At 37.2% G+C, this 57,671-nt stretch carries 45 protein-coding genes (1 of these 45 only partly in view); 29 read left to right on the top strand and 16 right to left on the bottom strand.

Translation table 11 applies throughout. The annotated features are described in order from the left end of the window. Window positions 1–50: 50 nt before the first annotated feature. Window positions 51–7,256 (bottom strand): T9SS type A sorting domain-containing protein, encoded by a 7,206-nt coding sequence (locus K350_RS31025; protein WP_081670956.1) that lies wholly within the window; start codon window positions 7,254–7,256, stop codon window positions 51–53. Window positions 7,257–7,824: 568 nt separating this feature from the next. Between K350_RS31025 and K350_RS0110500 the strand changes: the two genes are divergently transcribed. Next, window positions 7,825–9,528: a hypothetical protein gene (locus K350_RS0110500; protein WP_028979876.1), complete on the top strand. Its 1,704-nt coding sequence runs from the start codon at window positions 7,825–7,827 to the stop codon at window positions 9,526–9,528. A gap of 76 nt (window positions 9,529–9,604) precedes the next feature. Here the strand turns inward: K350_RS0110500 and K350_RS0110505 are convergent, their stop codons facing one another. Together K350_RS0110505 and K350_RS28270 are read right to left on the bottom strand one after the other, a co-directional pair. Continuing rightward, window positions 9,605–11,227, bottom strand: coding sequence for a DUF4139 domain-containing protein (locus tag K350_RS0110505; protein WP_037575031.1), 1,623 nt, complete (start codon window positions 11,225–11,227; stop codon window positions 9,605–9,607). A gap of 292 nt (window positions 11,228–11,519) precedes the next feature. Next, window positions 11,520–13,169 carry a DUF4139 domain-containing protein gene (locus K350_RS28270; RefSeq protein WP_051313035.1) on the bottom strand — a complete coding sequence of 550 codons (1,650 nt, stop codon included), beginning with the start codon at window positions 13,167–13,169 and terminating at the stop codon, window positions 11,520–11,522. Window positions 13,170–13,378: 209 nt separating this feature from the next. Between K350_RS28270 and K350_RS0110515 the strand changes: the two genes are divergently transcribed. Next, window positions 13,379–14,443 carry an Ldh family oxidoreductase gene (locus K350_RS0110515; RefSeq protein WP_037575034.1) on the top strand — a complete coding sequence of 355 codons (1,065 nt, stop codon included), beginning with the start codon at window positions 13,379–13,381 and terminating at the stop codon, window positions 14,441–14,443. Between the two features lie 90 nt (window positions 14,444–14,533). Here K350_RS0110515 and K350_RS0110520 read toward each other — a convergent pair whose 3' ends face one another. The 3 genes from K350_RS0110520 to hemA all read right to left on the bottom strand — a co-directional run bounded on the left by K350_RS0110520 (window position 14,534) and on the right by hemA (window position 20,038). After that, the gene (locus tag K350_RS0110520) at window positions 14,534–16,528 is read right to left on the bottom strand and encodes a WG repeat-containing protein (protein WP_028979879.1); all 1,995 of its coding nucleotides are present in this window, start codon (window positions 16,526–16,528) and stop codon (window positions 14,534–14,536) included. Window positions 16,529–16,546: 18 nt separating this feature from the next. Further along, window positions 16,547–18,679, bottom strand: coding sequence for a WG repeat-containing protein (locus K350_RS0110525; RefSeq protein ID WP_081670957.1), 2,133 nt, complete (start codon window positions 18,677–18,679; stop codon window positions 16,547–16,549). Between the two features lie 72 nt (window positions 18,680–18,751). Next, window positions 18,752–20,038 carry a glutamyl-tRNA reductase gene (gene hemA, locus K350_RS0110530; RefSeq protein ID WP_028979881.1) on the bottom strand — a complete coding sequence of 429 codons (1,287 nt, stop codon included), beginning with the start codon at window positions 20,036–20,038 and terminating at the stop codon, window positions 18,752–18,754. Between the two features lie 144 nt (window positions 20,039–20,182). Between hemA and K350_RS0110535 the strand changes: the two genes are divergently transcribed. From K350_RS0110535 to K350_RS0110555, 5 genes are all read left to right on the top strand, one after another. Further along, window positions 20,183–21,379: a sensor histidine kinase gene (locus K350_RS0110535; RefSeq protein ID WP_028979882.1), complete on the top strand. Its 1,197-nt coding sequence runs from the start codon at window positions 20,183–20,185 to the stop codon at window positions 21,377–21,379. A 214-nt stretch (window positions 21,380–21,593) separates the two neighbouring features. Beyond that, window positions 21,594–23,099 (top strand): F0F1 ATP synthase subunit beta, encoded by a 1,506-nt coding sequence (atpD, locus tag K350_RS0110540; protein ID WP_028979883.1) that lies wholly within the window; start codon window positions 21,594–21,596, stop codon window positions 23,097–23,099. A 90-nt stretch (window positions 23,100–23,189) separates the two neighbouring features. Further along, window positions 23,190–23,438, top strand: a complete 249-nt coding sequence (gene atpC / locus K350_RS0110545) for an ATP synthase F1 subunit epsilon (RefSeq protein ID WP_028979884.1) — start codon at window positions 23,190–23,192, stop codon at window positions 23,436–23,438. Between the two features lie 239 nt (window positions 23,439–23,677). Further along, window positions 23,678–24,319, top strand: coding sequence for a hypothetical protein (locus K350_RS0110550; RefSeq protein WP_028979885.1), 642 nt, complete (start codon window positions 23,678–23,680; stop codon window positions 24,317–24,319). 13 nt (window positions 24,320–24,332) lie between these two features. Next, the gene (locus K350_RS0110555) at window positions 24,333–24,728 is read left to right on the top strand and encodes a hypothetical protein (RefSeq protein WP_028979886.1); all 396 of its coding nucleotides are present in this window, start codon (window positions 24,333–24,335) and stop codon (window positions 24,726–24,728) included. 100 nt (window positions 24,729–24,828) lie between these two features. On the opposite strand, the gene K350_RS0110560 is transcribed toward K350_RS0110555, so the two are convergent. Next, on the bottom strand, window positions 24,829–25,482 hold the full coding sequence (locus K350_RS0110560) for a DUF3575 domain-containing protein (RefSeq protein ID WP_028979887.1): 654 nt from the start codon (window positions 25,480–25,482) through the stop codon (window positions 24,829–24,831). A 121-nt stretch (window positions 25,483–25,603) separates the two neighbouring features. Between K350_RS0110560 and K350_RS0110565 the strand changes: the two genes are divergently transcribed. The 15 genes from K350_RS0110565 to rodA all read left to right on the top strand — a co-directional run bounded on the left by K350_RS0110565 (window position 25,604) and on the right by rodA (window position 40,202). Continuing rightward, entirely contained in the window at window positions 25,604–26,269 is a 666-nt protein-coding gene (locus tag K350_RS0110565) for a heme exporter protein CcmB (RefSeq protein ID WP_028979888.1), read from the top strand. 28 nt (window positions 26,270–26,297) lie between these two features. After that, window positions 26,298–26,984 carry a cytochrome c biogenesis protein CcsA gene (gene ccsA / locus K350_RS0110570; protein ID WP_028979889.1) on the top strand — a complete coding sequence of 229 codons (687 nt, stop codon included), beginning with the start codon at window positions 26,298–26,300 and terminating at the stop codon, window positions 26,982–26,984. A gap of 3 nt (window positions 26,985–26,987) precedes the next feature. Next, a complete protein-coding gene (locus K350_RS0110575; protein ID WP_028979890.1) occupies window positions 26,988–27,227 on the top strand; it encodes a CcmD family protein in 240 nt (79 codons plus the stop codon). Window positions 27,228–27,229: 2 nt separating this feature from the next. Continuing rightward, on the top strand, window positions 27,230–27,643 hold the full coding sequence (locus K350_RS0110580) for a cytochrome c maturation protein CcmE domain-containing protein (protein WP_028979891.1): 414 nt from the start codon (window positions 27,230–27,232) through the stop codon (window positions 27,641–27,643). A gap of 16 nt (window positions 27,644–27,659) precedes the next feature. Next, a complete protein-coding gene (ccsA, locus tag K350_RS0110585; protein WP_028979892.1) occupies window positions 27,660–30,215 on the top strand; it encodes a cytochrome c biogenesis protein CcsA in 2,556 nt (851 codons plus the stop codon). A gap of 17 nt (window positions 30,216–30,232) precedes the next feature. Continuing rightward, the gene (locus tag K350_RS0110590; RefSeq protein ID WP_028979893.1) at window positions 30,233–31,012 is read left to right on the top strand and encodes a Rossmann-like and DUF2520 domain-containing protein; all 780 of its coding nucleotides are present in this window, start codon (window positions 30,233–30,235) and stop codon (window positions 31,010–31,012) included. A 4-nt stretch (window positions 31,013–31,016) separates the two neighbouring features. Then, complete coding sequence (locus K350_RS0110595; protein WP_028979894.1) at window positions 31,017–31,529, top strand: KdsC family phosphatase; 513 nt, start codon at window positions 31,017–31,019, stop codon at window positions 31,527–31,529. An 11-nt stretch (window positions 31,530–31,540) separates the two neighbouring features. Next, complete coding sequence (locus K350_RS0110600; protein ID WP_037575038.1) at window positions 31,541–32,419, top strand: geranylgeranylglycerol-phosphate geranylgeranyltransferase; 879 nt, start codon at window positions 31,541–31,543, stop codon at window positions 32,417–32,419. A 40-nt stretch (window positions 32,420–32,459) separates the two neighbouring features. Beyond that, the gene (gene purN / locus K350_RS0110605; protein WP_028979896.1) at window positions 32,460–33,050 is read left to right on the top strand and encodes a phosphoribosylglycinamide formyltransferase; all 591 of its coding nucleotides are present in this window, start codon (window positions 32,460–32,462) and stop codon (window positions 33,048–33,050) included. Between the two features lie 18 nt (window positions 33,051–33,068). Next, entirely contained in the window at window positions 33,069–34,595 is a 1,527-nt protein-coding gene (gene purH, locus K350_RS0110610) for a bifunctional phosphoribosylaminoimidazolecarboxamide formyltransferase/IMP cyclohydrolase (protein WP_028979897.1), read from the top strand. Window positions 34,596–34,684: 89 nt separating this feature from the next. Next, window positions 34,685–35,710 (top strand): rod shape-determining protein, encoded by a 1,026-nt coding sequence (locus K350_RS0110615; protein ID WP_028979898.1) that lies wholly within the window; start codon window positions 34,685–34,687, stop codon window positions 35,708–35,710. A 7-nt stretch (window positions 35,711–35,717) separates the two neighbouring features. Beyond that, window positions 35,718–36,557, top strand: a complete 840-nt coding sequence (gene mreC, locus K350_RS0110620) for a rod shape-determining protein MreC (RefSeq protein WP_028979899.1) — start codon at window positions 35,718–35,720, stop codon at window positions 36,555–36,557. Further along, on the top strand, window positions 36,554–37,069 hold the full coding sequence (locus K350_RS0110625) for a hypothetical protein (RefSeq protein ID WP_028979900.1): 516 nt from the start codon (window positions 36,554–36,556) through the stop codon (window positions 37,067–37,069). The genes mreC and K350_RS0110625 overlap by 4 nt, the downstream gene beginning before the upstream one ends. Next, window positions 37,070–38,902 carry a penicillin-binding protein 2 gene (gene mrdA, locus K350_RS0110630; RefSeq protein WP_028979901.1) on the top strand — a complete coding sequence of 611 codons (1,833 nt, stop codon included), beginning with the start codon at window positions 37,070–37,072 and terminating at the stop codon, window positions 38,900–38,902. 1 nt (window position 38,903) lies between these two features. Beyond that, entirely contained in the window at window positions 38,904–40,202 is a 1,299-nt protein-coding gene (gene rodA / locus K350_RS0110635; RefSeq protein ID WP_028979902.1) for a rod shape-determining protein RodA, read from the top strand. Here rodA and K350_RS0110640 read toward each other — a convergent pair. Further along, a complete protein-coding gene (locus tag K350_RS0110640) occupies window positions 40,199–41,254 on the bottom strand; it encodes a hypothetical protein (RefSeq protein WP_028979903.1) in 1,056 nt (351 codons plus the stop codon). The genes rodA and K350_RS0110640 overlap by 4 nt on opposite strands. Window positions 41,255–41,410: 156 nt before the next feature. Here K350_RS0110640 and porZ point away from each other — a divergent pair, with 156 nt between their 5' ends. Further along, window positions 41,411–43,693: a type IX secretion system anionic LPS delivery protein PorZ gene (porZ, locus tag K350_RS0110645; protein ID WP_028979904.1), complete on the top strand. Its 2,283-nt coding sequence runs from the start codon at window positions 41,411–41,413 to the stop codon at window positions 43,691–43,693. Continuing rightward, window positions 43,693–44,364, top strand: a complete 672-nt coding sequence (recO, locus tag K350_RS0110650) for a DNA repair protein RecO (protein WP_028979905.1) — start codon at window positions 43,693–43,695, stop codon at window positions 44,362–44,364. Before porZ ends, recO begins: the two co-directional genes overlap by 1 nt. Window positions 44,365–44,407: 43 nt before the next feature. Here recO and K350_RS0110655 read toward each other — a convergent pair whose 3' ends face one another. Further along, window positions 44,408–45,268 carry a hypothetical protein gene (locus K350_RS0110655; RefSeq protein ID WP_028979906.1) on the bottom strand — a complete coding sequence of 287 codons (861 nt, stop codon included), beginning with the start codon at window positions 45,266–45,268 and terminating at the stop codon, window positions 44,408–44,410. An 89-nt stretch (window positions 45,269–45,357) separates the two neighbouring features. On the opposite strand from K350_RS0110655, the gene chrA reads away from it, so the two are divergent. Continuing rightward, the gene (chrA, locus tag K350_RS0110660; protein ID WP_342665045.1) at window positions 45,358–46,584 is read left to right on the top strand and encodes a chromate efflux transporter; all 1,227 of its coding nucleotides are present in this window, start codon (window positions 45,358–45,360) and stop codon (window positions 46,582–46,584) included. Here chrA and rfbA read toward each other — a convergent pair. The 6 genes from rfbA to K350_RS28275 form a co-directional block, all read right to left on the bottom strand. Then, window positions 46,567–47,436, bottom strand: a complete 870-nt coding sequence (gene rfbA / locus K350_RS0110665; RefSeq protein ID WP_028979908.1) for a glucose-1-phosphate thymidylyltransferase RfbA — start codon at window positions 47,434–47,436, stop codon at window positions 46,567–46,569. The genes chrA and rfbA overlap by 18 nt on opposite strands. 4 nt (window positions 47,437–47,440) lie before the next feature. After that, complete coding sequence (locus K350_RS0110670; RefSeq protein ID WP_028979909.1) at window positions 47,441–48,445, bottom strand: SDR family oxidoreductase; 1,005 nt, start codon at window positions 48,443–48,445, stop codon at window positions 47,441–47,443. Window positions 48,446–48,447: 2 nt separating this feature from the next. Continuing rightward, the gene (gene rfbB / locus K350_RS0110675) at window positions 48,448–49,515 is read right to left on the bottom strand and encodes a dTDP-glucose 4,6-dehydratase (protein WP_028979910.1); all 1,068 of its coding nucleotides are present in this window, start codon (window positions 49,513–49,515) and stop codon (window positions 48,448–48,450) included. A gap of 9 nt (window positions 49,516–49,524) precedes the next feature. Then, the gene (locus K350_RS0110680) at window positions 49,525–50,826 is read right to left on the bottom strand and encodes a nucleotide sugar dehydrogenase (RefSeq protein WP_211236735.1); all 1,302 of its coding nucleotides are present in this window, start codon (window positions 50,824–50,826) and stop codon (window positions 49,525–49,527) included. 69 nt (window positions 50,827–50,895) lie between these two features. Next, a complete protein-coding gene (locus tag K350_RS0110685) occupies window positions 50,896–51,897 on the bottom strand; it encodes a UDP-glucuronic acid decarboxylase family protein (RefSeq protein WP_028979912.1) in 1,002 nt (333 codons plus the stop codon). 14 nt (window positions 51,898–51,911) lie between these two features. After that, on the bottom strand, window positions 51,912–53,279 hold the full coding sequence (locus tag K350_RS28275; RefSeq protein WP_051313036.1) for a UDP-glucose dehydrogenase family protein: 1,368 nt from the start codon (window positions 53,277–53,279) through the stop codon (window positions 51,912–51,914). Window positions 53,280–53,469: 190 nt separating this feature from the next. Between K350_RS28275 and K350_RS0110700 the strand changes: the two genes are divergently transcribed. The 4 genes from K350_RS0110700 to hpf all read left to right on the top strand — a co-directional run bounded on the left by K350_RS0110700 (window position 53,470) and on the right by hpf (window position 56,145). Then, window positions 53,470–54,609 (top strand): acyl-CoA dehydrogenase family protein, encoded by a 1,140-nt coding sequence (locus K350_RS0110700; protein WP_028979913.1) that lies wholly within the window; start codon window positions 53,470–53,472, stop codon window positions 54,607–54,609. A 70-nt stretch (window positions 54,610–54,679) separates the two neighbouring features. Beyond that, window positions 54,680–54,874 carry a 30S ribosomal protein S21 gene (gene rpsU, locus K350_RS0110705; RefSeq protein ID WP_028979914.1) on the top strand — a complete coding sequence of 65 codons (195 nt, stop codon included), beginning with the start codon at window positions 54,680–54,682 and terminating at the stop codon, window positions 54,872–54,874. Between the two features lie 68 nt (window positions 54,875–54,942). After that, complete coding sequence (locus K350_RS0110710; RefSeq protein WP_028979915.1) at window positions 54,943–55,821, top strand: tyrosine-type recombinase/integrase; 879 nt, start codon at window positions 54,943–54,945, stop codon at window positions 55,819–55,821. A 24-nt stretch (window positions 55,822–55,845) separates the two neighbouring features. Continuing rightward, complete coding sequence (gene hpf, locus K350_RS0110715) at window positions 55,846–56,145, top strand: ribosome hibernation-promoting factor, HPF/YfiA family (protein WP_028979916.1); 300 nt, start codon at window positions 55,846–55,848, stop codon at window positions 56,143–56,145. A 79-nt stretch (window positions 56,146–56,224) separates the two neighbouring features. Here hpf and infB read toward each other — a convergent pair whose 3' ends face one another. After that, window positions 56,225–57,671, bottom strand: the end of a protein-coding gene (infB, locus tag K350_RS0110720; RefSeq protein ID WP_028979917.1) for a translation initiation factor IF-2. 1,598 nt of this gene lie beyond the right edge of the window; the window shows 1,447 of its 3,045 coding nt (coding positions 1,599–3,045); its start codon lies off the right edge, out of view; its stop codon occupies window positions 56,225–56,227.

The raw sequence follows: 57,671 nt of genomic DNA on the forward strand, positions 1-57,671 counted from the left end.
TCGAAGGTGGTTATACCTTTCGTTTTTAAGCTTTATGCCGTGCCTCAAAATCATCTCACCAAAGTTATCTGGTCCGCATAGCTAACATTTTCAATATTCACCTTAACCATATATACTCCATTTGTTACTGACAAAGGAAGGAAGTTATTCCCATTTGCAAGGATCACATTCTGAAATGCACTTATCATCTTTCCTTTTAAATCGAACACTTCTACAAGAGCCGTTTTATCAGAATTTGCATTTGAGAATATGTTGAAGCCACCTGTTGTAGAACTGATATTCAAATCTGTTATTGCTTTAATCTGATCCACTCCCGTTACCACATTTGACCCCAATTGCAATTCAAAACGATCAGAAGCATCCGTTTTAAGCGCTGAAAAATTATAATCCTGACCTTCGATAGGGAATTGTACTCCAAGCTTTTTATCTACCAGAACATAATTTAAAGAAGGATCACTATTAATCATACTGATAGTGTAAGTTCCATCTGCAGGGATTCCAACTGACACGGGTATTGCTGGATAAATATATGGGGTTTCCAAACCATTAATAGAATATTTAACACCATCCACCACACTATAAATATTGGGAGTAGTTCCGCTATTCATCATCTTATAAGCATCAAATGATTTATCAAAAGTAGGAGTTGCCATATCATTCCATCTTATTATTGTTTCATCTGACAAATTATCACTCTTTATTTTAAGTCTTATAGATTGCTCAGCACCAACTCTCCAAAAAGAAGCTTTCTTTTCCACCCTTGCATTATTATTGATACCAAGAGAAGCTGTACCACCTGTACCTGTAGTAGAGACGAAAAATGAGTTCATCGCAGGTATGTATTGAGTTGCACTATTGGTTCCAAAGCCTGAGACATAGGAAGCATAACCAGATACAACCGGATTCCAGTAATATACAGCATCATTAATATTATTTTTCGTCCAACCCGATTGGTTATCCCAATCCAAAGCTGTAGGATAAGGATTTCCTATAAATAAGTATTTCTTCCCTGTATTGGGATACAGAGGTGTTGAATAAGTGGCATTATGAGAATATGATCCTGTAAAATCTACCACGGTTTGCGCAGGGAAAAACATGCTATAAGCTGAGTTCGGAGATAAAATCGTATTCATATCCACAATTCCATCCCAGTTTTGGGTATCAAAGTTACTTTTGAACAACCTGGTTTTTCCATTACTTAAAACTACTGCATCATCAGCCAAATCGCTAGCTGCAACATTATCCAGAGGGCATGAGAAATAATGGGTTTTAATTGACTTAACAGCTCTGTAAACTGTCAGATTACCACTCACACTTCCATTATCTTCTGGATTGTAGCCGATATTACCTCCATTATCTATATCTATCTGAACATTACCATTCGAATTAAGAGTACCTTTTACAAGCAACAATCGTCCGGTAATTGTCAACGAACTCTGGATTTGTACTCCTGATGTATTATCTATAGTAAGGCCACTAACTGTAGACAATCCCTTGAACTTCTGCTCAACTGAACCTTTCATGGCAATAACAGAACCGAAAACAGATTTAATATTCCCATTATTAAAAAGGTCACCATTTACATTGAGGGTATTGACTCCTATCGAAATAGTATCGTTGTTGATTAATGATTTACAGTAAGAAGCCTTTGTCAATACTGGACTATGAAAATTGTTGGCAGGTATGGTGACATCATTTTCTTTTGTTGGCACAAATCCCTGATTCCAATTGGCTGCTGCAGACCAGTCATTATTCAAAGAACCTGTCCAGGTTAAATGGCATCCCTGATCTATAGAAATAGAGAGGCTATTAGATGTAGTCGCACATGAATTGGATGCAATTACAGATATAGCCCCCGTTAATTCTTTAACATTTTCATAAGAAACCAGAATACTTTCTGTACCGGTCCCTGACGTTATTTCTGCACCTGCAGGAACTGACCATAGATAAGATGAAGCATTAGATACTACACCTATACTGTAAGATACGTTAACCTGACCTTTGCAAACTACAGAAGCACCTGATATTGCTCCAATAGCGCCGGGCCCCGGACTTATTCCAATTGCAAGACTTGAAGAGCCTCCATTACCACAAACATTTACAGGAGTTACGCTTATATTGCCAGGAGTATTACCAAAAGTAACTGATATTGAATTAGAGCCTTGACCTGAATTTACAGCAGCACCAGAAGGAACTGTCCATGCGTAACTTGTAGCTCCCGACACTGGAGTTAAGCTATAAGATACGCCTACTACATTTGCACAAACAGTTGCAGGACCGCTAATAATTGCTGCTGCAGAAGGAGCTGCGTTCGTAACACCAATAGTTTTTGATGATGTTGCTCCATTAAAACATGCGTTCACGGGGGTTACAGATATGTTTCCACCTAAAGTACCCGCATTGACTGTTATGTTTGACGTTCCTGCCCCGGATGAAACAGTTGCTCCCGAAGGCACCGACCATATATAACTTGTTGCACCAGAAACAGGAGAAATGCTATATAACAGACCAGTTGAATTTTTACAAACTTCATCTGCCCCGGAAATAGTTCCAGCTGACAAAGGCTGAGTTATTACATTGACTGGTATACTGTTCCCTGTTCCGTTTCCGCATGCGTTAGTTGGAGTTACTGTTATATTGCCACTCGTTGATCCCATAGTTACTGTTATATTTCTTGTATTCGCGCCTGCTGTAATGGCAGCACCTGAAGGTAAAGTCCAGGTATAACCTGTTGAATTCGCTGATGCAGGAATACTGTAAGTCAGGCCACTTGCTCCGGCGCATACAGAAACAGATCCAGTGATTGCTCCGGCAGTAGCAGGAAAGGGATTGACCGACACCGGAAATGCAGCACTTACGGTTCCGCTACCACACGCGTTTGTCGGGGTGACCGTAACATTACCAGATACTGATCCAAGATTGATAGTGATTGAATTGGTGTTTAATCCTGAAGTAATCGTAGAACCAGAAGGAACAACCCAGTTATAACCTGTTGCATTTGATACAGCAGCGATGGAATACACAAGTCCGGTTGTACCTGCACAAGCAGAAGCTGGGCCGGAGATCGCACCTGCCGCAGAAGGCGTAGATGTTGAAACTGTTACAGTAACAGACGACGATGCCCCGTTTCCACAAGTATTAACAGGAGTCACCTTAATAATTCCACTTATACTAGTACCTGTATAAGTCACAATAATAGATCTTGTTCCTGCACCAGAGGTAACAGTCACACCTGAAGGAATGCTCCATGAATAACTTGTTGCACCTGTTACTGCGGGGATGCTGTACGCGACGTTTGTTTGTCCTCTGCAAACCCCTGATAGTCCGGAGATGGCTCCAGCTGCTGAAGGTACATTATTTACAGTTACTGCAAGACTTCTGGCTGTCCCATTTCCGCAAGAGTTTACAGGTGTCACAGTAACATTACCTGATGTTGACCCAAAAGTTAGTGTGATGGAATTTGTATTTGAGGTGGGTGAGGTAATTGAAGCACCTGCAGGAACTGTCCAGTTATAACTCGAAGCTCCAGAAACTGCCGCTATAGTATATATAACGCCTGCCTGACCATTACACACAGTGGAAGTAGAAGTAGTAAATGTTCCTGCTGCTGAAGGCAGAGATGTTATTGCAACTGCCTTTGATACAAGAGTCCCATTTCCGCATATATTCACAGGTGTCACAGATATATTACCTGAGTTTGTTCCAAAGTTTACAATAACTGATGACGTACCTGCACCTGATACAATACTTGCCCCCCAAGGCAAGGACCAGTTATAGCTTGTCGCATAGGAAACATCAGCAATACTATAAGCAACCCCTGTCTGGCTCGGGCAGAATGTAGCAGGCCCTGAGATGGTTCCTGTTCCGGCAGGGACAGGGTTCACATTCAATACAATAATATTAGACACATCACTGCCACCGCAACCATCTGTTGCTTGTCTTCTGAAATATTTTGTCTGAGTTAAAGAAGGTGAAGTATAAGTCGCATTTACAGCTCCGGAGATGTCAGACCATGGGCCAGCAGCAGCATTAGCACTCTGCCACTGGTAGGAAATGTAGCAACCTGAGGTTGCAGGAGTGACTACAGTAAATGTTGCTGGTACAGTTCCCTGACAAACAGTCTGATCCGCCGCAATAACTCCCGGAGTCAAAGACGCCGTACTGGTTAATGCAGTAAATGTTACAATGGCTTGTCCAAGTCCCAAGTAATTTTTGTATCTGAGTTCAACCGTTGAAGATGCACTCAGATTTCCTGTCCATGCGTTAGTATTTGTCCCGCTTCCAGTTCTGGAAGAAACAAGATTACCATTAACATATAAGAAGCCCGGATCATCGGAAGTAAAATCTATCTGATATGTTCCTGTTGTAAATCCTTGCCTTTTAAATATTACTCCGTTTGAAGTAGCTCCAACCTGGCATCCTTGATAACCTAAAGCATAAGAAGGAGGATTAGACGAGCTATAAGCAGTGTTTGAATTGAACCCTGGATTCGCTGCGGAAATACCTGCGATCTGGAATGTACCTGAGTTATTAATCCAACTTGTATTAGAGCTTGCAAATGCGCCGTTTCCAGTAGGATTTCCACTTCCGAAATCATAGACATATGCATTCCAGATATTGTTTCCAAACACAGGGGTAGCACTAGATAAAGTTCCTACAGTTATTGAAATAATATTAGAATATGCAGATCCACTGCCACATGCATTAATTGCTTTTCTTCTGTAAGATGTATTTGAAGTTATATTAGTCGGAGCATATGCAGGTGCAGTTGCCCCGGAAATTTCATTCCAACCTGATCCTGTATTAGCTTCCCATTGATAATTAATATAACAATCACCACTTGCATTTGCCACAGAGGTAAATGGAGGCAAAGAATTTCCGGAACAAACAGTTGAAGAGTTGTTATTGGCAATTGTTCCTGGATCCATTAAGAGAGAAGGAGAAACAAGAGTTAAAGTTAATGTTCCATAACCAGAACCTCCAGCATTTTTGTACCTGAAATCTATTTTTGAATTTTCATCCAGAGTTCCTGTCCATACATTTGACACTGGTGTACAGCAGGAGGTTCTGCTATAAACAAGTGCGCCATTGATATACAAATATCCTGCATCATCTGAATTTAAATCAATCTGATATATCCCGGAAGGAAAACCTTGTCTTTTAAACTGAACACCATTTAATGTATTACCAGTCTGACAGCCTTCATAACCTGGGGCATAAGCAGGAGACGTAGTACTGCTGTAAAGAGAAGTCGATGTCAAAGAAAGATTATTAACCGAGAAATACCCCTTATAATCAGTCCAGTTGTTATCCTGAGTGGTGTATCCGGTTGTGGCAAAATCAAATACATAACCATTCCATTTATTGTCACCAAAAGTAGTATTGTTCAGTAATGAAGGAGTACCGACAGTTAGGGTCAGAACATTAGATGAAGCCACTGTTCCGCAAAGATCCGTTATATTTCTTCTATAAGAAGTTGTAACAGTAACATTAGCCGGAGCATAAACTAATCCTGTAGCACCCAATATGTCACTCCATCCAGATCCGGTATTGATTTGCCATTGATAACCTGCAAAAGTACATCCTCCAGATGCAGAAGATGATGAAGTAAATGCAGGAGGCGTATCACCCGAACATATTACAGAAGAGGCACTGCTTGTAATAGTTCCCCCAACTAAAGTGGCAGGAGCCACTATGGTAAACTTCAGACTACCCAATGCATTCCCTTGATTATTTTTATATCGATATTCAACAGTTGAATTCTCATCCAAAGACCCTGTCCATACATTGGTTATTACATTGCAGCAACCTACTCTACTATACACAAGACTTCCATTGACAAATAAAAAACCAGCATCATCAGAATTAAAATCGAGCTGATAAATTCCTGCAGGAAACCCTTTTCTTTTAAACTGTACACCACTCAAAGCACTACTTGTCTGGCAACCTGCATATGAAGGGCCTGATGAAGGAACATAAGCTACAGTATAAAAATTAGTTGTATTAAAGCTCGGATCCAAAGCAGAAACGCCGGGATATACAAAATAACCTTTATAGTCTGTCCAGTTGTCATCAGCAGATGTATAACCTGTTAAGCTAAAATCATAAACATATCCATTCCATGTATTTAATGGAAACACCGATGGATTACCTTGTTGCTGGGGAGAAATAGTAACAATGACGGTATTCGAATATTCTCTTCTGTTACAATTATAGTCTATGGCAACTCTTCTGTAGCAAGACGTTTGAGTTATACCAGCCTGAACATCATATGTAGCGCCAGTAGCTCCGGATATATCAGACCAGTTTCCGCTACAGTTTATATCCTCCTGCCACTGATAAGTCACAGAGCCGCATGCTCCAGAACCAGCTGTTATACTTGTAAATAACAGTGGATCACTTCCAGGACAAAGAGTTTGATTTCCTGAAATAGACCCTGCTGAAAATGCCGGAGGCGTCGCTGGTACAAAACTAATTGCTCCGTTGGAACCACCGCCATTTTCAGTCCAACGGAATTCGAGCTGTGAGCTTGCATCCAGATTTCCGGTCCATACATTATTTACAAATGATGAACTATAAACTACTTTAGAATAAATTAATTGACCGTTCAGATATAAATAACATGCGTCATCATTTAAAATATTCAATGAATATGTACCCGGAGTGAAGCCCTGCCTTTTATATATTACCGAATGATTATCATTAGGAACAGAACAGCCTTGATAGCCAGAAGCAGAAGAAGGTGAAAGAGCAGTGTTCCAGGAATTTCTTGAATCAAAATCCATTCCCGAGGCAGTATAAAATCCTGAATAGTTTGTCCAGTTGGTACTGGCATAGCAATATGCATTCCAGGAACCTACAGGAAACAATGCAGGGTTTCCTGCAGCCAGTATTGCGAATGACTGAACACTGCATCCTGTGGCAGATCCACTTCCATTATAGGGAACGACTTTCCAATAGTATGAGCTGCCACAGTTAAGTGAGCCATTATAAGTATAGCTTGTATTGGTAACAGTTGCTCCATTGATCAGTTCATTTGCAGCAGTGGTCGTTCCTATGTAAATTCTATACCCACTTACTGTTCCGCTAGGAGCATTCCATGTAAGAGGAGTAAATGGATTTGCAAGTGTCCCTCCATTAGAGGGAAGCATTGCGGTTGTGCAATTGGGCACCTGTGCGAAAATTTGATGAGAGAGCAATACCAAAAAGAAGAGTGCTGAGACTCCTATTCTTGTTGAGGGGCAGTGGATCTTCATTTAATGAGTTGACTATGGATTCGTTTTACGCACCCACACAACTGCTCGTTTTTGCAGAGTTTTTCTACTAATCTTTCATATGTAATATATAATTGACAAATGCACTTTTGAAACATTACACCTATCGACAATAAAAGGTTAACCTCATATTAATCATTAATAGATACAGACTAAACTCATTTTAACTATGTAATTAATCATAACTATTAAATTTATTCTAATCCCCACTTAATGTTTTTATAAAAATTTAACCTATTTCTATTTCGAAAATTAGGACAAAATCTTAAGCCTGTAAAACCTTCATTCATCCAGAAAAACCCTTAGACCATCTACGAAAAATACCTTAGAAGCTATTCCAGCACCTCAAGAAGTACTTCCATCAATAATGTCTACCCAGGAATCATTTTATGCCTAATCGGAGGAATTAAACGACTACAGAGAATAGCAAAGATCGATTAGAAAAAAATATATATTCCTTTTAAGATTTTTCTTATCTAATTTTAGATTCACAATAAGTTTTAATTTTTTTAACGTATAAAAACCTGACAATTAAACATTTTTAAGACCAATGAAAAAAATAATTTTACTTTACTTCCTTTTTATTTCAGTCATTTCAACAGCTCAGAAAATAGACCTAGACAAAGAATACATCAACATTAAATACATGGATTTACCGAAGTTCGGCGTGCTTAACGCGCTAAAAACTTATTCAGTAAATCTTTACTCTGATCCGGAATATCTTGGGAAACTTCAATTAAAAGATGCAGACATTGAAAATGCTGTATACCTCCAGGGATTTGAGTATGTAAAAGACCCACGCTCGGCAGACATAATACTTGATGTAATCATCGACAAGTATGAGACAATTTCGGAATCCATCGAAAATACAACTTATGAATCAAAGGATGCACAAGGTAAATTAATTCAGCTGCAAGGGTATTATGTCTTATCAAATATGATAGCTCCCACATTCATAAAGTTAACAGATAATACCAATGGCAAGCAGTTAGAAAATATTGGAATAGCAACAATAAACCAACCCTTAGTCCTTAAATCTCAAACTTTTACTACCAAGGAGGATGCCATCAACTATATCCAGAAAACGCTTCCGTCAAAACGGTATGATTATTTCATATCCACGTATAAAGCTCTTTTTAATAGTACATTCGCCAATATCCGCACCAACTATTGCTTTCAGCCAATAAATGTGAATGATATCCTTTGGAGAGTAGACCTTAAAAAATCTCCTGAATATGCACCATTCAATGAAGAGCTAAATAAAACAACGGCAGCATTAAAAGCTATCACACATACACAATCGCTTGAAGCTACCAGAACAGCACTTGCTCCTTCTTTAAAATACTGGCAGAATAATGCTTCCAAAATAGATGCTACTGACAAGAAAATGAGAAAGATCAAATATGCCTACCTTATTAACCTTGCGATCTCTCAATTCTGGCTTGAGCAGCTTGATGACTGCGAGAAAACATGTAATGAGATCATTGCAAATGACTATGATGCTGGTGATGGGAAAAGAATCCTTTCTAATGTAACTTATTTGAAAAAATGTTTCGCAGCAAACAATACAGTTACGAGACACCTTGAAAGACCCGGAATGAATTCAACATTAAAGTTTCACCCAGCAGGGAACATTCTGGCAATCACCCGTCCGAAACCAATGATACCAAGAGAGAAGCCTCCGATGGGTTATGTCGCGTTACCTGGTTACCTGATCGACTTTGACAACAACAGAATTGATGGAGAGCTTTGGATATATAATTTGGAAAGTGAAGAGAGCTTTATTTCTGAACACCATAAAGCCTTATTTGTAATGGACACCCCAGACGGGCAAAGGAAAATGAACATCACTGCTGACAATACAAGTAAACTAGTTCTTAACAAAACAACTTTTGAATCTATAAAATATAGAAATCCATCATTAGGTTCTGAGCGTTATCAGCTATTCAGAGTAATGCATGAAAATGATAAAGTGAAAGTCTATAAACATTATGCCACTCCAATTCTTGATAACAACAATTATATGCCTTTTAAAATGAAAGAAGGGGCCAGTATTTGCCTCATGAAAAAGAGCGATCAGAAATTAGAGGTAATGGGACACTTACTCCCAAATAAAGTTGCAGACAATACTATTAAATTCTACAATGACTGTCCTGCACTGAAAGGAAAAATTGAAGCGGGTGAATTCAAAAACATGCAGTCGATGACTACACAGATCAATGCTGCTAAGTTTTATGGGGAAAATTGTAAGTAATATTCACTAACAATAATAAAAAAGAGGTCAGAAACTTTTCTGACCTCTTTTTTATGTTAATTCTTATCAAAACAGGCTATAGCCCACCTACTGTCTTATTCTTAGGATACTTCACTGAATACTTGAATAACACTTTCTTTGTTTCTCCTGCTCCCAAGCTCAGTTTCCATTGAAGTTTACCATTGTCTTTGTTATAAATTGCTCCACCAGTATCTATCGCCTCCACCTCGATCTGACTGTTCTGAGAAACAGGAATCTGATCTTCTACAAGTATATCTATGCTCTCCTTCTTTGTATTTCTCACTTCAATTTCAAAAGCATATTCTTCTTTTTTATTAGCTCCTATAAAGTTCTTCTTTGTGAAGTCTTTTATCTTATTTCTCTTTACAACTACCTTCTTATCTCTTCCCAATGAAAGAGCAAGAGTATCATTGGTGTTGTTAACATCAATGAAAGACTCACCGACAAAGGTTCCTTCAAAGAATATATTTGCATTGCCTGATAACAAATTCAGTTCATCCCAATCGGTCACATGACCTACCAGAAATGCATCCTGATCTATCTTTGGAACAGCAGTATATTGATAACTTGCTTTTACTTCATGACTTTGGATGTCTACAAGTTGAGGAGTATTTCCCGTAGGGATAGTATAAGGCAATGCTATATCAAATTCTACTGATGTGGCATTTTCAACAACAGTTGTGTAATTACTTACAGACATTGCAGGGGCGGGCGCTCCTGCAGCTTCCTCGCTTTCCCATGACATTGTTTTAGCTTCTTTTTTCTTATCATAGCTTTCTCCTTCACTTCGATATCTTGGAGATCTGACTACAGGTTTGGGCTCATAGAAATCAAGATACCAAGGATACAACTCCGGCTTTGCTCCGCCAAGAGTAGGATTGGAAGAAGACAGTTTAACCTTGACCTTATTCCAGTCTAAACCTGTGTTCTGATACACCTGAGCTTTATAGTTCAGCTGCACTGAGCCTTTAGTATCTTTTACCCCTATATCATACAAAGGATACCAACCTGCATCTGCTACGACATATTGTAACTCAAGCTGAGCAATGCCTCCGGATTTAGAAGAAACCGAAATTGTAACTTTGCTTGTATTCTTATTCCTTTCATTAAAAAGATCATTGAATTGTCTTTGAAACCTGTCCGCTTTCTCCTGAATCACTTTTAGTTTTTCATCAATATCAATAACCTCATTTTTAATTTCTTCAAGTCTCTCTCTGTAGAAATCTGCAACATCCTCCAATTGATCCGCAGTAATAGTATGCTGCTCTCCTTTCAGGCTTTGGTTTGCAAGAATCATTTGTTCTTCCTTTGCATACACATCATTCAAACTTCTCAGCTTTCTCGCTTCTTTCTGATAAAAACGAATCGAATCTTCCAGAGCGATCATTTCTTTGCTCTTCTTCTGAGGATCTACAAAATTCAGTTCATGCTTTACTGCCATGATCACAAAATCACCTTTCCCCGAAACCTGAATACTTTGTTTGTCAATGCCCGCAGGAAGCCCGTCAATTAAGAGCTCATTAGAACCAGGGTCCAGCTGAGTATTTATAGAGCTCGTCACCTGAGCTTTATTAAGGAACACTGTAACCTGTTTTATTTCCGCTTTCAGGTTTTTCTTATCCTCAGCAAAAGCCTGTAACTGTATAAGAATGCAGGCCACAATAAGAAGTCTTTTCATACTAATTTGCTATTAATAACTATAAATTATTCAATGAATATCGGAAACTGATTTTAATACTTATAAAAATTAGGTATTAAATTCGCAAAGTGTAGCATTTCATTATAAACCTCACCCTCAATCCCTCTCCTGAAAGAGAGGGACTTTAATGTATATGTTATTAGCTCTATTTTTTAAAATCATATGATTTTTTCGCTGAACTGTTCCCTTCTCCTTCAGGAGAAGGGTTAGGGATGAGGTCCATTTACTATTATATGAGAGCTAGAATACCTAATCATAATATTTAAAACTCTTACAAACCGGAAACTATTTTATTTTTGGGATATTTCAATGCATATTTAAATAAAACTTTCTTTGTTTCTCCAGCCCCGATATTCAGCTTCCACTGAAGCTTTCCGCTAGCCTTATCAAAAATAGCTCCTCCTCCATCTATCAGCTCCACTTCGATCTGATTGTTTTGTGATACCGGAATCTGATCTTCAACCAGGACACTTATGCTTTCCTTCTTGGTATTTCTAACTTCAATTTCAAAAGCATGTTCTTCTTTCTTGTTCAGACCGATAAAGTTTTTCCTGGTAAATTCTTTTAGTTTATTTCTCTTAACCACCACTTTGCTATCTCTTCCTAAAGAAAGCGACAATGTATCACTTGTGTTTTGTGCATCAATATATGATTCCCCGACAAAAGTACCTTCAAAGAATATATTGGCATTTCCTGAGAGTAGATTCAGATTTTCCCAATTAGTCACATAAGCAATAAGAAATGCATCCTTGTCAAGCTTTGGCACAGAGATATATTCATAATCTGCTTTTACTTCATGACTTTGAATGTCGACCAGTTGCGGATTATTTCCTGATAGGACTGTATAAGGCAAAGCAATGTCGAATTCTACAGATACTGTATTCTCTACAACAGAGGTAAAATCACTGATGGGTTGGGACAATGTATAGAAACTTTTTTGGGCAATGATTACCACTTCCTCTAAGCTCCGGTAAGCACTATCTGGAGATACCATTTCTTCTGATACTTCTTCATCTTTAGCAACTTCTGGTTCTAGAAACTCGGTCGTACTTACAGTAGGAGCTTCATAAAAGTTAAGATACCATGAATTCAACTCAGGTTTGTTTACCCCTAAAGTAGGGTTTGAAGTAGAGAGCTTTAGCCTTACATTATTCCAATCCAGGCCGGTATTCTGATACACATGAGCTTTATAATTAACCTGAACAGGGCCTTTGGTATCTTTGACTCTTATATCATACAAAGGAGTCCAGCCGGCATCGTCTACTACATAAAGAAGCTCGAGTTGAACATTTCCAGCGGACTTAGCGGAAACGGAAATTGAAATTTTACTGGTATGCTTATTTCTTTCATTAAAAAGATCATCCAACTGTTGCTGAAAGCGTGTGGCCTTCTCATTAAGTTCATTTAATTTATCATCATTGTCTATCAAAGTAAAACGAATATCCTCCAGTCTTTCTCTATAAAAATCAGCAACATCCTCCAGTTGATCCGCTGTCATCGTTTGCTTTTCACCTTTTATAGCCTGGTTGGTCAGAATCATTTTTTCTTCTTTTAAAAGCGCATCACTCAGGCTTTTCGTCTTTCGAGCCAGTACTCTGTAAAAACGAACCGAATCTTCCAATGCGATCATTTCAGCACTTTTCTTCTGAGGATCAATGAAATTTAAGTCATGCTTAACAGACATAATCACAAAGTCTCCTTTACAGGAAACCTGAATGCTTTGCTTGTCAATGCCAGCAGGGAGGCCATCTACAAGAAGCTCATTAGTTCCTTCTTCCAGATTGGTTTGAAGTATACTAGTCACCTGAGCCTTGTTCAAAAAAACAGTTACTTGTTTTATATCTGCTTTGAGATTCTTCTTATCATCTGCGAAAGCCTGAATCTGAGCAAGTAGTAAAATAAAAAGGCAAAGTCGTTTCATGATTGGTATTGAGGTATTTAATAATTCGAACAAGATACTTTCTTATAAAAGTTAAATGTAAAGCTATTCAAAAGTTTCTACTAAAAGCAATTGATGTGCGCTCAAAGGCCAAACTAACAACTCTATTGAGCATCCAGTTAGTGGAGCTTAAAAATTTTTTATAGATTTTTTTATATTAATTTGATAGTTTAGCAGACAAATTGAGCATTATGTACGCCTACCATCATTTACTTTCCTTTACTGAAAATATTCTTAAAAAAATGGGATGCCCAGAGTCTGACGCCAAACTGGGAGCTAAAGTTTTAGTATCTGCCGACCTTAGAGGTGTTGATTCTCATGGTGTAGCAAGACTTTCCGGATATGTAAGACTTTGGGAAGCCGGTAGAATTAATGCAAACCCAAAACTTAAGATCGTTCATGAAACACCATCGACAGCAGTAGTAGATGGTGACAGAGGACTAGGCTTGGTGATTGCTCCCCAGGCTATGCAGATTGCCATGGAGAAAGCAGAAAAAGCCGGAACAGGATGGGTATCAGTAAAAAACTCCAACCACTTTGGTATTGCAGGTTATCACGCCATGATGGGCTTGGAGAAAGACATGATAGGTATCGCAATGACAAATGCCAGTCCACTCGTAGCGCCTACGTTTTCGTTAGAAAGATTATTGGGAACCAATCCCATAGCCGTTTCTATACCTGCAGACAAGCAACCTGCTTTTGTTGCCGACTTTGCTACTACAACTGCAGCCAATGGGAAACTTGAGATCCTGCAGAGAAAAAATCTAGAAGCTCCATACGGTTGGATCCAAAATAAAGAAGGAGCACAAAGCACTAACCCTCATGAGTTAAAAGATGGTGGTGCGCTACTACCACTGGGAGGGGACAGAGAACATGGCAGTCACAAAGGTTATTGTCTTGGTGCGATAGTTGACATTTTCTCGGCAGTATTTTCAGGAGCGAATTATGGACCTTGGGTGCCTCCATTTGTTAGTTTCCTTGCACCACCTGCAGATCCTGTGGGAGAAGGTATAGGACATTTCTTTGGAGCAATGCGCATAGATGCCTGGAGACCAAAAGAAGAATTTAAATCACATATGGATAACTGGATCACACGATTCAGATCAGCAAAGGCAATAGAAGGAGAAAAAGTACTTATTCCAGGAGACCCTGAAAGAGAGATGGAAGCGAAGAGAATGGAAAAAGGAATTCCATTATTAGCTCCTGTTGAAAAGGATTTGAAAGAACTTGGAGCAAGGTTTGGGGTAGAGTTGTAATAAAGTATTAAGTTATAAGTATTAAGTTATAAGTATTAAGTTGTAAGTTCTTACGTGGCTACTTATAACTTAATACTTATAACTTACAACTCATTTCACTTGCATCACTTCCAGCTTGCCCTTCTTTCCTGCAAAGAAATTTCCTGTTGCGGAATCATAAATCACTACATCATTCTCAATCGGCAACACAATATTTTCATTATAGTCTAATACTCCCCAGAGACCGTCTTTCTTTACTTTTATCTTGTTATCACCCAGCTCTTCTATCTCATCATACTTAGGAGCAAGAGCCTCTTCACCGTTTTTATCTGCCAGACCTAGCTTATTGTCCTTATAAAGCAAATACCGATCGTATTTTGTTGACACGATCTTATCAAAATGAACACTATGCAACTGCTTCCCTTCCTTGTTTATTAGGTTCCATTTTCCACCTTCTTTAACAATAGCGGAACCATTTTTAAAATCAGTTACAGATTCATAATATGGTTGAGCTTTCAGGACTTCTTTATTATCCAATACGCCCCATTTATCTCTTATCACAACCGGGACCATCCCCTCTGAGCAATCCCTTGCCTGGCCATACTGAGGCGAAATCCACATATTTCCTTCTCCATCAATGAAACCAAATTTCTTATTTACCACTACACGAAATAAACCATCTTTAAAAGGGTAAATTTTTTCGTACTTATAGGTAAGTGGTACGGTAAAGCGGTTGCTCATATTGATTATCCCCCATTTCCTGCTCAGAGAAACAGGAATATATCCGTTGGGAGAAGGAGGCTGAATTGCATCATACTTTACAGGCACCAGTTCTTTTCCGGAAATATTTATAATACCGTATTTACCGGCTTTAGAAACAATCCAAAGGTCATTATTGATCTTCTCAAAAGTATCATAGGTGTTTTTGGGAACAATCCAACTAGCTTTCTGAGTAGCATCCACTTTGAGTATACCCTTTTTATAAAAAGAAAAATCTTCAGGTTCAACAATGGTTTCGCCATCCTTTTTCAAGACAATCTTCTGATTAGAAACAGTCGTCACTTCTAGCAATCCATCAGGAGAAACAAAGACATCTCTGTATTTACAAGGTATTACCAACTCTCCCGTTTTATCTGCATATCCCCAAAGCGTCTTTTTTCTGACTGCGCAAAGGTTTTCAGAAGCAAAACCTGCTTCATCAAAGTCATGCTTACCAAGCAATTTTCCTTCATGATCATACAGCTGAAACTTATAGCCATCCCGTATTTTTTTACCAGCAATGATAAACGCTGATTCAACAATAATTTTATCAAATAAAAATGGAAGTACTTCCTTTCCGCTAGTATTCACAGCTCCCCATTTATCCTTGAGTGCAGGAGCCACATTACCTTTGAAAGAGCCAATTTCTTCATATGCAGGATCCGTCAATACACTTCCATTCATAGCTACAAGTCCATAACTTCCAATAAGCGAGTAGATGAAAGTATTTCCAATTCCTGGTCTCAGCGAGTCAAATTCAAAACTTGCCACCACTTTATTCTTGGCATCTTTAATCTGCCAACTGTTTATTCTGTGCACCCGAAAGTTTTTACCATCAAGATACTGAATGTAGTTATAGCTGAAATTAACCGCCTGATTTCCGCTACCTTCAATGATCCCCCATTTACCTTTGTGCTGAACTATGATCCTTCCTTTATGAGAAAATCTGTAATTATTATATAGGCATTCTGTGATCTTCTTTCCGTCCTTCTTCAAAAACCCCCACAAGCCCTGATCATTCTTCACCGGAATGATATTCCTTGAGATATCTCCTATTTCTTTATATTGAAATGGTATTACTTCCTTCCCCTTCTTGTTAATCAATCCCGACTTACCGAATAAGCCAACATTTGCAAGCCCCTGCCTGAATGGTTTATATACTGTATCATACTTATAATCTATAACAAGCTTTCCTTCCTCATCCACAAAGCCAAAGCGAATGCCTTCAGAAACCTTCTTTTTCACAGCAGCCAACCCTTCACTATATATCAGCGAAGACTTATCCTGTGCAATTGAAAAGGAAAAAGAAAGACAACAAATCAGTATGGCAAAAATTCTTATTGGCATTTAGTAAGGAATATTCTGTTATTTTTTATCTGAAGTAAACTCCATAGATGTCTTCTCTTCCGGCTTTGGTTGCAGAAAGTATCTATTATTAATTTTATCGTAAGCTACATCTTCATATTCTAGAGGAATAGTAAAATTACCCGATTCATCAATAAATCCGGCTTTCCCATCCTTCTTTACTTCTATAATCCCATTTTCATAATCCTTTAGCTGGTCATATCTTGGAACTATCAATTCCTTTCCATTAACATCAGCCAATCCCACTTTACCATTCTTAAAGACATTATATCGGCCTTTGCCGCAAACAGCGATTTCATTGTAGACGTTCCCGTTTATATCTTTTCCTGTAGAATCAATAAATTTCCACTTATTAGCACCAGTGGAAACTCTGGCAACTCCCTTCCTCATAGGTCGTACCTGAGGATAATAAGGCTGAACAGCTATGTTCTCATTTTTATCTACAAAGCCCCATTTTCCAAGCAACACAACAGCAGCATAACCATCTGAGAAATTCTGATATTTAGGATACTTTGGAGCCACCCTGATGTTTCCATTTAAATCTATAAATCCATACAGCCCTTTCTTCTTAAATGCTGCATGTCCATCTTCGAAAGGTCGTATTTCAGTTACATCGTCTTTAAAGCTGAACACAAATACACCCGAGCCATCTATCAGTCCGATATTTTTTCCTTTTCTTAAAAAGAAAAGGTCAAGAGTATCTGATACCGTCGCAAGTGAGTCATATATCGGTTCTGCTATTTCTTTCCCTTTGCTGTTGATCAACCCGATCTGACCTTTATAGTTCGTTACTTTTATAAATCCATTGGGAAATTTTTCATACGAAGCAAATTTGTATGGATTGAGATTACAAATAGTCTTCCTTTTTAAAGTACCGCTGCTATCCTTTTCTTCATTAGCTTCAATAAGCCCAATATTAAATAAATCAAGTTCACCTTTGCAGATTACCCATTGCTGGTCTGAATCTATAACTCCCATTTCTGGTTTATCGATGAATTTCATACCAGCTTCAAATAAGTCCCCTCTTTTATATCCTATAGAATCATATTCAAATGGAATAATAGTATAGCCGTTTAAATCTACTACACCCCATTTGTCATTTTTATTTTTTACAGCAAAAGAAATACTATCGAGGACATGAATAGCTTTTTCATTTCTAAATATCACCTGCTTGCTATCTTTATTAAAAACTGATTCCCCATCCTTTGAATAGAGCTTCAACAAAGAGGCGTATTTTGTTTTCTCGATACTGTCAAATATTGCAGGCAGTATCACTTTTCCTGAGCTATCTATCAGTCCGAAAAGTTTTTCTCGCTTGACTATAAAATATCTTGGCTCCAGAATTTGGATGTCTGCATACACAGGAGGAGCAATAACCTCTTTACCTTTTAAAATACCGACATATTCATTTCTAAAAAATCTGTTGAATCCTAGTTGAAAAGCTTGTAAACTGTCGGCGCGAATTGTGAACAATACCTTTCCATCCTCCATTATTTCCCAGACAGGGTATTTCTTTCCTTCGATTCCGGATTCCTTGATATTAATATGTTTCTGTTGAAATGGTAAAAGCAACTTACCATTCAGGTCAAAAACACCTTGCTCAGCTTCAATATTGGTCCCTGACACAAGATTTCCTTCTATTTTAAAATCTGAAAGCTTTTCAACATTTAAACGAATTCCTCCGGCATTGTAAAAATCAAAATAGCCACCCAGATTACAGGCAAACACAGCTTTTGAAATTCTGGCTATCGAATCATACTTCAGAGGAGCAACAACCTTTCCGTTCTCATCAATCACTCCCTTAATAACTTTAGAGCCTTCGTAATTACCTACTATAGCACAACCATTCTGAAAGGACTCAACCAGCACATGATATGCAGGAGCAATAACAAACTTTCCTTTCTTATCAACAAAGCCAATTTGTTCCGCATCACTCGGGGATATGACTTTTATCGGTGTAAAATCATTATAAAGTTGAAGGATGGTTTCTTTTGGAAGTAAAAACTGGCCTTTCTTATTTAGGTCAAGTTTTTCTCTCTGAACGGTAATTAATGAATCACCACTTCCTGCCAGGACCATTGCCTGAGAGATTAGAGAGCACAATAGGAATAAAAATGGCTTTATTAAATTCATCTAAAGGGTAAAACTATAAAAAAAGCAGGGAAGTTTGCCCTGCTTTAGTTTTTAAACGAATATTTTAAACCCTTAGTTCTTTTCTTTTACTCTAAGCTCTTCAGGCTGCTGTTCCAGGTTAAAGAGATCGTTCAGAACATCCATCAGAGTTTCTGCTTCTCCTCTTTTACATGCAGCTTTTAACTGAAGTACCGGTAATTTGATTATTTTTTGCATCAGGCTTTTGGTAATCATCTCTACCTTTTTGCTTTCTTCGTCATTCAGTTGCTTCAAATACCTAGACATCTCTTCCTGACGGATCTGCTCCAATGCATTTTTCAATTTGTTGATGGTCGGAGAAACCACCATTTCCTTAGCCCAATCATTAAAGTCAAAGATACTTTCCGTGATAATCTCTCTTACCATCGGAATAGCATTGACTCTTTTATCCAGAGCTTCGTTAGCTCTGTTTTTGATATGATCTATGTTGTATACCAATACCCCTGGAATCTCTTCCACCTTACTCTCCACACTTCTTGGTACTGATATGTCAATAAAATATTTGTAAGATAAAATCTCCAGCTTGGCAACTTCTTCTTTTGTAAACAAAGGCTCATCTCTGAAAACAGAAGAAATAATTACATCCGCATCTTTTGCTGCCTCCCAAAGATTTTCGAATGGAATAACTTTAACTCCGCACTCTTTAGCAAGTTCTTCTGCTTTAGAATAGGTACGGTTGGTAATTGTGATATTTTTAAGTCCGGTCCCTGAAAAATTTCTGCAAACATCCGCTCCCATTTCTCCTAACCCGACGATCAGAACTTTGGGTTCTGCCAGCTCAGCAGCAAGTTCTTCCGCAAGCTCCACTGTAGCATAACTTACAGAAGCTGCGCCATCTCTAAAAGGAGTAACCTGAACCACTTTTTTATTGGTAAAGAAAATGGTATGCATCAGTCTGTGCAAAAACGGACCAACTACTCCCATATCTGCAGCCCATTGGTAGGCATGTTTTACCTGATTGGTAATCTGCATATCTCCCACAACCTGAGATTCCAGACCGATACTCACATTAAAAAGGTGACGAACAGCTTCAGAATGATCTTCAATAATCTGAAAATATTCGTAAAATTTTTCTCCGTCAGTAATTCCTTTCTGAAGAAAAGCCAGTTTTATAATCTCCTTGCTAAAGTCTGAATTGGAAGAATAATAAATTTCAGTCCTGTTACAGGTAGAAAGAATTAATATTTCAGAAGCGTCAGTGAACTCTTTAAGGCTCAGCATCAGTTTCTTACACAAATCCTCATTTAAAGAGAGCAACTCTCTGACTTCCAGGGGAGCCGTTTTATAGGATAAACTAACCGCTTTAAAATTACTAATCATTCCTTTTGTACTGTGGGATTACAAAAATAACCTTTAAATTTCTAAATACGAAAGCTAATGTAAGAAAAAGGATATTTTAATTGTAGTAATATAAGTCAGAACAAAAATGTTCCTCTTTTTTTGGGAAAAAAGTATTTTTGAAAAATGGAATTTAATCAGTTAAGAACACTTGACATTTATCAGAACAGATCGAAATTCAAACTGATCATATTAATTATTGCTGTGGTTATTGGCGCAGCATCAATTTATTACACTCAAAGTCTTGTTAACAAATTGGCAGACAGAGAGAAAAAGCTGATTGACTTGTACGCGAAAGGACTTAAAACAGCTATCAACCCTGAAAATAGCGGAGGCTTAACCTTTCTTTTTCAGGAAATTATAGAAGCTAACAATTCGGTGCCTGTTATTCTGACAGACGAGCATAAACTGCCTATTAGCGAAAAAAACCTATTTATTCCCAAAGGTCTTACCGAAGCAGAAAGGATAGCTTTCATGAAGAAAGAAATTTCTGAAATGGAGAAAGAACATGAGCCAATTGTAGTAGAATTCGGCCCGGGGCTTAAAAATTACATATTCTACAAAAATTCATATTTATTAACTCAGCTTGTTTATTATCCATTTATTCAGCTTACAGTAATTGCAATATTTGCAATCATCGCATATCTGGCCTTCAGCTATTCCAGAAATGCAGAACAAAACAGGGTTTGGGTAGGACTAGCAAAGGAAACCGCACACCAACTGGGTACTCCTTTGTCCAGCTTAATGGCGTGGCTGGAATTATTGAAAAGTAACCCCAAATATGAGGGGGAAGAAGCTCTTATTGAGCTAGATAAAGATATAGTTCGCCTTGAAATGATTACTGCAAGGTTTTCTAATATAGGGTCAGTTCCTACATTGACCGATGAAAATGTATATCAGGCAGTTAAATTAAATATAGATTACTTAAAATCCAGAATTTCCAGTAAAGTCATATTCTCCATCATTTCAGATGTTGAAGTTTCTGCGACTGCAAAAATCAATAAACCACTCTTTGAATGGGTTATAGAAAATATCTGCAAAAATGCTACTGACGCTATGAATGGAATTGGAAGGATTGACATCAGAATTTTAAGAATGAATGATGGAAAAATAGCTATTGATATTTCAGATACCGGGAAAGGTATCCCAAGATCAAAAGTTCAGGAAATTTTTAAACCCGGATACACTACCAAAAAAAGGGGATGGGGTTTAGGCCTTACTCTGGTGAAACGAATAGTAGAAAATTACCATAACGGGAAAATATTTGTACTTTTTTCAGAACTAGGGAAAGGTACCACATTCAGAATTATTCTTAATTCCTGACTACCACCTATTTCACTCTTCCCAAACATTTCGATCTATAATTACTTCTATTCAGTAAAAAAAGGACACTATTTAATTATAGTTGACTAAAAATTCGAAAGAACTACTGATGTTATGGATAAATAAAATATTGCTCATTTTGGAATGATTAAATAAACCAGTAGTTTTGCACTCGCAAATTTAACCATACTTTACTTTAACAGCTTAAATTATAATGGCAAATATCGGTAAAATAACACAGGTAATTGGACCTGTGGTAGATGTGAGCTTTGAGGGGCCTAATACAAAACTTCCAAGAATATTGGATGCCCTTGAAGTTAAGAAACTGAATGGCCAGGTAGTTGTACTTGAATGTCAGCAGCACCTGGGAGAAGACAGGGTAAGAACCATCTCTATGGAGAGTACAGACGGTTTACAGAGAGGAATGGAAGTTATAGACAAAGGTGCTCCTATCCAAATGCCTGTTGGTGAAGATATAAAAGGAAGACTTTTCAACGTAGTTGGAGAAGCAATCGACGGTATTCCTCAGCCAAAAGGAGACAGAACCCTTCCAATCCACAGACACGCTCCGAAATTCGAAGATCTTTCTACATCTACTGAAGTTTTATTTACCGGTATTAAAGTAATTGACCTTATTGAGCCATATGCAAAAGGTGGTAAAATCGGTTTGTTTGGTGGTGCGGGAGTAGGTAAAACCGTATTGATCCAGGAGCTTATCAACAACATTGCAAAAGCATATTCAGGTCTTTCAGTATTTGCTGGTGTTGGAGAGAGGACAAGAGAAGGAAATGACCTTCTTCGTGAGATGATTGAAGCTGGTATTGTTAACTATGGTGACGAATTTAAACACAGCATGGAGCATGGTGGATGGGATCTTGCAGCTGTTAGTACAGAAAAATTAAAAGATTCAAAAGCTACATTCGTGTTCGGTCAGATGAACGAACCTCCGGGAGCACGTGCTAGAGTTGCTCTATCAGGTCTTACGGTAGCTGAATATTTCCGTGATGGTGATGGACAAGGACAAGGTAAAGATATCCTTTTCTTCATCGATAACATCTTCCGTTTCACTCAGGCAGGTTCTGAGGTATCCGCTCTTCTTGGTCGTATGCCATCTGCCGTGGGTTATCAACCTACTCTTGCAACAGAAATGGGTGCAATGCAGGAAAGAATTACTTCAACAAAAAGAGGTTCTATCACTTCTGTACAGGCAGTTTACGTTCCTGCGGATGATTTGACTGACCCTGCTCCGGCAACTACTTTCGCTCACCTTGATGCAACAACTGTATTATCAAGAAAAATTTCTGAGCTTGGTATCTACCCTGCCGTGGATCCACTTGATTCTACTTCAAGAATTCTTACAAGAGACATCCTTGGTGATGCTCACTACAACTGTGCTCAAAGAGTAAAAGAAATTCTTCAGAGATATAAAGAACTTCAGGATATTATCGCCATACTTGGTATGGACGAGCTTTCTGACGAAGATAAACAAGTGGTTCACAGAGCTAGAAGGGTACAAAGATTCCTTTCTCAGCCATTCCACGTTGCTGAGCAATTTACAGGTCTTAAAGGTGTTCTTGTAGACATTAAAGATACTATCAAAGGATTCAATGAGATTATGGATGGTAAATACGATCACCTTCCTGAATCTGCATTCAACCTTGTTGGAAGCATCGAACAGGCAGTTGCAAAAGGAGAGAAACTTCTTGCAGAAGCAAAATAATTAATGAGGAAGTAGGAATGCTGGTTTAAAGTGGCATTCCTCTTTTCTTTCAATATCCTCATTAAAATTCCACTATAAAACATTAGAATGATGTTTCTAGAAATCATAACTCCTGACGAAAAGGTATTCAGCGGCGAAGTTGTCGCAGTGAACCTTCCCGGAACTGAGGGACCTTTTGAAGTACTTAACAACCACGCGGCGATCATCAGCACATTGGACAAAGGAAATGTTAAAATTTCCGAAAGCCATAATCAGGTGAAAAATGTTGTAATAGATGGTGGATTAGTAGAAGTACTTGACAATAAAATAATTGTACTGGCGGAAGCTATAATTGGCTAACCAATTATTAAACATAAAAAAGGCAGACTCTAATTGAGCCTGCCTTTTTCTTTTTGCACCATTTTTAAATAAATAACCAAAATTTCTCCCTATTCGTAAAATTGATTTTTCGGAGATTTTTAAGTAAAATCTGACTTTACAGATAAAATATCACTTTCAACGAAAATGAATAGTCAACATCCGTTAAATCCAACTATTATTCATAACTTTATACTAGAATAATATTTCTGAATAAATAAATGAAAAGGCTTTTATACCTTTTTGCACTTTTACTTCCCCTATCCTCTTTTTCATCAGACTTTGAGAAAAGGCCCACTCATTACCGTTTTTTTAAGAATACTAAGACAGAAGAGAACCCCTTAAACGGTTTCAACATCAAACTTTCTCCTGCATTTTTCTGGAACACTGTCTCATTAGAGCTAGAATATCCGTTAAGTAGTAAGTTCTCTTTGGGCATCAATCTTTTCGCAAAACTCGGGAGCACGGGAAGTGGTAAAAATAGTATAAAAGTAAAAGAAGAAAGTTTTCTGAAAGACGGCTACCTTGCGGAGGGGCTTTTCCGCTTTTACCCAAAAGCTATGGCTCCAGAAGGTATATTCATTCAGGGAAGTTTAACATATGGCAATCTTATTTATTTTGATGGCAATACCCGTCCATATACATTACATAATCATTGGAGAAAACTTAAAAACGTAAACAGTAATGTACCTATTGAAAAGCCAAAACCTCTGGGTGGTGGCTTTGGCATCGGTTATCAAACAGTTATAATTCCGGAACACCTGATAGGGTGCCTTGTTCTTGGAATGCAAGTAAATAGTGACGCTGTAAACAAGACTTTTTTCTCAATTTACCTTGCTCCATCTCTGGGAATTAAATTTTAGCTAAATTTATAGCATGAAACGTAAGTTATACATTTTCGCCCTGGCCCTGCCCTTACTTTTCTCCTGTAAAAAGGACGAAAACTATGCGGACCCGCGTCTGGTCGGAAAATGGACTGATTTCAACACCTCTTATACATTCAGCGAGGATAAGACTTTCTATTCTCTTTATCTCAGAAGTGGAATGGGAAGCGACACTATTCTGGTAGACAGCATCTTTGGGACTTATTCCGTGAACAAAAAAAAGAATGTCCTGAATTTCTCAATGCACGGTTATCGAAAAAAAGACAGCCTCAAAACAATCGTAATGGACAACAGAAATATGCCTGCCTGGAATTATTCATTTGACAATGATTCTACTCTTACCTATCGCACAAGCACTGCTTATAGCAAATTATTCAAGAAAAAGTAGAGCATTAATTAAATAGATTTCTTTACGTTTAGCAATATCAAACAAAAAGCCCCTCGAATTCCGAAGGGCTTTTTGTTTGATTAATAACGATTGTTAATAATTAAAATGCAGCTCCGATTTTAAATCCGATCCTTACTCCAGGTCTTTGTCCATCTTCTTCCACCCCAATATATGAAGCTGCCTTTTTAGGATCTGTTATAATTCTTTTATTCTCATAAGTAACTGGCTGCAAAGTCCTTAATTTCATCTGAGGACCTATATAAAAATCCATAACAAAAACCTTTGCAAAAATAAATTGAAACCCTCCTAATACACCTCCTCCAGCTTCTGTATAACTGTATGTGGCATTATAGTCATTGTTAGGAGTTGTATTGTCATTAAATTCAACATCATATTTACCATATCTTCCAAATGCTGAGATGTAAAATCCTTTAGGAGCTGCCCAGGTTGTGTTTGTTAAATAGTATTTAAGTTCTGGTACAACGGTATATCCTGAATAAATTTTTCGATCCTCAGATCTGGTATTATCATTATCTGTCCATGTAAGTCCATAACTATCTTGAATATGACGATAGCCGCCGGTAACCTGAAATGAAACCTTATCATTAATCGCCCTTTCATAGGCCAAATTCAAGCTGGCAGCAAATAGTTCTGGGAAGCCTATTTTAAGAACATTCTTAGGATCAGCTTTTTGAGCAAAAGAATTTACTACTGCAAAAAATAATAAGCTCAGAGTTAAAAGATTTTTTTTCATCGTTTTAAAAGTTCTATACTACAAATATACGTTTAGCGACCGGATTTTCCTTTAAATAGGTATTTAAACTAGAAAAATTTACTTTTTTGATCAATGGGTTTTCCCCATCTTTGCACACGAAATGCTTGCCCAAATACTTGCCCTTATAAAAAAAGATCTCACTCTGGAATGGAGACAAAAATATGCCTTCGGAGGAATCTTGTTGTATGTTGGCGGCGCAATTTTTATATGCTACCTGAGTATTGGAGTCAGAACATCACAACTCTCTCCAGCTACCTGGAATGCAATATTCTGGATCATAATGCTTTTCATTTCAATAAATGCTGTATCTAAAAGCTTTTTCCAAGAACGTCAACAAAGGTTTATTTATTATTACACCATAGCAAACCCACAGGCTTTCATAGTTTCCAAAATCATTTACAACGCTATTCTGATGATTTTGCTGGGAATTATTGCATTCGCATTTTACGCCTTGGTAATGGAGAATAGAGTTGAAGATAATTTGTTGTTTATATTCAACATTTTGCTGGCTTCTCTATCATTCGCCTCTGCTCTTACAATGATCAGTGCAATAGCTGCAAAAGCCGGGAACAATGCCACTCTTATGGCCATTCTTGGTTTTCCTGTAATTCTACCTTTGTTACTACTTGTCATCAAAATTTCCAAAGCTGCAATTGACGGGCTGGATCGCTCGTTAAGTATTGATGAAATTGCAATTGTGCTTTCTATAAATGTAATTATAATAACTGTAACATATTTACTATTTCCTTACCTTTGGCGAAGCTGAAAAAGGTAATTTCGTAGATTTCGGCCTCATGACAACAAATTCAAAAAAAAGTCCACTCAAATGGTGGAAAATACTGACAATTATTCTCCTGTTCTATACACTGATTGCAGGTTTTTTATTTCCCGTACCGAGACTTCCAATCCTTAATGAATCTATACGAAACTTGTATTTCCATGTTCCTATGTGGTTTGCAATGATCATTATGCTTGGGGTATCTGTGGTAAATGCCATATTGTACCTTTCCAAAGAAGACTGGAAACATGATAAAACTGCTGTAGAAGCAGCCAATACTGGTATTGTATTCGGGATATTAGGAATTGTCACGGGTATGCTTTGGGCTAAATTTACCTGGGGCGAATCTTGGAGTGGCGATCCCAAGCAAAATGCATCTGCTATCGGGATTCTTATTTATCTCGCTTACTTTATTCTCAGAGGTTCGTTTTCAGATCTTGTAGAAAAAGCTAAAATCAGCGCTATATATAACATTCTTGCATATCCGGCATTCCTTGCTCTGATCTTCGTGCTTCCAAGACTAACAAGCTCTCTTCACCCTGGAAACGGCGGTAACCCGGGTTTCAATGCTTACGACCTGGACAACAAAATGAGACTGGTCTTCTACCCTGCCATTATTGGTTTTTCACTTTTAGGCTGGTGGATCACAACTTTAAGAATACGCTTTAAAAATATCGAACACCTTATTAAGTGGGGGAATTAATCTATGAAAAAATTGTTTTTTCTATTCGTCTTGTTGTTCTCTTTGAATTTTGCTGCACCTGTACTTGCCCAGAATGCTACTTCTTCTGAAGAAGTGGAAATGGCTGATGCATTCAGAAAGGAAGGTAAAATTTATGTAGTAGTGGGAACTTTTGTACTGATTCTTACAGGAATCATAGTCTACCTTGTAGTGCTGGACAGAAAATTAACCAGAATGGAAGACGAAATCGAGCATCAAAAATAACCATGAAAAAGACTCACATTATAGGGCTCCTTGTTATCGCTATTTGTATCGGTGTTATTGTTTCAACGTCCGGAGATACAAGCGCCTACGTTACATTTAAGGAAGCATCCGAAATGGCAGCCGACGGAAATAAGAACAAAGTGCATGTAGTTGGCAAAGTAAAAAAAGACGCCAATGGCCAGTTAACAGACTTTTACTACAAACCTGAAATGGATCCAAATTATTTTGCATTCAAACTGATTGACCAGAATAACGAGGAACAGGAAGTAGTATACCTCAACCCTAAACCACAGGATTTTGAAAGAGCTGAACAAATTGTGGTAATTGGCAGCACTCAGGATAAAATCTTCAAAGCAGATAAAATCCTTATGAAATGCCCTTCAAAATATGAAGAAAAAGAACTGAAGGCTAATTAATTAAACTATCGAATTCATGCGTGCATATCTGGGCGACCTTGGCCACCTTTGCGTCATCATCTCATTTATATTTTCCATACTTGCTACCATTTCTTTCGGAAAAGCAACAGTATCTATAGATGCACCTAAAAAAGATTCCTGGCTCAGATTTGCAAGAGGCATCTTTTTCATCCACTCACTGGCCGTATTTGGTATAGTTGCAGCTTTATTTACCATAATAAGCCAGCATTACTACGAATACCACTATGCCTGGAGCCACTCTTCCAACAATCTTCCATCCGAATACATGATTTCATGTTTCTGGGAAGGTCAGGAAGGAAGTTTTCTACTCTGGACCTTCTGGAATGTCCTACTTGGTTTAATTCTTATTAAAGTAAATAAAACCTGGGAAGCGCCAGTCATGACGATCTTCTGTCTTGTCCAGCTCTTCCTTTGTTCAATGATATTGGGAGTTGTTATCCCTGGACTTGATTTTAAAATTGGTAGTTCTCCATTTATTTTATTGAAAGATTATATGGGAGATATTCCTGTATATCAAATCAATCCGAATTTTATTCCTGAAGACGGCACTGGCTTAAACCCCCTATTGCAGAATTACTGGATGGTAATTCACCCTCCTACTTTATTCCTTGGCTTCGCTGCAACTCTTGTTCCTTTCGCATATTGTATGGCAGGTTTATGGCAAGGCAGATACAAAGAATGGATCAGACCAGCTTTTCCTTGGGCTCTATTCGCTGCAACAACTCTTGGTATTGGAATTTTGATGGGTGGTTATTGGGCATATGAAACACTGAACTTTGGTGGTTACTGGAACTGGGACCCTGTAGAAAATGCTGTGTATGTACCATGGCTGGTATTGGTTGCAGCCATACATACCATGCTCATTTTCAAAAATAGTAATAAGTCTCTTCAGGCATCTGTAATTCTTATAACAGCACAGTTTATTCTGATACTTTATTCTACCTTCCTTACAAGAAGTGGAGTACTTGGTAACTCTTCTGTGCATTCATTTACAGACCTTGGACTTTCCGGACAGCTGTTGCTTTTCCTTTTTGCACTTATAATTGTAGCAGTAATCTTTATAATCGTTCGCTGGAAAAAGCTTGGAGGAGACGACAGTGAAGAAGTATCCGTTTACTCCCGCGAATTCTGGATATTTATTGGAGTAGTTGTATTCTGCCTGGCAGCTTTCCAGGTTCTTTACACAACCTCTATTCCTGTTTACAACAAATTCCTTGGCTGGATAGGCATAGAATCCAACATTGCCCCTCCTGCAGACCAAATTGAACATTATTCCAAATTCCAAATCTGGGCAGGTATACTGATTGCTCTGATTTCGGCTATTGGTCAGTTTTTCTGGTGGAAAAAAATGGATAGCAAAAAGCTCTGGGAAGAAATCAGCATACCGGCTATCATTACTTTACTGGTTTCCAGTGCACTGATTTGTCTGACGATGATGAATAAAATCGACATCACTCCGACATATATTCTGCTCTTTACAACTGCTCTTTTCTCAGTAATCAGCAATATTTCCATATTCATCAAAATAGTTAAAAACAACTATAAACTGACCGGAGGTGCAATCGCCCATATCGGTGTGGCCCTGATGTTATTCGGAATTCTGTTTTCATCAGGGTACTCAAAAGTCATTTCCCTTAACACTACCGGGTTGATTTATTCCAAAGAAGCAGGTAATGACTTCAACAGAGACAATATCCTTCTATGGAGAAATGAATGGAAAGAGATGAATGACTACAAGCTGAAATTCATCGGACCAAGACTTGAAGCAAAAGATTACCCGGGTTATATCAAAAAAGAGCACCTGATTCTGCTGGATGATAAATACAAGGCTCTTGCTAAAAAAACAATAGAACACGAAGGAAAAAAATATTTTGACAAGGGAGATACAATAGAAATCTTTCCTGAAAATACATATTATGAAGTTTTAATAGCTAAAGCAAACGGTGATACTTTTACCCTATATCCACGAGCGCAAGTCAACCCCACCATGGGACTCCTCGCATCGCCGGGCATAGAACACTTCTACGATAAAGATCTTTATGCACACGTTTCTTCCATTCCATCTCCTCAGGAAGAAAAAGAATGGTCTCCAACGGAAGAATATACCATTAAACCTGGAGATACCGTATTTATCAATGACTATGTAACAATACTTAATGAAGTTGAAAGAGTGAATTATGTACCGGGAATGCCGCTGGCGAAAGAAGACGCTGCAGTAATGGCTCACTTCCACGTACTTGACAGGGAGAAAAATCACAGCATTCACCCGATTTATATAATTAAGGTGAAAGAAGGTTTAGCCGGACAAATTCCGGATGTTAACGAAGACCTTGGGATCAAAATCAGCTTTCTTAATATTGACCCGACTAAAGAGGTATTTACATTTGCAGTAAATACTACTCAGAAGGATTACATCATTTTGAAAGCAATTGAAAAACCTTTTATCAATATTCTTTGGATTGGAACTCTTGTTCTTGTAGCAGGAATGTTACTTGCTATGATCAGAAGATATCAGGAGTTTGCCAAAATGAGAGATAAAAACACCGAATAATTTTTAAATCTGCGAGCATGGGCTATAGAGTAACTATGATCGGTTCGGGCAATCTGGCCAGTCATCTGGCCCCTGCTCTTGAAAATGCCGGGCATTTTGTTAATGAAGTATATTCAAGAAGTTCCGCCTCGGCGAAAAGTTTGTGTAGCATGTTGTACAATGCTACTTGCGTCTCCAGCCTGGATTTCTCTGAAAGCAAATCTGCAATTTTTATCATTGCTGTGAATGATGATGCCATAGAAGAAGTATCGGCTCAGATTACCCTTCCGCCAGATGGTATATTAATTCATACTTCTGGCACCAAATCAATATCAATTTTATCTTGTTTCGGACATTTTGGGAGTCTCTATCCTCTGCAAACTTTTACCAAACGTAAAAAAGTTACCTGGGAAGAAATTCCGATTTTAACAGAAGGCTCCGACGAAGAAACAGCCAAACATATTTTAGCATTAGGAAAGAGTATCTCTGCGAAAGCATTTCAGGCTTCCGAAGAAAAAAGAAAGCTCATCCATCTTTCAGCAGTTTTCTCGGCAAACTTTGCAAATCATTTACTCTACATGTCAAAATCTATTCTGGATGAACATGACATAGACTTTACCATACTAAAGCCTTTGCTTTCTGAAACTCTGAAAAAAGCATTTGAAATAGATCCTATCAAGGCTCAAACAGGTCCTGCAGTAAGGAAGGATATTTCAACTATAAGAGATCATCTGAAAATTCTTGACAATAAAGAAGATTTTAAGAAAATTTATAAAGACATTACTGAAAATATAATTAAAGTTCATTCACAATCTTAATTTCATGGATAGTCAACATTCTGATTTTTCAAAAATCAACACTTTTCTTTTTGATGTAGATGGAGTTCTCACGGACGGGAGCATTCAGGCTTTCTCTACCGGAGAACATGTTAGAAATTTTTTTATTAAAGATGGATATGCTATTGAAAAAGCACTTCAAAGCGGTTATAACATCATTATCATTACAGGAGGATTTGAAGAAGGAGTTGCCAAAAGGCTGAAATTCTTGGGAATAACAGACGTTTTCATGGGAGTAAAAGACAAACTTGCTGTATATAATGAATACCTGCATGATAAACATCTTGACAAAAGTTCCATTTTATACATGGGTGATGATCTTCCTGATCTTAAAATGCTTAAATTGGTAGGAATGCCAACCTGCCCGAACGATGCTGTGGGAGACATAAAAAATGTTTGCACATACATTTCACCATACAATGGAGGACGCGGCGCTGTAAGAGATGTTATTGAACAAGTAATGAAAGCCCAGGGAAAATGGCTGATTGACCTTTGGTAATAACCTAATTTATGCCAAGACCAGTAAAACTGCATTTAAAAACTTACTTCAAGGGGTTTATTAAACTCATTCGGTTTAATAATCTCCTTATCTTATTTTTTTCTCAGTTGTTTGTCTATTTTTTCCTTATTAAAGGTACTAAACCATTCAATATTTCATTCTTACTACTCACACTAGCAACAATTTGCATAGCTGCTGCCGGGTATATTATCAATGACTACTACGATATCAAAATTGACATCATCAATAAACCAGGAAGAGTTGTAATCGGGAGGATATTTAAAAGACGAACAGCGATGATCTTTCATTTTATGCTCAATGGAACCGGCATTATTGTGGGATTGATGATGGGGTTAAGATTAGGGGGTATTATTGCCTTTTGCAGTTTCCTGCTATGGTTATATTCAAACCAGTTAAAAAGACAACCACTTTCAGGAAATATAGCTATATCCTTTCTAACTGCACTATCAATTATGCTTGTTGGTATATTTGCTAAGGAGCGCTATATCTCTGTTCTTGTATATGCATTCTTTGCTTTTTTCATTTCCCTTATCAGGGAAATAGTAAAAGACATGGAAGATGTTAAAGGTGACGCAAATTTTGGCTGTAAAACATTACCCATTATATGGGGGATCCGAAAAACAAAATCATTTCTTTTTATCGTCGGAATACTTTTCATTGTCTCCTTAATAATAGGATACTTTTGGCTCCTGAGAGAGAATCCTTACAATGTATACTTTATCGGATACAACCTCTTTTTTGTCATTCTTCCCTTTTTTGTCTTCCTGATATACCTTTCCAAGGCAGATACGATTACAGATTTTAAGAAATTAAGTACTTTTTGTAAGGTAATAATGCTTACAGGAGTCCTAAGTATGCTTTTTGTCTAAATCTTATTATATATTTGCATCCTTAAAATCAAAAAATCCCTTGCCCGTTAAAATTGCGATATTTTGTTCCGGCTCCGGTTCAAATGCACAAAAAATTATTGAATATTTTCAAGAGCACAAAAGTGCGGAAGTTGTATTGCTGCTCTCCAATAATAAAAATGCCTACGCTCTGGAGCGTGCAAAATCGCTTGGGGTTCCTACACGTGTGTTTGACAAAGCACAATTTTCTCAATCACAGATAATAGTAAATGAGCTCAAAGAATTAGGGGTCAACTGGATTATTCTTGCTGGCTTTTTATGGCTCGTTCCTGAAAATCTCATTGAAGCTTATCCAAATTCAATAGTAAATATTCACCCTGCACTGCTTCCATCCTATGGAGGCAAAGGCATGTATGGCATGTATGTTCATGAGGCTGTGGTAAAGGCCAAAGAAAAAGAAAGCGGTATCAGTATACATATGGTTAACAAAGAATATGATAAAGGGACTATTGTATTCCAGGCCAAATGCTTTCTTACAGATGAAGACACGGCCGAAACTCTTGCAAAAAAAATACAAGCACTTGAGCACGAACACTTTCCTAAAGTAATCGATGCTCTTATTTGTTCAAAAACATATAATCCTATTTCCTGAAATTTTAAAAAGTAAATAATGAATCCAAGAAAAATTAAATCTGCTCTTATATCAGTTTATTATAAAGACGGACTTGACAGAATAGTTAAACTTCTTGACAAGCAAGGTGTTAAAATCTATTCCACTGGAGGCACTCAAAAATTCATTGAAGACCTGGGAATAAAAGTTACTCCTGTAGAAGATCTGACTACCTATCCGTCAATTCTTGGAGGAAGGGTAAAAACACTTCACCCTAAAATTTTTGGTGGAATTCTTTTCAGAAGAGATTTTGAACAGGACCAGAAAGAAGTGGCTCAATATGATATTCCAAGCCTGGATCTTGTAATCGTAGATTTATATCCATTTGAAGAGACAGTTGCATCCGGAGCATCTGATGAAGACATTATTGAAAAAATTGACATAGGAGGAATTTCTTTAATAAGAGGTGCTGCTAAAAATTTCAAAGATGTTGTGATTGTTGCTTCAAAAGATCAATATCCTATGCTTGAAAATATCCTTGTTGAAAGAAAAGGAGAAACAGATCTGAACGAAAGAAGACTTTTTGCAGGAAGAGCATTTGACATTTCTTCTCATTACGATACTGCAATCTTTAATTATTTCTTCAGTGGAGAAGAAATAAAACATTTTAAGCAAAGTGTAAGAGACTTCCAGGTTCTTCGTTATGGAGAAAACCCTCATCAGGCAGGTGTGTTCTATGGCAAGCTTGATGATATGTTCGAAAAGCTGAACGGTAAGGAATTATCATATAACAACCTGCTGGATGTTGACGCCGCAGTAGGATTGATTGATGAATTTGAAGGAACAACAACCTTTGCCATCCTAAAGCACAATAATGCTTGCGGTATCGCTACAGCAACCACTCCAAAAGAAGCATACCTGAAGGCTTTGGCTGCAGACCCTGTTTCTGCATTCGGAGGTGTAATCATCACTGGTTCCAAAATTGACTTGGCGACAGCAGAAGAGCTAAACAAGCTGTTCTTCGAAGTATTAATTGCTCCGGATTTTGAAAAAGATGCACTGGAATTGCTGACTTCGAAAAAAAATCGAATCTTATTAAGAAGAAAACCCGTTACACTCTCTTCAAGACAGTTTAAAACACTTCTTAACGGAGTAATAGAACAGGAAAAAGATTTAAAAAAGGAAACAGAGGAAGAACTAAAACCTGTAACCAATCGTTTTCCATCCGACAAAGAAAAAAGAGCTTTGTTGTTTGCCAACAAAATCTGTAAACATACAAAATCCAATGCTATAGTATTGGCAGTTGACGGACAGATGATATCAAGCGGAGTAGGTCAGACTTCAAGAGTAGATGCCCTGAGACAGGCGATCGAAAAAGCCAAAAGTTTTGGATTCTCCCTTGAAGGTGCAGTAATGGCATCCGACGCCTTCTTCCCTTTCCCTGACTGTGTTGAGATCGCTGACAAAGCAGGCATCAAAGCAGTAATACAACCGGGAGGGTCAATTAAAGATCAAGAGTCAATAGACTATTGCAATGCACATGATATAGCCATGGTCCTAACTGGATTCAGGCATTTCAAGCACTAAAAATGAGTTTAATTTCTTTTGATTTAAAAACAAATTTGTAAATTTCACAGTATTAAAAGGATTAGTCTAAATCAGGATTTTTAATAAGCATGGGATTATTTGATTTTTTCACCAGTGATATCGCAATTGACCTGGGAACAGCAAATACCTTAATCATCTATAAGGACAAAATTGTGGTTGATGAACCATCAATCATTGCCCTTGACAAGATTACAGGTAAGGTAAGAGCCATTGGCCGGGAAGCAATGCAAATGCATGAGAAGACTCATGAGAACATCAAAACCATTAGACCTCTAAAAGACGGTGTAATTGCAGACTTCCATGCTGCAGAGCACATGATCAGGGGACTAATTAAGTTAATTGATGGAGGAAAAAGATTCTTCGGTGCATCTCACAGAATGGTCATTTGTATCCCGTCAGGAATCACTGAGGTAGAAAAAAGAGCTGTACGAGATTCTGCAGAACATGCAGGCGCAAAAGAAGTTTATATGATACACGAGCCGATCGCTGCCGCTATCGGTCTTGGAATCGATATCGAACAACCGGTAGGTTCTATGATTGTTGATATCGGTGGAGGAACAACTGAGATTGCAGTAATTGCACTTTCTGGTATCGTTTGTGAACAGTCGATAAGAGTTGCAGGTGACGTCTTTAACAAAGATATCCTTGACTATATGAGAAGACAGCACAACTTACTAATAGGTGAAAGATCTGCAGAAAGAGTAAAAATCGAAGTTGGCTCAGCACTGACAGAGCTGGACAATCCTCCTGAAGATTATGAAATCAGAGGAAGAGACCTGATGACAGGTATTCCGAAAATTATAAAAGTAACTTATTCGGAAATTGCTTTTGCACTTGACAAATCAGTTTCTAAAATTGAAGAAGCAGTGCTGAAAGCTCTTGAAATTTCTCCCCCTGAGCTGAGCGCCGATATCTATGATAATGGTATTCACCTTACTGGAGGAGGAGCTCTTCTTAGAGGACTGGATAAGAGACTGGCAATGAAAACCAAACTTCCGATACATGTAGCTGAAGATCCACTTCGCGCTGTAGTAAGAGGGACCGGAATGGCCATAAAAGAATTTGATAAATACAGAGCAGTATTGATGACTTAAAATTTAAATGCACAGGTTATTTCATTTTTTATACCAGTATAAGGCATTTCTTTTTTTTCTGATTCTCGAAGCCATATGTGTGTGGCTGATAATCAGAAACAACAGTTATCAAAGCGCATCCTATTTTAATACTTCAAATTACGTTGTTGGAGAAATTCTTCAGACCTCCAACAACGTAACTGAATATTTTAACCTCAAGGATGTAAACACTCAGCTTGCAGGAGAAAATGCAAGGCTGAAGCGACTACTTACCAAAGAGTATCAAAAAAAGGATTTTATTATTGGTAATAAGTCCGAATTTTTAAAAGCCAACCAGTACAATTACATTCCGGCCAAAGTTGTAAATAATTCCACAAGCCGTTTTACAAATTATATCACGATAGACAAGGGTAGTCTCGACGGAATCAAACCTGGCATGGGAGTTATTGCTCAGGACGGAATTGTCGGCAAGGTTAAATCATGCACCGAAAATTTCTCAACAATTATTTCGTTACTACATGAGAAATGGAGTGTCTCGGCCAAAATCTCAGATGGAGAAATTGATGGAATTGTAAAGTGGCAAGGAATGGATCCTGCCATAGCAGATCTGCAATATGTAGGCAGACATCACCATTTCAAAATTGGAGACAGTGTAGTTACTTCAGGCTACAATACCTTATTTCCTCCCGGAGCTTTGATAGGAAGAATTCAGGATTTCAAAATAGATCAGGGAAAACCATTTTATAAAATCAATGTTAAACTGGCGACAGACTTTACAACCCTGAAATACGTTTATATAATCGAAAATTACCTTAAAGCCGAAAAAGATTCTCTGGAAAGCCAGAGCAATTATTCATCTGACGAATGAGAAGCAGAACTATCTTAATGCCCATACTTCTGATTATCCTGTTTTGGGTATTACAAATATTGATATTCAGAAATTTTGCCTTCTTCAATATGGCATTTTGCTATATCTACATTGGCTTCATATTAATGCTGCCATATGAGATTCCGCATATGCTTACCATGGTTATTGCATTGGTATTTGGATTTACAATAGATGTATTCTATGACACATTAGGCATGCATATGGCAGCCAGCGTTTTCATAGCCTACATTCGTCCTTACGTAATAAATGTGCTTACCCCTAGAGGTGGTTATGATGCTACCATGGAAATCTCCATCCAATCTCTTGGATTCCAATGGTTCGCTTCTTACGCTGCGGTACTCATATTTATTCACCATACGCTTCTTTTTGCCATTGAAGCCTGGGGACTAAATGTCTTCTTTCAGGCGATAGGCAAAATTGTATTAAGCTCAATATTTACATTTGGGGTTTTCACCCTGCTACAGTTCCTGCTTTTCTCCCGCAAACGATAAATGTTCAGAGATAGAAAAAATATTGTTCAGTTGATTTTCATATTGACTGGAGCAGTCTTCATTGTAAGACTGTTTTTTATTCAGGTACTGGATTCAAGATATAAATTTGAAGCCCAGAATAATGTCATGCGCCGTATTATCGAGTACCCTTACCGTGGTCTGATCTATGACCGAAATGGAAAGATACTTGTATTCAACACCCCTGTATTTGACCTGATGGTCGTGCCAAAGGAGGTGCAAATAAAAGATACGCTCATCTTTTGTGAACGCTTTGGAATCACCAAAGAAGAATTTGTTAAAAAAATCAAAGAAGCAAGGGAATATTCAACTGTAAAACCCACTGCTTTCTTAAAACAACTCTCTATCGCTGATTTTGCCAAGGTACAGGACTTTCTTATAGACTATCCTGGATTTTATCCCCAGGCAAGAACAATTCGCTCTTACCCTCACCACAGTCTCGCCAATGCTTTAGGGTATATTGGAGAGATCTCCAAAAAACAACTGGAAAAGCAAGATAATAAGTATTACCTGCAGGGAGATTACATTGGAATCTCTGGTCTCGAAGCTAATTATGAAGAGTTGTTAAGAGGCCAAAGAGGTGTCAAATACATGATGGTGAATGTTAGGGGAGTTGAAAAAGGTTCTTTTAGAGATGGTATTTATGATACTATTTCCATACCAGGTGAAAATCTTTATACAAGCATAGACCTCGAACTTCAGCAATATGGGGAGAGGTTAATGGAAAATAAAATTGGTAGTGTTGTAGCCATTGAACCGGCTACAGGAGAAATCCTGGCATTTATTTCCAGCCCAACCTATGACCCTAATATATTAACTGGAAGACACTTTTCGGAAAATTACAGAAAACTGGAAAAGGATAGTTTAAAGCCATTATTTAACAGGCCTTTAATGGCAATGTACCCTCCGGGATCAATTTTTAAGATAGTTCAGGCACTTGTTGGACAGCAAATGGGAATTTTAACGCCCCACACGACGTTTGCATGTAACAAGTCGTGGGGACCTAACTGCCATAGTCATCCGTCTCCTCAAAATCTGATGGGCTCTCTTCAGTGGTCATGCAATCCATATTATTATATGGCATTTCGGAACATGATTCAACAAGGGAAAGACGATAATAAATTTAAAGATTCAAGAATAGGTTATATACAGTGGAGAGATTTAATCATGTCATACGGATTTGGTCATAAATTAGGTGTAGACTTACCTAATATGAAAGCTGGATATATTCCATCTCCGGAATTTTATGACAAATGGTATGGTTATAATGGCTGGAAACATTCGACGATACGATCTCTTGATATTGGACAGGGAGAGGTAATGATCGTACCGATTCAAATGGCGAATATGGCAGCTACTATTGCCAACCAAGGGTTTTATTATGCACCGCATTTTGTAAAACATATTGGCAAAAACAAGGAAGTTCCGGAACAATACAAGGAAAAACATTACGCCAAAGTTGATAAGAAATATTACCCTGTGATAATCGACGCTATGGAAATGGTTGTTAACGGTGGTACGGCCGCAATATTTAACAAAATTGACGGGATGAAGGTCTGTGGTAAAACAGGAACAGTTCAAAACCCTCACGGAAAGGACCATTCTGTTTATATTACATTTGCGCCTAAAGAAGACCCTAAAATTGCCATTGCGGTATTCGTTGAAAATGCAGGATTTGGAGCAATGACAGCGGCGCCTATTGCAAGATTAATGATGGAAAAATACCTGAACGATACCATCACTAAACCACATATTGAAAAATACATCCTGGAAAAAGATTTTATCCATAGGAATAAGACAGTTTTGAAAAAATAATATGCGTCAAGACGATAATTTATCAAAAAGTATAGATTGGCTCACCGTAGGGTTCTATGCTTTTTTCGTGATTGCAGGGTGGTTGAATGTGTTCGCCGCTGTATATGATGCGGAAGCACATCAGAATATATTTGACTTTTCTCTAAACTCAGGTAAACAGTTGGTCTGGATCGGCACATCTGTGGTCCTCATTATACTGATTCTTGTAATTGACTATAAGTTTTACAACACCTTTGCATACATTATGTACGGGTTGATGATCTTGCTACTTATAGCCACTATATTCCTGGGAACAGAAGCGAAAGGCTCCAGATCATGGTTCGAAATAGGGTCATTGAGAATTCAACCGGCGGAGTTTGCCAAGTTTATAACTGCCCTTGCACTTGCTACTTATTTAGGGAAAATCAATATTAAATTCGAAAAACTGCAAACCAAGCTCATGTGTGCCCTGATCATAGGGTTGCCGGCGATATGTATATTATTGCAAAATGAAACAGGATCAGTACTGGTTTTCAGCTCATTTATTCTTGTTCTCTATAGAGAAGGACTTTCTCCACTTATACTTATACTTGGCCTTGTCAGTGTTATTCTATTTATCCTGGCGCTTATATTTCCTCCTATTTCCATCGCTCAGGTCGTAGTCGGATTGGGTATTCTCGCTCTTATCTATATTATTACTTCAAGAAAGAAAAGTACTAAAGTCCGGACATTAGTAATCAGATCTTCTTTTGTGCTGGTAGGCTGTATTATTTGTATTGCAACTGCATTCAGCGTTGACTTCTTTGTAAATAAAGTTTTGCAGGATCACCAGAGAAAGAGAATTCTCGTCCTGGTAAATCCTGACATCGATCCTCTCGGGGCTGGCTACAATGTTACTCAATCCAAAATTGCAATCGGCTCAGGCGAATTTCTCGGGAAAGGTTTTCTTGAAGGGACACAAACTAAATTTGACTTTGTACCAGAGCAAAGTACCGACTTTATCTTTTGCACTATCGGAGAAGAACATGGCTGGCTTGGAAGCACTATCCTAATCGTAATGTATGTGCTTTTTATGATGCGGCTTGTTTATCTTGCAGAGCGGCAAAAGGATAAATTTGCAAGAATTTACGGCTACTCCGTTGCAAGCATTATATTTTTCCACTTTATGGTAAATATAGGAATGACGATTGGAATTTTCCCTGTTATTGGTATTCCTCTGCCATTCTTTAGCTATGGAGGATCATCACTGTGGTCATTTACAATCCTGCTATTTATTTTCTTAAAGCTGGACGCACACAGAAGACAATTATTGAGTCACTAATAAAATTTACGGCTTACTATTTCAAAAAAGTCCTGAACAGTCTTCTTGTTCAAATCCCACTTCCATTTTGGAAGGTATTTGTCCTTTAATATTTGCTTGGCCTCTTCCAGCTCAGAACAGTTATTTAATTCTGTCAATGCTGCTTCATATTCACCACTATGACCTGCAAATAATTCGCTTATAAAAATAAACTTCTGGTTAAGTGGAATCGCTGATTTGATATCAAAAATCTTGCTTTTCACATGCATCCCTGAGCTTGATACATTCTGCTGCTTAAGCATATCATTCAGGGTAAGTTGTGTCCGTGAAAATGTCTGATTAAGTGTTGTGTTTTCTTTTGTAGGGCTGGGAGTCGTTTCCAGAACAGGTGGAATCTCCACTGATTTTTTAATACTACTGCTCTCTTCTTTTCTTTCTTCAACTTTCAAATGAACAACCTGCTCTTCTATAATAAATTCCTTGGGATTGATCACAAGCAATGATGAAAACTGCTCAAGAATAGGCTGTATTGGATCGAAATAATCAGAGTGCTCAGAATAAAGGCTTGCCATTTCATTAAACTCATTTTCTTGAGTGTCTGGCTTCAACTTATTAATAATACTTTCGGAGAATCTCTTGTGTACCTTAAAAAATTTAAGATTTTTCTTTAACCCTTCAAGACTTTGTCCTGATTGAACAAGTTCAGTTTTTAAATATTCTTTAGGATTTATAATGTAAATAATAGACTCGTAAATAGCTTTTTGAAGCAGCGGGCGAAAAAACTCCTTCTTTATAAGGATATGGTTTGAAAGAATATTTAAGAGTACTTCAACACCATTTTTAACATCTTCATTTTCGTAATCAAAATAAGGACTTCTAAGCTTGGTAGTTTCTTCCTTCCACTTATCCATTAAAACTTTTAATACAAAAAAATTAACCTGATCTATTTTACAAAATCGGACAATCTGACTACCAGATATAGTTAAATTATTAGAGAAAAATTCAGAAGTAAGCTTTTCAGCCAATGCCACTGAATACGACTCACTTTTAGGTAAATTTACTCTTACAGACATACTCAACTCTTTGTTTTGTAAAACGGATTCTGATCTATTTTTTTATATAAAACCAGGATTTTATCAAATTTGAAAAAAAATATTCACTTTTCCTTTTTAGGTGAATGTAATAATTATTGTTTTTCGAAGTTATATTTGGGCAGGTGTCTTTTTATTATGAAATCTAGATTTATACTTTTAATCGTCCTTTGTCTTTTATTACAAGCAGGAACTTCTTTCGCTCAGTCATCCATCCCATTAGGAAGCTGGAGAACACACCTACCATATAATTTCTGGTCAGGACTTACAGTAGCAGGTAATAAAGTGTATGCCACTTCCAATCAGAGAAGTTTGGTCGTTATTGACCAAACTGATAATAGTATTTCTCCTTTATCAAAAATTAATGGACTTAGCGGTGTTGATTATACAAGAATAAAATTCAATGACTTCACTGGACAAACAGTAATAACCTATGCAGATGCTAATATTGACATTATTGAGAAGGATGGCTCCATTTATAACCTGAGTGAGCTAAAAAATAAGTTTATTATTGGCAGCAAGGTCATTAACCATATAAATTTCAGCAATGAGTTTGCATATCTTTCAACGGATTTTGGGTTAATAGTTATTAACCTTAAAAAGAAAGAAGTAAAGGAATCTTATACGAATATTGGTCCAAACGGAAGCACTTTAAAAGTATATGCTAGCTCTCTTAATCAGCAAAAGGACAGTTTATACGCAGCAACTGATAAAGGACTTATGGTTGCCAGGGTTTCAACAACCATCAATCTTCTCGATTATTCCAACTGGTATATATTTCAAACTCAAGACGGACTTCTTTCATCTATCAAAACAATAAACTATCTGAATGATATAATGATAGCAGGATCTCCATCTGAGGGTTTTTACTATTACACCAACCAAAAATGGCAAAAAAGCAATCTTCCTTATAGCAGCGGCCTTACCACGGTTAATTTAAGCGGATCTAAACTTCTCTGTGGCATGGATGATTATCTCTTGATAGTTGAAAATTTGGGAAGTTATGAATTGAAGTCAGGTTTCCCTTATAACTGGCCCAAAGAAGCTTCATTTGATCAGGCGGGCAATTTATGGGTTGCAGATCAGCAAGGCGGAGGGTTGTTTAAAGTATCTAACGGCAATATCCAATATTTCCAGATAAACTCTCCTCAAAATGAAAATTCTTTCACGATCGACACTTACGGAGATAAATTGGTAGTATGTGGAGGAGGATATGGGCCCACATATGGCAAAGCAAATCAGAATGGCCAGTATTGTATATTTGAAAACGATATATGGACCAATTCAGGAAGTTTATCTTATGCATCAGATATTATACATAGTACTTATAATCCTTATAATGGGAAATTATATTTCGCTTCATATGGCCATGGAATTTTAGAGTTAAAAAATAATCAAACTACTATTTACAATCCTACCAATACTCCGCTTATAGATCCAGGAGGAGGGCATGGCTCTTTTGTGTTAACAAGCGATGCTAAAGTTGACAAAAATGGTACTTTATGGATCCTCAACAGCTTTCTTCCTTCTTCAACTTCTCCGGCTCTTCACTCTTTGAGCAAGGATTCAGTCTGGAGAAATTATCCTATTACCCTTGACAATATAAGATTCAACATTGAATTGCTTATAGACAGCTACAATCAAAAGTGGATAAGAGTAATCCCGGGCAGAGGAGACGGACTTATAGTTTTTAATGAAAAAACTAATGTCAAAAGGTCTTTGGATAACACTCCGGGAAAAGGAGGCTTGCCACAAAAGGAGGTAACATGCCTGGCTGAGGATAAGAAGGGTGATATGTGGATTGGAACAAAGGGTGGTGTTGGAATCATCTACAACGTTTCTTCAGTTCTTACGTCCCCAACTGTTGATGCGGTAAAACCAATATATGAAGGATATCCACTACTCTATCAGGAAAATATCAAATGCATCACAGTTGATGGCGGAAACAGAAAATGGATTGGAACAGAAAACGGACTTTGGCTTCTTAGCGAAACTGGACTGGAAGTAATACATCATTTTACTGTTGACAATAGCCCGCTATTGTCCAACATCATCAATGATGTTGCAATTATGGAAAGTACCGGAGAAGTTTTCATTGCCACATCTAAAGGGCTTATATCTTTTAGAGGCGAATCAACTGAAGCTACTGACAAATTTCAAGACATAAAAATCTTCCCCAATCCTGTACCTCCAGGATTTGCTGGCACTGTAGGTATCTCCGGACTTGCTCAAAACGCGAATATAAAAATAACAGATATATACGGTAACCTTATCTTCCAAACAAAAGCTGCTGGAGGTACTGCAACCTGGAACGGTAAAAATTACAATGGTAAAAAGGCTGAGACAGGTACTTATCTTGTATTTTCTTCTTCAGAAAACGGAGAAGAATCAATGGTAGCTAAAATCGCCGTAATTGAATAATGCTTGTTAAAACTGAGGCAATAGTATTAAATTTCATTAAGTATAAGGAAAGTTCTATCATAGCTAAGATTTATACTAGTGAGCTTGGCATTCAAAGCTATATAGTAAATGGGGTTAGAAGCAAAAACAAAAGTAAGATTGCACTTTTCCAACCTCTCACAATCCTTGATTTAATTGTTTACAAAAAACTCAATGCAAACCTGAACAGAATTTCAGAGATACACTGCAGTCAACCATATAAAAGTCTTCCATATGACCTTAAGAAGACAACGATTGCATTAATGATTGCTGAAGTTTTAATAAAAACATTGAAGGAAGAAGAGGCGAACAAGGACTTATTCTTCTTTTTACATAAAAGCTTAATAATTCTTGATTCTTTAGAATCTGACTACGAAAATTTTCATATCCATTTCTTGTTTCAGCTTTCTTCCTTTCATGGTATTTTCCCTTCATCCGCAAAAGATATCATTACTTCAACTGCCATTATTCTTACAAAGGAAGAAGAAGCTAAGATCAATCTTTTTATTGGATCAGATTTTTTTGAGCCAGTAAAAATATCCAATGCAGTCCGTCAAAGGCTTCTCGAAATCCTCCTTCTGTTTTTTAATAAACACATTGAAAATTTTGGCGAATTAAAATCAGTTAAGATTTTAAGAGAAGTCCTTCACTAACAATGAAGGCGCTTTATGAGCGCCTCCTTTTATTTCAATACTATTAACTCGCAGCTTGCTTTAATGTAATTGTTCTTTCTACCGGATTAAATGGTGCCTTAACTGGCTTATTCTCTTTATCTATCAGTTCAAGTTTTATTTTCGTCTCTCCCATTGGCAAACCTTCAATTAAATAAGGCTTCCACTGAGTAATTGTGAATTCATTTCCGTTTATCGTAGCCTTTACTTTATTCCCATTTTCAGCCAGCTCTGTATTTACAAGATAAAAGTCCAACAGTATATTTTTTGTATCATTACCAACATACTCTCCCTTAGGTCTGCTATAGAATAACATAGGTTGAGTTAAATCTATATTTTTATTGGCAGCCTTACCAACTACAAACTGACGTAAATCATATGCTTGACTGTGTTTTAAACTTTCATGATAAGAACGTGAAAGGAAGGATAAGGCAACATAATGACCTTCTTTTAGTTCCTCTTCGAATTTTGGCTCATATTTAGCAATATAGGGCTCGTTATTTAAAATCAGGTGAATATGTTGACCATCTTTGGAATTGGCACATTTATCCTGACAAAAGCCTGATGTCTGGCCTTTTAGCTCATAATTTTTAATCTCGTAATTAAACTCCACCTTGCCGGGTTTTAATTTTCCATTTTCTTCTGGTTTATTCAACTCCAGAATAGCATCTGGAAAATCCGGAGATTGAACCAATGGTCTTAATGTAAGACCTCCGCTTTTCAACAGACCTACTGTATCCTCTTTAACTTCTTCCTTAACTACCGAAGTGTTATCTGTAGCTATTGTATCTACATTTTCTGCTTCGTTCGATTTTTCATTTTTGGAATCGCAAGAGACTAAAAATAGACAGATCAGAGCTGCCAAACTAAAATTAAACTTTATCATATGAGAATAGTTTGATTTGTTAGTGAGATTAAAATTTCTCCGAAATAACTATATTTAAGTTTAAAAGTTAAAAAATCCCTTCGACTCCATTGCTTCCTGAGGTTCCGTTACATAAAACAGAAAGTACCATCTCAATTAAAAAAGTAAGGCATCTTATTTTTTTAAAAGATGTTTTTCTCCTTTCCCTATCTGCTTTTGGAGGACCTCAAGCTCATCTAGCCTTATTTTTTAATATTTTGGTAAAAAAAAGAGGCTATATAACGGAAGCAGAATTAATAGAATTGAATTCTTTCTGTCAGATATTACCCGGACCTGCCTCAACACAAACGTTAACAGCTGTCGGATTTAAAATTGGTGGTCCTCGGCTTGCCTTTCTTACCTTACTTTGCTGGATTTTACCAACTGTGTCAATTATGACAATAGCTGCAATTGCAATTTCTTATCTGCAGCACGAAAGCATTCCATTGTATTTTACAAGATATATTCAACCTATGGCTGTTGGCTTTGTGGCATCTGCAGCTTATAAAATCAGTAGCGGAACAGTAAAAACTAAGACAAGTATAGTGCTCTTCATAATATCTGCTGTCATTTGTTATTTCATTCAGACACCTGCGATATTTCCTATCTGCCTAATTTTAGGGGGCTTTACCACCTCATTTCGTTTTAAAAAACAGCCTATTGAGGAAAGCGCAAGTCTGAAAAAAATAGAATGGTCCAACTTTTTTCTATTTACTGGAATATTTATCGGAGCAGCCTTGCTAGGGAAAATGACAAATGCACTACCAATCAGACTTTTTGAGAATTTTTTCAGAAACGGAAGTCTAATTTTTGGTGGAGGCCAGGCTTTAAGTGCTATGCTGTATAAGGAATTTGTTGTTTTTGATCAGAAACAATATCTGACTCATGAAGAATTTCTTTCCGGCTTCGCTCTTCTACAAATCTTGCCCGGACCTTTGTTTGCATTCAGTTCATTTGTTGGGGCATTATCTATGCGGGAGTTTGGTCTTTGGGGAGAAATATTAGGAGGAGTTGTGGCCGCTGCCGGCATTTTTCTTCCAGGTACTATTATGATTTTCTTTATAATACGTTTTTGGGACAGGTTAAAAAAATATAGGGCAGTAAGAGCTTCCCTTGAAGGGATAAATGCGGTCAGTGCTGGTATTGTTACTGCAACTGCTATAATTCTTTTTCAGCCATTGCAAGGCAACATTGTAAGTTATTTTATTATGGGAGGAACCTTTTGCTTACTTCAGTTCACAAAAGTTCCTCCTCCTATTATTATAATTTGTGGACTTTTATCAGGCTTTATTTTTTAAGAGGTCTAAAAGATAAGTCCCGTAACCGCTCTTCAACAAAGGTTTCGCAAGTTTTTCTAAACCTTCATCATTTATAAACTTCATGCGGTATGCAACTTCTTCAATACAGCCAATTTTCAAGCCCTGTCTCTCTTCGATAACCTGCACAAAATTGCCAGCTGCCATTAAGGAAGGGAAGGTCCCTGTATCAAGCCATGCCGTTCCTCTGTCAAGAATTCCGACTTTTAACTTACCCATCTCAAGATAAGCTTTATTAACATCTGTGATTTCATATTCGCCTCTTGGACTGGGCTCAAGGCATTTTGCAATTTCTACTACCTGATTGTCATAAAAATATAATCCGGGAACTGCGAAATTTGATTTAGGTTTTGCCGGTTTCTCTTCAATAGATAATACTTTATTGTCTTTGTCGAATTCAACAACACCATATCGCTCAGGATCCTGGACATGGTAAGCAAATACCACTCCCCCATCAGGGTCATTATTTTTGAACAATAAATTACTCAACCCAGAACCATAAAAGATATTATCTCCTAATATGAGCGCTACTTTATCATTTCCAATGAAAGATTCTCCTATCACAAAAGCCTGAGCAAGACCGTTGGGGGTTTCCTGAACAGCATAACTAAAAGAACAACCAAGATTTTTACCATCGCCCAAAAGTTTCTGGAAGTTCGGCATATCATGAGGTGTTGAAATGATAAGAATATCCTTAATTCCAGCCAGCATTAGAATTGAAAGAGGATAATATATCATTGGTTTATCATAAACCGGCATAAGCTGCTTGCTTACAGCAAGCGTCAATGGATGTAATCGTGTACCAGACCCTCCGGCAAGAATTATACCTTTCATTTTTTTATTTTTTTATTGATTCAAGATTAAACTTATACCAGTTATATGTAATCTCCAGCCCTTGAGAAACTTTAATTGCAGGTTCATACCCAAGCAATGATTTTGCCTTGCTAATATTTGCCAGACTATCCTGAATATCACCAACACGTTTGGGATGAATCTCAGGCTGAATTTCGTTATTACCAGAAATCTCCTGCAACTTTTTAAAGACCCCAACTAAAGATATAGTATCTCCAAAAGCTGCATTATAAATAGTGTTCAATGCCTCAGGATTATCTGTAAATGCTGCTTTAATGTTAGCCTGCACGGCATTTTCTACAAAAGTAAAATCCCTGCTTTGACTCCCATCTCCATGAAAAATAACTTTACCACCTGTAAGAAATGCTTCTATAAATCTTGGTATAACAGCGGCATAAGCACCTTGCACATTTTGCCTTGGACCAAATACATTAAAATACCTCAGCCCAATCAAGTTTACTCCGTAAATTTTAGAGAAAACATCGGCATACATTTCATTTATTTTCTTTGTAACAGAATAAGGAGACAACGCATTTCCTACTTTATCTTCCTGCTTTGGGAGTTCTTGATTATCGCCATAGACTGAAGAAGAAGAGGCAAAGACCATCCTTCTAACAGATTGATCTTTGACCGCGACAAGCATATTTAAGAATCCGTTGACATTAACTTCATTAGAAGTTATCGGATCATTGATACTTCTCGGGACAGAGCCTAAAGCAGCCTGATGAAAAACGATATCAACCCCCTCACAAGCCCTTTGGCAAGTTTCAGAATTTCTAATATCCCCTTCTATAAATTCAAATGAAGGATTATCTTCAAATGCAGAAATATTATGATAAAACCCAGTAGATAAGTTATCCAGAACCTTTACTTTTCCTGCATTATATTTAAGCAGATATTCTACCAGATTAGATCCTATAAATCCGGCTCCTCCTGTTACCAGGAAACAGTAGTTACTTAAATTTTCTTTATGAAAGGGAGTTTGAAACATCCTTAAAATTTTGAACTATATTGTAGTTGATAATAATTCTGATAGGCTCCGGAAGTTACATTTTCAAGCCACTCCTTATTATTCAGGTACCAGTCAACTGTAATATTAAGGCCTTCTTCAAACTGAAGTGAAGGCTCCCACCCAAGCTCTTGCTTTATTTTAGTAGCATCAATTGCATATCTTAGATCATGACCTGCCCTGTCTTTAACATAAGTTATGAGTGTTTCTGATTCACCTACAGGTCTTCCAAGTTTTTGGTCCATTACTTTGCATACTAACTTAACAATGTCAATATTCTTCCATTCATTGTTCCCGCCAATATTATATGTTTCACCGATCTTGCCTTTGTGAAAGATTACATCAATAGCTCTTGCATGATCTACAACATATAGCCAATCCCTGATATTCTCTCCCTTACCATAAACAGGTAATGGCTTTTTGTTGATGATATTATTAATCATCAAAGGCAGAAGTTTTTCAGGAAATTGATTTTGGCCATAGTTATTACTGCAATTGCTTACTAATACAGGAATTTTATAGGTATTATGATAAGCTCTTACGAAATGATCAGAACCTGCTTTTGATGCAGAATATGGAGATTGAGGATCGTATGATGTTGTCTCTGTAAAGAATCCTCCATCATGAAGAGAACCATAGACCTCATCTGTGGAAACGTGGTAAAATATCTTACCATCATAGTTATCTTTCCAGATGCTTTTGGCTGCATTTAAAAGATTAACTGTCCCAACAATATTTGTAAAAATAAATTCCATTGGATTTTCGATGGATCTGTCCACATGACTTTCTGCAGCCAAATGTATTACTCCATCAAACTTGTGTTCATTAAAAAGGGCTGATATAAATCCCGTATCTACGATATCGCCTTTCACAAATTTATAGTTTGGTGCATTTTCTACATCTGTAAGGTTCGCCAGATTTCCTGCGTAAGTAAGCTTATCAAGATTATAAATCAAATAATCAGAATATTTATTTACAAATAGCCTTACTACATGAGATCCAATAAATCCGGCTCCTCCTGTTATCAATATCTTTTTACTAAAGGTTTTCATAGATGTTCTTTATAAGCTCCAATATGTCAAATTTTTAAATTGATTCCGATACATCCCTTTTAAGTCAATAAAAACTGAATTCTGATCCATTAATTTACTAAAGTAGGATGGGTCGAGAGATGTATATTCCTTGTGAGGCACGGCCATAATTATGGCATCATATGGCCCCACAGTCTTTTGATTTATGTTAATTCCGTACTCATGCTCAAAATCTTCAGAAGATGCATGAGGATCTATAATATCTACTGTCAGTGAAAATGACCTTAACTCTTTGATCACATCCACAACTTTTGAGTTCCTTATATCTTCAACGTTTTCTTTAAATGTAGCCCCCATTATCAGGACTTTACTCTGATTAATATTTTTATTTTTTTTAATCAGCAGCTGAATAGTTTTCTTAGCTATATAAGCCCCCATATTATCATTTATTGATCGACCACTCAGAATCACATTCGGATTATACCCCAATGATTTAGCTTTGTGAGTTAGATAATACGGGTCTACACCTATACAATGGCCTCCCACAAGTCCAGGAGTAAATTTCAAAAAATTCCATTTAGTCGCAGCAGCTTCCAGTACTTCATAAGTGTTGATTCCGAGCTTATCACAAATAATTGAAAGCTCATTCATCAATGCAATATTCAGATCTCGCTGGGTATTTTCAATAATTTTAGCTGACTCTGCAACTTTAATTGAAGAGGCTTTATGAATTCCTGCCTCTACAACGAGTGCATAAATTTTTGCAATTTCATCCATTGCTTGATCATCAGATCCTGCAACAACTTTAATAATTTTTGAGAGCGTATGTTCTTTGTCTCCCGGGTTTATTCTTTCAGGGGAATACCCTACTTTAAAATCTTCATTAAATTTTAAGCCGGAAATCCTTTCTAGGATAGGAATACAATCCTCTTCAGTACAACCTGGGTAAACAGTAGATTCAAACACAACATAGTCGCCTTTTTTCAACACCTTCCCTACAGTATTACAAGCTGCTATGAGTGGTTTAAGATCAGGATGATTGAATGTATCTATCGGAGTAGGAACTGCTACAATAAAAAAACTCACATCTTTAAGATCCTCAACAGAATGAGTAAAAATGATACTTTTTCCCAAAAAATCTTCTTTATCCAATTCGCCGCTTGGATCTATACATCGACGCATCAGCTCAACACGCTCTTTGTTTATATCAAATCCGACAACATCAGTTTTTTTGGCGAATTCCAGAGCAATTGGCAGCCCAACATATCCCAACCCAACCACACATAAACTCTTTCTCCTGGCTACAATATCATCATATATATTAAAGTCCATCCTTTAAATTAGCCTGCCAGCAAAAGCTGGCAGGACTTTTTAATTATAAATGATATTTCTCTCAAAAGATTACTTCGAATAACTAGAAAATTCTTTAGGTTCTGTTTTCAACTCTTCTGAAGGTAAATTTTTGAAGTAATCATAAGTTACTTTTAGTCCTTCTGATCTGGAAACTTTTGGCTCCCATCCAAGAATTTCTTTTGCTCTCGTAATATCCGGCCTTCTTTGTTTAGGATCATCTGTTGGTAGAGGCTTATAGATTATTTTCTGAGAAGTACCTGTAAGTTTAATAATTTCCTCAGCAAATTCTTTAATAGTAATTTCATCAGGATTACCAACATTTACCGGATATACATAGTCACTCAACAATAACCTGTAAATACCTTCAACAAGGTCATCAACATAGCAGAATGATCTGGTTTGAGATCCATCACCGAATACAGTAAGATCTTCTCCTCTGATAGCCTGACCAACGAATGCAGGAAGTGCTCTTCCATCATTTAATCGCATTCTAGGACCATAAGTGTTAAAAATTCTAACGATTCTGGTTTCAAGTCCATGAAAAGTATGATAAGCCATAGTAATAGCTTCCTGAAACCTTTTGGCCTCATCGTAAACTCCTCTAGGACCTATAGGGTTAACATTTCCCCAATAATCCTCATTCTGAGGATGAACATGGGGGTCTCCATAAATTTCGGAAGTAGAAGCCACAAGGATTCTTGCCTTTTTAGCCCTTGCTAAACCTAAAAGATTGTGCGTTCCTAATGAACCTACTTTTAATGTCTGAATAGGAATTTTCAGATAATCTATTGGGCTGGCCGGAGAGGCAAAATGAAGAATATAGTCCAGGTTGCCAGGGACATGCACAAATTTCGAAACGTCACAATTATAAAATTCAAATTGTGGCAAATGAAACAAGTGTTCAATATTTCTTAAATTTCCCGTAATCAGGTTGTCCATTGCTATTACATGGTAACCTTCTGCGATAAATCTATCACACAGGTGAGACCCTAAAAAGCCGGCACCTCCGGTAACTAAAACTCTTTTATTTGTTGTGGCTTTATTATACATTTCTAAGTAACCTCTTAGTTTTCAATAATTTTATCTTTGCTAATGGTAATTTTTTCTCCTGTTTTGGAATCTCTTGTTACTTTTTCTCTTCCAATAGATTCATAATGGAAACCTAATTCCTTCATTTGTTCAGTTTTGAATACATTTCTTCCATCGAAAATCACTTTTGCATTCATTCTCTGGATCATTTTAGGGAAATCAGGAGTACGGAATGCAGGCCATTCTGTAACAATTACTAATGCATCAGCTTTAAGTAAAGCGTCATACTGATTGTCAACAAAGGTAATTCTGTCGCCCAAGATTTTTTTCACATTATCCATAGCTTCCGGATCAAAGGCTGCTATTTCTGCACCTTCTGCTAATAGAGCATTGATAATATATAAAGCTGGCGCTTCTCTGATATCATCAGTATTTGGTTTAAATGCTAATCCCCAAATTGCTATTCTTTTTCCCATAAGATTACCCTTGAAGAAGTTCTTAATCTTCGGAATCATAATGGTTTTCTGAATTTCGTTGATATCTTCAACTGCGTTCAGAATTTTAAAATCATAGTTATTGTCTTTTGCAGTTTTAACAAGAGCTTTTACGTCTTTAGGAAAACAGCTTCCTCCATATCCAACACCTGCAAAAAGGAATCTGTTACCAATTCTTTTATCAGTACCAATACCCATTCTAACCATATCTACATTCGCTCCTACTTTTTCACATAGGTTTGCTATTTCATTCATAAATGAAATTTTCATGGCAAGAAAGGCATTTGCAGCATATTTTGTAAGCTCAGCAGACTCTTCATCCATCATGTGAATAGGATTTCCCTGCATTACGAATGGAGCGTACAGTTTTTCCATCAGTTTTTTCGCTCTTTCAGAAGATGTACCAATTACCACGCGGTCTGGTTTCATAAAATCCTCAATAGCGACGCCCTCTCTTAAGAATTCCGGGTTAGAAACAACATCAAACTCGCAATTGCAATTCATTGCAATTTTTTGTCTTACCTTTTTAGCAGTTCCTACTGGAACAGTACTTTTATCTATGACGACAACATAGTCTTTTATTAAAGAGCCTAGCTGCTCGGCCACCTTTAAGATAAAGCTCAAATCAGCTGCGCCATCCGCTCCTGGAGGTGTAGGCAAAGCTAAAAAGATTACCTCTGCTCCATCAATTGCATCTTCTAGTTTAGTCGTAAAAGTCAATCTGCCCTCATTAATGTTTCTTTCAAACATAATATCAAGACCAGGCTCATAAATTGGCACAATACCCTCCTTCATTTTGCAGACCTTTTGCTCATCGATATCGACACAAGTCACAAAATTGCCTGTTTCAGCAAAACAGGTTCCTGTTACTAAACCTACATATCCTGTTCCTACAACTGTAATTTTCATGATTATAAAGTTAACGGTTTACCAAAAATTCAATATAATTCCTTTTGCTAAGATAGCATTACTTTTTTATAACTTTATCAAGAGCCACAATGTTGGAAATACTTTTTTTTCCTATTTGGACCAAAAGTTCAATTTTTTCTCAACAAATTAAAATTGTACAACGTTTATAAAAAAAAAATATTTTTAGAATATGAATTTTGACCTCAATGAAAACCAACAAATGATAGCCAGAATGATCCAGGATTTTGGCCAGAGAAGTATAAAACCTCATGTATTGGAATGGGATGAAAAACAGGAGTTCCCTATTCCTCTCTTCAAAAAACTGGGAGAATTGGGACTCATGGGTGTTTTGGTACCCGAAATATACGGAGGGGCAGGATTCTCATATTTTGAATACATTACTGCAATCAAGGAAATATCCAAAATTGACGGTGCGATAGGACTTTCAGTAGCAGCGCACAATTCCCTTTGCACTGGCCATATTTTATCTTTCGGTAATGAGGATCAAAAAAAGAAATATTTGCCCAAACTTGCTTCAGCAGAATTTATTGGGGCCTGGGGTCTTACTGAACCAAATACAGGATCAGATGCTGGAAATATGAAAACCGTTGCCGTGCAGGATGGTGATTATTGGATAATAAATGGATCCAAAAATTTTATTACCCATGGTAAATCAGGAGATTTGGCAGTGGTGATAACAAGAACAGGAAATCCAGGTGAGCACAGATGTTCTACCGCATTTATTATTGAAAAAGGTACTCCCGGATTTAGCGCAGGAAAAAAAGAAAATAAATTGGGAATGCGCGCATCCGAAACAACAGAACTCATATTTGACAATGTAAGAGTCCACAAAGATCAAATGCTTGGAAGTAAGGGAGATGGCTTTGTCCAAGCAATGAAAGTTCTTGATGGAGGAAGGATATCAATTGCAGCATTAAGCCTTGGCATTGCAGAAGGAGCATTTGATGCCGCATTAAAATATTCTCAGGAACGTCATCAATTCAACAAGCCTATTGCTTCTTTTCAGGGAATTTCATTTAAACTGGCAGAAATGGCTACCGAACTTGAGGCCGCAAATCTCCTGACCTTAAAAGCGGCAGATATGAAAATCAAAGGAATGCACATGACAAAAGAGGCGGCGATGGCAAAATATTATGCATCCGAAGTTGCAGTAAAAGTTGCAAATGAGGCTGTTCAGATTTTTGGTGGATATGGATATACAAAGGATTTCCCTGTAGAAAAATTTTATAGAGACGCGAAACTGTGTACAATTGGTGAAGGAACTTCAGAAATTCAAAAAATAGTTATAAGTAAAAATCTAATAAATTAAAAATTTAAATCTAGGCAAGTGAATATTTGTGAATAATTACTTATATTTGCATCCCTTAAATTGAAAATAAATGATTATCATCAACGTAAAAGAAAACGAGTCAATAGATAAAGCTCTTAAGAGATTTAAGAAGAAATTCGAAAGAACAGGTGTATTGAAAGAACTTCGCGCAAGAAGCTATTACGAGAAAAAATCTGTTTCCAGAAGAGCTGAAAAAATCAGAGCTGTTTATAGACAAAAACTTAATGAGCAAGAAACAATATAGTTTCTTTCTTTTGAAATAAGATTTTTTTTATTATGTTTAGTATTACCTGATATTCAGGTAGTACTAATATGATAGAATCGTATTTAAATTATATTAGATATGAAAAAAGGTATAGCAATCATACCTTTATTTCATATCAAAATGACCTCAATCAATTCTCTGTCTTTTCAAAAGACAGCTATGGCTTGTCATGCCCTTCTGAAGCATCTTATCAGATGATTAGAGCTTGGATTATAACATTGGCAGAAAATGAAATTACAGCAAAATCAATCAACAGGAAGATTGCATGTCTAAGATCTTTCTTTAAATATCTCCTTAAACAAGGAACAATTCAAAAAGACCCTACTCTTCGTCTTAAAGCACCTAAAATAAACAAACAATTACCTCATTTTGTCGAGGAAAACGATTTATTACGTCTCCTTGATCATTTCATATTTTCCTTAGACTTTTATGGATTCAGAGATAAACTTATCCTTGAACTTCTTTATGGAACAGGTATTCGTTTGTCCGAACTTATTTCAATAAAAGAAGAACACATCAATAAGTTTGAGCGTATTATTAAAATCAAAGGGAAGGGAAACAAGGAACGAATCATTCCTCTGAACGAAAACCTAATGAATCTTATTAATATATATAAGAAGGAGAGAGAAAAAGTGATTGAAAAGCCTAATGAATATTTAATTATTACGGACAAAGGTGAACAAAGCTATCCGATGTTTATTTACCGCACAGTAAAAAACTATCTTGATACCATACCCACTTTGGAAAAAAGAAGTCCCCATGTATTGAGGCATACTTTTGCTACTCATCTTCTTAATAAAGGAGCAGATTTGAATGCTATTAAGGATTTGTTGGGGCACAGCAGCCTTGCAGCAACTCAGGTTTATACCCATAATTCTCTGGATAAGCTCAAAGCCATTTTTGAGCAGGCTCATCCAAAAGCATGATTGATAACTTTAAATTATATAACTATGAAACTTCAAATGCAATCTATCCATTTCGACGCAGACAAAAAGTTGCTAGATTTTATTCAGAAAAAACTGGACAAACTTGAAACTTTTTATGATAGAATCACTGAAGGAGACGTTTACCTTCGGGTCGAGACAGATGATGTTAAAGGGAATAAATCTGTGCATGTTAAACTTTTTCTTCCTGGAACATCAATAATGGCTAAGGAACAAGCCGCTTCATTTGAAGAAGCTGTTGATTTAGTCTATGAAAACTTAAAACGTCAACTTCAGAAGACCAAAGAAAAAATGAACTCAATCTAATTATTACTATCAGATTGATTGTATTTATAATGAAAAAAGCCCCAAATCGGGGCTTTTTCATTAAATTATTTTTTAAAACTTATAAAGTACGTTTAGTTTCTTTTTCTTCGAATGCCTCAACTATATCACCTACCTGCAGGTCATTAAACCCTTGGAAGCTCAAGCCGCACTCATATCCAAATTTCACTTCACTCACATCATCTTTATATCTCTTCAGTGAATCTAGCTTACCAGTATGAACAACAATTCCATCTCTGACTACTCTGACTTTACTTTGTCTTCTGATAAGGCCATCAGTAACATAACAGCCGGCAATAGTACCAACTTTTGAAATCTTGAATGTCTCTCTAACTTCAACATTTGCTACAACGACCTCTTCAAGTTTTGGCTCAAGCATGCCTTCCATCGCATCTTTCACTTCATTGATCGCATCGTAAATGATGGAGTAAAGTCTGATTTCAATTTCTTCCTGATCAGCAAGCTTTCTTGATGTTGTAGTTGGCCTTACCTGGAAACCTACAATGATTGCATCCGATGCAGATGCTAGCAATACATCTGATTCCGAAATTGCACCAACTGCTTTATGTATGATTCTAACCTGAATTTCAGGAGTAGATAGTTTAAGCAATGAATCAGAAAGTGCTTCAACCGAACCATCCACGTCACCTTTAACGATAATGTTAAGCTCTTTGAAGTTTCCGATAGCAAGCCTTCTTCCGATTTCGTCAAGTGTTATATGTTTTCTTGTGCGGATACTCTGCTCACGAAGCAATTGCTCCCTCTTAGTAGCAATTTCCCTTGCTTCTCTTTCAGACTCCATAACATGAAATTTATCACCTGCCTGCGGTGCTCCATTCAAACCAAGCAGCTGAACCGGAGTAGATGGGCCTGCCTTTTTGACTTTAACGCCTCTATGATCAGTCATTGCTTTAACTTTTCCATAGTGAGCTCCGGCAACAACAACGTCTCCAACACTAAGTGAACCACTTTGAACAAGAACCGTAGCTAAATAACCACGACCTTTATCAAGAGACGCTTCCACAATAGTTCCTGAGGCATTTCTATTAGGATTTGCCTTTAAATCTAGAATTTCAGCCTCTAGCAAGACTTTATCCAATAACTCAGAAATACCTTTTCCGCTCTTCGCAGATATTAACTCACACTGATATTTTCCACCCCAGTCTTCTACTAAGATATTTTCTTTAGCAAGCTCTTCTTTAATTTTATCAGGGTTAGCAGTAGGTTTATCCACCTTATTGATAGCAATAACTATCGGCACACCCGCAACCATAGCATGATTTATTGCCTCTTTAGTTTGCGGCATCACACTATCGTCTGCTGCTACAACTATAATTACAATATCTGTAATTTTAGCTCCACGGGCACGCATCGCGGTGAACGCTTCGTGACCTGGGGTATCCAGGAAGGTTATTTTCTTGCCTGAATCTGTGGTTACATTATATGCACCAATGTGCTGAGTGATACCTCCGGCTTCGCCTTGTACAACTTTAGTTTTTCTTATATAA

Origin of the sequence: Sporocytophaga myxococcoides DSM 11118 (assembly GCF_000426725.1) — a bacterium.
GTDB classification, from domain to species: Bacteria; Bacteroidota; Bacteroidia; order Cytophagales; family Cytophagaceae; genus Sporocytophaga; species Sporocytophaga myxococcoides.

Bases quoted from the DNA above. Each gene is read 5' to 3' on its own strand.
- K350_RS31025 (WP_081670956.1), bottom strand. From the start codon at position 7,256: ATGAAGATCCACTGCCCCTCAACAAGAATAGGAGTCTCAGCACTCTTC.
- K350_RS0110500 (WP_028979876.1), top strand. From the start codon at position 7,825: ATGAAAAAAATAATTTTACTTTACTTCCTTTTTATTTCAGTCATTTCA.
- K350_RS0110505 (WP_037575031.1), bottom strand. From the start codon at position 11,227: ATGAAAAGACTTCTTATTGTGGCCTGCATTCTTATACAGTTACAGGCT.
- K350_RS28270 (WP_051313035.1), bottom strand. From the start codon at position 13,169: ATGAAACGACTTTGCCTTTTTATTTTACTACTTGCTCAGATTCAGGCT.
- K350_RS0110515 (WP_037575034.1), top strand. From the start codon at position 13,379: ATGTACGCCTACCATCATTTACTTTCCTTTACTGAAAATATTCTTAAA.
- K350_RS0110520 (WP_028979879.1), bottom strand. From the start codon at position 16,528: ATGCCAATAAGAATTTTTGCCATACTGATTTGTTGTCTTTCTTTTTCC.
- K350_RS0110525 (WP_081670957.1), bottom strand. From the start codon at position 18,679: ATGAATTTAATAAAGCCATTTTTATTCCTATTGTGCTCTCTAATCTCT.
- hemA (WP_028979881.1), bottom strand. From the start codon at position 20,038: ATGATTAGTAATTTTAAAGCGGTTAGTTTATCCTATAAAACGGCTCCC.
- K350_RS0110535 (WP_028979882.1), top strand. From the start codon at position 20,183: ATGGAATTTAATCAGTTAAGAACACTTGACATTTATCAGAACAGATCG.
- atpD (WP_028979883.1), top strand. From the start codon at position 21,594: ATGGCAAATATCGGTAAAATAACACAGGTAATTGGACCTGTGGTAGAT.
- atpC (WP_028979884.1), top strand. From the start codon at position 23,190: ATGTTTCTAGAAATCATAACTCCTGACGAAAAGGTATTCAGCGGCGAA.
- K350_RS0110550 (WP_028979885.1), top strand. From the start codon at position 23,678: ATGAAAAGGCTTTTATACCTTTTTGCACTTTTACTTCCCCTATCCTCT.
- K350_RS0110555 (WP_028979886.1), top strand. From the start codon at position 24,333: ATGAAACGTAAGTTATACATTTTCGCCCTGGCCCTGCCCTTACTTTTC.
- K350_RS0110560 (WP_028979887.1), bottom strand. From the start codon at position 25,482: ATGAAAAAAAATCTTTTAACTCTGAGCTTATTATTTTTTGCAGTAGTA.
- K350_RS0110565 (WP_028979888.1), top strand. From the start codon at position 25,604: ATGCTTGCCCAAATACTTGCCCTTATAAAAAAAGATCTCACTCTGGAA.
- ccsA (WP_028979889.1), top strand. From the start codon at position 26,298: ATGACAACAAATTCAAAAAAAAGTCCACTCAAATGGTGGAAAATACTG.
- K350_RS0110575 (WP_028979890.1), top strand. From the start codon at position 26,988: ATGAAAAAATTGTTTTTTCTATTCGTCTTGTTGTTCTCTTTGAATTTT.
- K350_RS0110580 (WP_028979891.1), top strand. From the start codon at position 27,230: ATGAAAAAGACTCACATTATAGGGCTCCTTGTTATCGCTATTTGTATC.
- ccsA (WP_028979892.1), top strand. From the start codon at position 27,660: ATGCGTGCATATCTGGGCGACCTTGGCCACCTTTGCGTCATCATCTCA.
- K350_RS0110590 (WP_028979893.1), top strand. From the start codon at position 30,233: ATGGGCTATAGAGTAACTATGATCGGTTCGGGCAATCTGGCCAGTCAT.
- K350_RS0110595 (WP_028979894.1), top strand. From the start codon at position 31,017: ATGGATAGTCAACATTCTGATTTTTCAAAAATCAACACTTTTCTTTTT.
- K350_RS0110600 (WP_037575038.1), top strand. From the start codon at position 31,541: ATGCCAAGACCAGTAAAACTGCATTTAAAAACTTACTTCAAGGGGTTT.
- purH (WP_028979897.1), top strand. From the start codon at position 33,069: ATGAATCCAAGAAAAATTAAATCTGCTCTTATATCAGTTTATTATAAA.
- K350_RS0110615 (WP_028979898.1), top strand. From the start codon at position 34,685: ATGGGATTATTTGATTTTTTCACCAGTGATATCGCAATTGACCTGGGA.
- mreC (WP_028979899.1), top strand. From the start codon at position 35,718: ATGCACAGGTTATTTCATTTTTTATACCAGTATAAGGCATTTCTTTTT.
- K350_RS0110625 (WP_028979900.1), top strand. From the start codon at position 36,554: ATGAGAAGCAGAACTATCTTAATGCCCATACTTCTGATTATCCTGTTT.
- mrdA (WP_028979901.1), top strand. From the start codon at position 37,070: ATGTTCAGAGATAGAAAAAATATTGTTCAGTTGATTTTCATATTGACT.
- rodA (WP_028979902.1), top strand. From the start codon at position 38,904: ATGCGTCAAGACGATAATTTATCAAAAAGTATAGATTGGCTCACCGTA.
- K350_RS0110640 (WP_028979903.1), bottom strand. From the start codon at position 41,254: ATGTCTGTAAGAGTAAATTTACCTAAAAGTGAGTCGTATTCAGTGGCA.
- porZ (WP_028979904.1), top strand. From the start codon at position 41,411: ATGAAATCTAGATTTATACTTTTAATCGTCCTTTGTCTTTTATTACAA.
- recO (WP_028979905.1), top strand. From the start codon at position 43,693: ATGCTTGTTAAAACTGAGGCAATAGTATTAAATTTCATTAAGTATAAG.
- K350_RS0110655 (WP_028979906.1), bottom strand. From the start codon at position 45,268: ATGATAAAGTTTAATTTTAGTTTGGCAGCTCTGATCTGTCTATTTTTA.
- rfbA (WP_028979908.1), bottom strand. From the start codon at position 47,436: ATGAAAGGTATAATTCTTGCCGGAGGGTCTGGTACACGATTACATCCA.
- K350_RS0110670 (WP_028979909.1), bottom strand. From the start codon at position 48,445: ATGTTTCAAACTCCCTTTCATAAAGAAAATTTAAGTAACTACTGTTTC.
- rfbB (WP_028979910.1), bottom strand. From the start codon at position 49,515: ATGAAAACCTTTAGTAAAAAGATATTGATAACAGGAGGAGCCGGATTT.
- K350_RS0110680 (WP_211236735.1), bottom strand. From the start codon at position 50,826: ATGGACTTTAATATATATGATGATATTGTAGCCAGGAGAAAGAGTTTA.
- K350_RS0110685 (WP_028979912.1), bottom strand. From the start codon at position 51,897: ATGTATAATAAAGCCACAACAAATAAAAGAGTTTTAGTTACCGGAGGT.
- K350_RS28275 (WP_051313036.1), bottom strand. From the start codon at position 53,279: ATGAAAATTACAGTTGTAGGAACAGGATATGTAGGTTTAGTAACAGGA.
- K350_RS0110700 (WP_028979913.1), top strand. From the start codon at position 53,470: ATGAATTTTGACCTCAATGAAAACCAACAAATGATAGCCAGAATGATC.
- rpsU (WP_028979914.1), top strand. From the start codon at position 54,680: ATGATTATCATCAACGTAAAAGAAAACGAGTCAATAGATAAAGCTCTT.
- K350_RS0110710 (WP_028979915.1), top strand. From the start codon at position 54,943: ATGATAGAATCGTATTTAAATTATATTAGATATGAAAAAAGGTATAGC.
- hpf (WP_028979916.1), top strand. From the start codon at position 55,846: ATGAAACTTCAAATGCAATCTATCCATTTCGACGCAGACAAAAAGTTG.